General features: G+C 37.5%; 51 protein-coding genes (1 of these 51 running past the window's edge). 27 read left to right on the top strand and 24 right to left on the bottom strand.

Annotated elements, in window-relative coordinates:
* Both H4J69_RS06965 and H4J69_RS06960 read right to left on the bottom strand, forming a co-directional pair.
* Positions 1-183: the 5' portion of an ATP-binding protein gene (locus H4J69_RS06965; RefSeq protein ID WP_182215003.1), read on the bottom strand. Its footprint begins 2,220 nt before the window's first position; 183 of the gene's 2,403 nt are visible here — the first part of the coding sequence; the start codon lies at positions 181-183; its stop codon lies beyond the left edge, outside the window.
* A 117-nt stretch (positions 184-300) separates the two neighbouring features.
* Complete coding sequence (locus H4J69_RS06960) at positions 301-786, bottom strand: zinc ribbon-containing protein (RefSeq protein WP_182244713.1); 486 nt, start codon at positions 784-786, stop codon at positions 301-303.
* Between the two features lie 248 nt (positions 787-1,034).
* On the opposite strand from H4J69_RS06960, the gene leuS reads away from it, so the two are divergent.
* The 15 genes from leuS (at position 1,035) to H4J69_RS06885 (ending at position 15,674) form a co-directional block, all read left to right on the top strand.
* Entirely contained in the window at positions 1,035-3,638 is a 2,604-nt protein-coding gene (gene leuS / locus H4J69_RS06955; RefSeq protein WP_182222095.1) for a leucine--tRNA ligase, read from the top strand.
* A gap of 30 nt (positions 3,639-3,668) precedes the next feature.
* On the top strand, positions 3,669-4,190 hold the full coding sequence (gene lptE / locus H4J69_RS06950) for an LPS assembly lipoprotein LptE (RefSeq protein ID WP_259364662.1): 522 nt from the start codon (positions 3,669-3,671) through the stop codon (positions 4,188-4,190).
* Positions 4,190-5,233, top strand: coding sequence for a DNA polymerase III subunit delta (gene holA, locus H4J69_RS06945; RefSeq protein WP_182222094.1), 1,044 nt, complete (start codon positions 4,190-4,192; stop codon positions 5,231-5,233). The genes lptE and holA overlap by 1 nt, the downstream gene beginning before the upstream one ends.
* Entirely contained in the window at positions 5,220-5,888 is a 669-nt protein-coding gene (nadD, locus tag H4J69_RS06940) for a nicotinate-nucleotide adenylyltransferase (protein ID WP_182244711.1), read from the top strand. Before holA ends, nadD begins: the two co-directional genes overlap by 14 nt.
* 70 nt (positions 5,889-5,958) lie before the next feature.
* A complete protein-coding gene (rsfS, locus tag H4J69_RS06935; protein ID WP_070376106.1) occupies positions 5,959-6,276 on the top strand; it encodes a ribosome silencing factor in 318 nt (105 codons plus the stop codon).
* A 28-nt stretch (positions 6,277-6,304) separates the two neighbouring features.
* Positions 6,305-6,775, top strand: coding sequence for a 23S rRNA (pseudouridine(1915)-N(3))-methyltransferase RlmH (gene rlmH / locus H4J69_RS06930; protein WP_070376105.1), 471 nt, complete (start codon positions 6,305-6,307; stop codon positions 6,773-6,775).
* Positions 6,776-6,777: 2 nt separating this feature from the next.
* Positions 6,778-8,781 (top strand): penicillin-binding protein 2, encoded by a 2,004-nt coding sequence (gene mrdA / locus H4J69_RS06925; RefSeq protein ID WP_182244709.1) that lies wholly within the window; start codon positions 6,778-6,780, stop codon positions 8,779-8,781.
* A complete protein-coding gene (rodA, locus tag H4J69_RS06920; RefSeq protein ID WP_182244707.1) occupies positions 8,781-9,896 on the top strand; it encodes a rod shape-determining protein RodA in 1,116 nt (371 codons plus the stop codon). Before mrdA ends, rodA begins: the two co-directional genes overlap by 1 nt.
* 30 nt (positions 9,897-9,926) lie before the next feature.
* Entirely contained in the window at positions 9,927-10,721 is a 795-nt protein-coding gene (locus H4J69_RS06915; protein ID WP_310733592.1) for a septal ring lytic transglycosylase RlpA family protein, read from the top strand.
* Between the two features lie 102 nt (positions 10,722-10,823).
* On the top strand, positions 10,824-12,011 hold the full coding sequence (locus H4J69_RS06910) for a serine hydrolase (RefSeq protein WP_182215016.1): 1,188 nt from the start codon (positions 10,824-10,826) through the stop codon (positions 12,009-12,011).
* Between the two features lie 173 nt (positions 12,012-12,184).
* Positions 12,185-12,448, top strand: a complete 264-nt coding sequence (gene ybeD, locus H4J69_RS06905; protein WP_070376102.1) for a DUF493 family protein YbeD — start codon at positions 12,185-12,187, stop codon at positions 12,446-12,448.
* A gap of 142 nt (positions 12,449-12,590) precedes the next feature.
* Positions 12,591-13,214 (top strand): lipoyl(octanoyl) transferase LipB, encoded by a 624-nt coding sequence (gene lipB, locus H4J69_RS06900; protein ID WP_220463210.1) that lies wholly within the window; start codon positions 12,591-12,593, stop codon positions 13,212-13,214.
* Positions 13,204-14,172 (top strand): lipoyl synthase, encoded by a 969-nt coding sequence (gene lipA / locus H4J69_RS06895; RefSeq protein WP_182215017.1) that lies wholly within the window; start codon positions 13,204-13,206, stop codon positions 14,170-14,172. Before lipB ends, lipA begins: the two co-directional genes overlap by 11 nt.
* A 247-nt stretch (positions 14,173-14,419) precedes the next feature.
* Positions 14,420-14,800: a GntR family transcriptional regulator gene (locus H4J69_RS06890; RefSeq protein ID WP_070376099.1), complete on the top strand. Its 381-nt coding sequence runs from the start codon at positions 14,420-14,422 to the stop codon at positions 14,798-14,800.
* A 10-nt stretch (positions 14,801-14,810) separates the two neighbouring features.
* A complete protein-coding gene (locus tag H4J69_RS06885) occupies positions 14,811-15,674 on the top strand; it encodes a hypothetical protein (protein ID WP_182244705.1) in 864 nt (287 codons plus the stop codon).
* Positions 15,675-15,752: 78 nt separating this feature from the next.
* Here the strand turns inward: H4J69_RS06885 and H4J69_RS06880 are convergent, their stop codons facing one another.
* Positions 15,753-17,153, bottom strand: coding sequence for a hypothetical protein (locus tag H4J69_RS06880; RefSeq protein WP_070376097.1), 1,401 nt, complete (start codon positions 17,151-17,153; stop codon positions 15,753-15,755).
* 132 nt (positions 17,154-17,285) lie between these two features.
* Positions 17,286-17,618, bottom strand: a complete 333-nt coding sequence (locus H4J69_RS06875) for a PBPRA1643 family SWIM/SEC-C metal-binding motif protein (RefSeq protein ID WP_182171187.1) — start codon at positions 17,616-17,618, stop codon at positions 17,286-17,288.
* A gap of 219 nt (positions 17,619-17,837) precedes the next feature.
* On the opposite strand from H4J69_RS06875, the gene H4J69_RS06870 reads away from it, so the two are divergent.
* Positions 17,838-18,581 (top strand): EAL domain-containing protein, encoded by a 744-nt coding sequence (locus tag H4J69_RS06870; protein WP_182222088.1) that lies wholly within the window; start codon positions 17,838-17,840, stop codon positions 18,579-18,581.
* Between the two features lie 209 nt (positions 18,582-18,790).
* Here H4J69_RS06870 and H4J69_RS06865 read toward each other — a convergent pair whose 3' ends face one another.
* From H4J69_RS06865 to trmJ, 13 genes are all read right to left on the bottom strand, one after another.
* Complete coding sequence (locus H4J69_RS06865; protein ID WP_182222087.1) at positions 18,791-19,375, bottom strand: YceI family protein; 585 nt, start codon at positions 19,373-19,375, stop codon at positions 18,791-18,793.
* Positions 19,376-19,410: 35 nt separating this feature from the next.
* Entirely contained in the window at positions 19,411-19,974 is a 564-nt protein-coding gene (locus H4J69_RS06860; protein WP_182244717.1) for a cytochrome b, read from the bottom strand.
* Positions 19,975-20,134: 160 nt separating this feature from the next.
* Entirely contained in the window at positions 20,135-20,764 is a 630-nt protein-coding gene (cobO, locus tag H4J69_RS06855) for a cob(I)yrinic acid a,c-diamide adenosyltransferase (RefSeq protein WP_070376094.1), read from the bottom strand.
* 168 nt (positions 20,765-20,932) lie between these two features.
* Positions 20,933-23,320, bottom strand: a complete 2,388-nt coding sequence (locus tag H4J69_RS06850) for an EAL domain-containing protein (RefSeq protein ID WP_182244703.1) — start codon at positions 23,318-23,320, stop codon at positions 20,933-20,935.
* A gap of 250 nt (positions 23,321-23,570) precedes the next feature.
* A complete protein-coding gene (fdx, locus tag H4J69_RS06845; RefSeq protein WP_070376092.1) occupies positions 23,571-23,909 on the bottom strand; it encodes an ISC system 2Fe-2S type ferredoxin in 339 nt (112 codons plus the stop codon).
* Positions 23,910-23,930: 21 nt separating this feature from the next.
* Positions 23,931-25,793 (bottom strand): Fe-S protein assembly chaperone HscA, encoded by a 1,863-nt coding sequence (gene hscA / locus H4J69_RS06840; RefSeq protein ID WP_182215027.1) that lies wholly within the window; start codon positions 25,791-25,793, stop codon positions 23,931-23,933.
* A 115-nt stretch (positions 25,794-25,908) separates the two neighbouring features.
* Positions 25,909-26,439, bottom strand: coding sequence for a co-chaperone HscB (gene hscB / locus H4J69_RS06835; protein ID WP_182215029.1), 531 nt, complete (start codon positions 26,437-26,439; stop codon positions 25,909-25,911).
* A 106-nt stretch (positions 26,440-26,545) separates the two neighbouring features.
* Entirely contained in the window at positions 26,546-26,869 is a 324-nt protein-coding gene (gene iscA / locus H4J69_RS06830; RefSeq protein ID WP_070376089.1) for an iron-sulfur cluster assembly protein IscA, read from the bottom strand.
* 15 nt (positions 26,870-26,884) lie between these two features.
* Positions 26,885-27,265 (bottom strand): Fe-S cluster assembly scaffold IscU, encoded by a 381-nt coding sequence (gene iscU / locus H4J69_RS06825; protein ID WP_070376088.1) that lies wholly within the window; start codon positions 27,263-27,265, stop codon positions 26,885-26,887.
* Positions 27,266-27,334: 69 nt separating this feature from the next.
* Entirely contained in the window at positions 27,335-28,549 is a 1,215-nt protein-coding gene (locus H4J69_RS06820) for an IscS subfamily cysteine desulfurase (protein WP_070376087.1), read from the bottom strand.
* A 32-nt stretch (positions 28,550-28,581) separates the two neighbouring features.
* Entirely contained in the window at positions 28,582-29,094 is a 513-nt protein-coding gene (gene iscR / locus H4J69_RS06815; protein ID WP_070376086.1) for a Fe-S cluster assembly transcriptional regulator IscR, read from the bottom strand.
* A gap of 172 nt (positions 29,095-29,266) precedes the next feature.
* Entirely contained in the window at positions 29,267-30,073 is an 807-nt protein-coding gene (cysE, locus tag H4J69_RS06810; RefSeq protein WP_182215031.1) for a serine O-acetyltransferase, read from the bottom strand.
* A 115-nt stretch (positions 30,074-30,188) separates the two neighbouring features.
* Positions 30,189-30,995 (bottom strand): tRNA (cytosine(32)/uridine(32)-2'-O)-methyltransferase TrmJ, encoded by an 807-nt coding sequence (gene trmJ / locus H4J69_RS06805; RefSeq protein WP_182215033.1) that lies wholly within the window; start codon positions 30,993-30,995, stop codon positions 30,189-30,191.
* Between the two features lie 351 nt (positions 30,996-31,346).
* On the opposite strand from trmJ, the gene suhB reads away from it, so the two are divergent.
* The gene (gene suhB, locus H4J69_RS06800) at positions 31,347-32,150 is read left to right on the top strand and encodes an inositol-1-monophosphatase (RefSeq protein WP_070376083.1); all 804 of its coding nucleotides are present in this window, start codon (positions 31,347-31,349) and stop codon (positions 32,148-32,150) included.
* Between the two features lie 170 nt (positions 32,151-32,320).
* On the top strand, positions 32,321-35,188 hold the full coding sequence (locus H4J69_RS06795; protein ID WP_182244701.1) for a pitrilysin family protein: 2,868 nt from the start codon (positions 32,321-32,323) through the stop codon (positions 35,186-35,188).
* 84 nt (positions 35,189-35,272) lie between these two features.
* On the opposite strand, the gene H4J69_RS06790 is transcribed toward H4J69_RS06795, so the two are convergent.
* Genes H4J69_RS06790 through prmB form a run of 3 tightly spaced genes read right to left on the bottom strand, consistent with a single transcriptional unit; the run spans position 35,273 to position 38,555 of the window.
* Positions 35,273-36,436 (bottom strand): MFS transporter, encoded by a 1,164-nt coding sequence (locus H4J69_RS06790; protein WP_182244699.1) that lies wholly within the window; start codon positions 36,434-36,436, stop codon positions 35,273-35,275.
* Positions 36,437-36,465: 29 nt separating this feature from the next.
* A complete protein-coding gene (gene aroC, locus H4J69_RS06785; RefSeq protein WP_070376082.1) occupies positions 36,466-37,557 on the bottom strand; it encodes a chorismate synthase in 1,092 nt (363 codons plus the stop codon).
* Positions 37,558-37,610: 53 nt separating this feature from the next.
* Positions 37,611-38,555 carry a 50S ribosomal protein L3 N(5)-glutamine methyltransferase gene (prmB, locus tag H4J69_RS06780; RefSeq protein WP_070376081.1) on the bottom strand — a complete coding sequence of 315 codons (945 nt, stop codon included), beginning with the start codon at positions 38,553-38,555 and terminating at the stop codon, positions 37,611-37,613.
* A 282-nt stretch (positions 38,556-38,837) separates the two neighbouring features.
* Between prmB and smrB the strand changes: the two genes are divergently transcribed.
* The gene (gene smrB, locus H4J69_RS06775) at positions 38,838-39,395 is read left to right on the top strand and encodes an endonuclease SmrB (RefSeq protein ID WP_182244698.1); all 558 of its coding nucleotides are present in this window, start codon (positions 38,838-38,840) and stop codon (positions 39,393-39,395) included.
* Positions 39,396-39,403: 8 nt separating this feature from the next.
* Here the strand turns inward: smrB and sixA are convergent, their stop codons facing one another.
* Entirely contained in the window at positions 39,404-39,877 is a 474-nt protein-coding gene (gene sixA / locus H4J69_RS06770; RefSeq protein WP_182242952.1) for a phosphohistidine phosphatase SixA, read from the bottom strand.
* 218 nt (positions 39,878-40,095) lie between these two features.
* Between sixA and H4J69_RS06765 the strand changes: the two genes are divergently transcribed.
* From H4J69_RS06765 to H4J69_RS06755, 3 genes are all read left to right on the top strand, one after another.
* A complete protein-coding gene (locus tag H4J69_RS06765; RefSeq protein ID WP_182244696.1) occupies positions 40,096-42,879 on the top strand; it encodes an insulinase family protein in 2,784 nt (927 codons plus the stop codon).
* Between the two features lie 259 nt (positions 42,880-43,138).
* Positions 43,139-47,755: an EAL domain-containing protein gene (locus H4J69_RS06760; RefSeq protein ID WP_182244694.1), complete on the top strand. Its 4,617-nt coding sequence runs from the start codon at positions 43,139-43,141 to the stop codon at positions 47,753-47,755.
* Positions 47,756-47,932: 177 nt separating this feature from the next.
* Positions 47,933-48,277, top strand: a complete 345-nt coding sequence (locus H4J69_RS06755; protein ID WP_182244692.1) for a polymer-forming cytoskeletal protein — start codon at positions 47,933-47,935, stop codon at positions 48,275-48,277.
* A gap of 227 nt (positions 48,278-48,504) precedes the next feature.
* Here H4J69_RS06755 and H4J69_RS06750 read toward each other — a convergent pair whose 3' ends face one another.
* The 3 genes from H4J69_RS06750 to fadI form a co-directional block, all read right to left on the bottom strand.
* Positions 48,505-48,705, bottom strand: coding sequence for a hypothetical protein (locus H4J69_RS06750; RefSeq protein WP_182215051.1), 201 nt, complete (start codon positions 48,703-48,705; stop codon positions 48,505-48,507).
* Positions 48,706-48,878: 173 nt separating this feature from the next.
* Positions 48,879-51,020 carry a fatty acid oxidation complex subunit alpha FadJ gene (gene fadJ / locus H4J69_RS06745; protein WP_259367727.1) on the bottom strand — a complete coding sequence of 714 codons (2,142 nt, stop codon included), beginning with the start codon at positions 51,018-51,020 and terminating at the stop codon, positions 48,879-48,881.
* Positions 51,021-51,079: 59 nt separating this feature from the next.
* Positions 51,080-52,387 carry an acetyl-CoA C-acyltransferase FadI gene (fadI, locus tag H4J69_RS06740; RefSeq protein WP_070376076.1) on the bottom strand — a complete coding sequence of 436 codons (1,308 nt, stop codon included), beginning with the start codon at positions 52,385-52,387 and terminating at the stop codon, positions 51,080-51,082.
* Positions 52,388-52,633: 246 nt separating this feature from the next.
* Between fadI and H4J69_RS06735 the strand changes: the two genes are divergently transcribed.
* From H4J69_RS06735 to H4J69_RS06715, 5 genes are all read left to right on the top strand, one after another.
* Positions 52,634-53,599: a MoxR family ATPase gene (locus H4J69_RS06735; RefSeq protein ID WP_070376075.1), complete on the top strand. Its 966-nt coding sequence runs from the start codon at positions 52,634-52,636 to the stop codon at positions 53,597-53,599.
* A 59-nt stretch (positions 53,600-53,658) separates the two neighbouring features.
* Positions 53,659-54,687, top strand: coding sequence for a DUF58 domain-containing protein (locus H4J69_RS06730; RefSeq protein ID WP_182215054.1), 1,029 nt, complete (start codon positions 53,659-53,661; stop codon positions 54,685-54,687).
* A complete protein-coding gene (locus H4J69_RS06725; protein WP_182215055.1) occupies positions 54,675-55,184 on the top strand; it encodes a DUF4381 domain-containing protein in 510 nt (169 codons plus the stop codon). The genes H4J69_RS06730 and H4J69_RS06725 overlap by 13 nt, the downstream gene beginning before the upstream one ends.
* Entirely contained in the window at positions 55,181-56,179 is a 999-nt protein-coding gene (locus H4J69_RS06720; RefSeq protein WP_182215057.1) for a VWA domain-containing protein, read from the top strand. Before H4J69_RS06725 ends, H4J69_RS06720 begins: the two co-directional genes overlap by 4 nt.
* 1 nt (position 56,180) lies before the next feature.
* A partial coding sequence (locus H4J69_RS06715) for a VWA domain-containing protein (RefSeq protein ID WP_182251929.1) occupies positions 56,181-57,671 on the top strand: 1,491 nt, incomplete at its 3' end.

Raw genomic sequence — 57,671 nt, 5'->3', positions numbered from 1 at the left:
ACCGGGTGCCTCCATTGACAAACCAAATTCAAGCGCCTCTTTAGCGCGAGCATGACCGATAATAATTTGCTCTACATCAGGAGTGACTTCAGCATTAGAAAACTGCTCAGCAGATAATTGAGCAGTTAATTTTTCAACAGGTAACCGAGTAATTGAAGAAGTTAACTTAACGGATGAAGGCATGCAATATCTCACTGATAACGCTTAAAAAACAAGCGTATAATAATTAATAAATTTAATACTGCCAGTGTACCCTCATTTTAAATAATTAGTAAATTTTAGTGGCGTCCCAGCTTCGTTTTAAGGAGCAAAGGGTAACCTAATAAAAGAACTACCGCCGCAAGTAAAACAATCAACAACATCCGCCGCATGACTGTATGTTACTTTTTCTTGGCAATGCTGGCACTCTAACAAACCAAAACCAATAAAGTCGCCCGTTTTATATAGACCACGATGCTTAATATCTTCATCAAGCTCTGACCACTCCACTTGTGACTTATCAGTGATCGCTTGCATATTTTTCCAGAAAGACTCATTGATTAAGCCTAAATAAAGGGAATGTTTGGCTTGTGCTTCATTTTGAATAATAAATTCGTTGATATCAAAACGTAAATTATCAACAAACTGCTTAACTTTCTCTTCGGGTAATTTTTCTGCCGCTTGCAAGTAAAGCTTACTTTGCTCTACTTTGTTAACGATATCAGTTATCTCATGCTGGTTAACATCTTCAGCCCATGTAACTAAAGCTTGATAAAGCTCTTGAAAAACACTATTTTTTGATTTCATAACACATTCCTCGACGACTTATAGATTAAGTATAGCTAGTCATAGCTTTATAGAAAAACAAATCAAATAAACTCCTAAAAACTATAACATATCCTTACTTTACTTCAATATGCTCAAAACAGTATCTTGATGTGAGACAGGTATATAAGGTATTCTATCGCCATTATTTTTATGCGTTCATGATCGCGGTCAATTTACTATTGATTGGCTAATGAACACCACATTCTAAAGTGTTTGAGAAATCTTTAATGGAATCCATTTACAATCCCCAAGCTATCGAAGCGCAAGTTCAAAAATTTTGGACTGATAACAATACCTTTAAAGCCGAAGAAAAGCCCGGCCAAGAAAAATATTACTGTCTTGCTATGTTCCCTTATCCAAGTGGACGTTTACATATGGGGCATGTGCGTAATTATAGTTTAGGCGATGTTATCTCTCGCTATCAGCGCCTGCAAGGCAAAAATGTTATGCAACCTATGGGTTGGGACGCATTTGGTTTGCCTGCAGAAAATGCGGCAATTAAAAACAAAACAGCGCCGGCTAAATGGACCTATGAAAATATTGATTACATGCGTAACCAATTACAATCACTGGGTTTTGCTTACGACTGGAGCCGTGAATTAGCGACTTGTAAAAAAGACTATTACAAATGGGAACAATGGTTCTTTACGCAACTTTACGAAAAAGGTTTAGTTTATAAGAAAAATGCTACGGTCAACTGGGATCCCGTTGATCAAACAGTATTGGCAAACGAGCAGGTTATTGACGGACGTGGTTGGCGTTCAGGCGCACCGGTTGAACGTAAAGAAATTCCACAGTGGTTTATTAAAATTACTGATTACGCTGAAGAGTTACTTACAGATTTAGACCAACTTACTGAATGGCCTGAACAAGTTAAGACTATGCAACGTAATTGGATTGGCCGCAGCGAAGGTATTGAAATGACCTTCCAAGTTGCAGATTCAGATGAAAGCTTTGACATCTACACCACACGTCCAGATACACTCATGGGAGTTACTTACGTAGCACTTGCTGCGCAGCATCCACTGGCTTTAGCTGCAGCAAAAAACAACCCTGCATTGAACGACTTTATCACTGAATGCAAAACCAATAAATCTACCGAAGCCGATATGGCAACGATGGAGAAAAAAGGTGCCGATACCGGTCTTAAAGCGATTCACCCACTAACCGGTAACATCGTTCCAGTTTGGGCAGCAAACTTTGTCTTAATGGATTACGGTTCAGGTGCGGTAATGTCTGTTCCTGGCCACGACCAACGTGACTTCGAATTTGCCACTAAATACGGCTTGGAGATTACCCAAGTTATTGCTGGTAGCAAAGACGACGATTTCAGTAAGGCAGCAATTACTGAAAAGGGATTATTAATTAATTCAGGCGAATACGACGGTTTAGACTTTGAAGCGGCCTTTAAAGCGATATCAGAAAAATTAATCAGTGAAAATAAAGGCTCTGTAAAAGTTAACTACCGATTGCGTGACTGGGGTGTTTCTCGTCAGCGTTATTGGGGTACTCCCATTCCTATGATGCACCTAGCAAATGGTGAATCTGTCGCGGTACCTCTTGACCAGTTACCCGTTGAATTGCCTGAAGATGTCATCATGAATGGCGTTACATCACCGATTAAAGACAATCCTGAGTGGGCAAAAACCACTTATAACGGTGAAGAAGCATTCCGTGAAACTGATACCTTTGATACGTTTATGGAATCCTCTTGGTATTACGCACGTTACTGTTCACCGAACGATGATACACAAATGATTGATCCCGCCAAAGCAAATTATTGGCTACCGGTTGATCAATACATCGGTGGGATTGAGCATGCTATTTTGCATTTACTTTACGCACGCTTTTTCCACAAGTTATTGCGTGACGCAGGTTTAGTAAACTGTGATGAACCGTTTAAAAAGTTATTATGTCAGGGCATGGTTCTAGCAGATACATATTACCGCGAGGCAGATAATGGTGGTCAAGATTGGATTTCACCAACAGATGTAGACGTTGAGCGTGATGAAAAAGGACAAGTTACTTCGGCTGTTAGCAAGCTTGATGGCAAACCAGTTATTTCTGCTGGTATGAGTAAAATGTCAAAGTCAAAAAATAACGGCATCGACCCACAAGAAGTTATCGGCAAATATGGCGCAGATACTGTACGTTTATTTATTATGTTTACTTCACCACCAGAGCAAACCCTTGAATGGTCTGATTCAGGTGTTGAAGGTGCACACCGTTTCTTAAAGCGTGTTTGGAAACTCGCCTTTGATTTTAGCGAACAAGTAAAAGAACATGGCGAAGTGGCTTTATTGAGCACATTAACCTTGAATGCAGCGCAGAAAACATTACGCCGCGAGTTACACAAAACTATAGCAAAAGTCAGTGATGATATTGGCCGAAGAAACACCTTTAATACAGCTATAGCTTCAATTATGGAATTAATGAACCATTTATCGAAAGCAAGTTTAGTCAGTGTTGAAGACAGAGCGGTTATGCAAGAAGCCGTTCGCGCGGTCATTATAATGTTGACACCAATTACACCACATATGTGTCATGAAATTTGGAAAACATTAGGTGGCGCTAATAACGATAATGCTTCGATTGAAGAAGCATCTTGGCCTATCGTTGATGAGAGTGCTTTGGTTGAAGACCAGAAGTTAATTATCGTGCAAGTTAACGGTAAGGTACGTGCAAAAATTACCGTTTCAGCCAACGCCAACAAAGAAGAAGTTGAAGCCTTAGGTTTGAGTGATGAAACAGTGGTCCGCTTTATTGATGATAAGACAATTCGTAAAGTTATCTATATACCGGGTAAACTTTTAAACATTGTTGCTAACTAATCGCGAAAAAGTCCTACAAAGGTAATAAAAATGAGCCATATGCACAAAAAAACGACAAAACACCAAACACGGGTAGCCGCGGCTACTTTGGTGTTATTCACCTTGTTTTTATCAAGCTGTGGCTTTGCTTTACGCGGTGATTATTTATTATCGCCGCAACTGCAAACTTTGCACTTAAGTTCCGCTGATAAATTTGGGGAGCTTACTCGCCAAGTTAAGCAGCACTTAACGATAAATAAAATAAAGTTGCTGAGCCAGGCTACAGAGAATGTCCCGCAACTTAAACTTTCAAAAGACAGCCTAAACCGTCGCACCTTATCCGTATTTCCAAATGGGCAAGTGGCAGAATACGAATTGATTTATACCGTTAGATATCAGCTAGTACTTTCACAAAAGGATGTTCGCTCTTTTGTTTTTGAACTTAATCGCGATTATCAAGATGATCCCAATATTGCGCTTGCTAAAAGTCGGGAACTGGAATTAATGTTAAGCGAAATGCGCAAAGAAGCGGCTAATAAAATCTTACGCGACCTCTCTACGATTAAAATCTAATGCGGATCTATCATAACCAGCTATCTAACACCCTCAATCAGGGCTTTAAGCCTGTTTGGTTAGTTTTTGGTGATGAGCCTTGGCAAAAGAACAACAGCTTAACCACAATAAAACAGCACTGTCAGCAACAGGGATTTAGTGAAGTTATCCGTTTTAGTGCTGACGATAAATTTGACTGGAACCTTTTGGTTGAAGAGTATCAAGCGATGAGCTTATTTTCAGCACAACGCATCATTGAAATAGAACTAGTCACCGGAAAAATAGCTGACGCCGGCAGTAAAATACTACTTAAACTCAGTGAAAACTTTCATCCTGATGTACAGCTAATCTTTCATGGTCCTAAAATTGACAGTGCGGGTCAAAAACGAAAATGGTTTAAATCATTAGAACAGTTAGGTTGTTTTGTCCCCCTTTATGATATTGAAGGTCGTCAATTACAACAGTGGTTAAATCAACAAATCAAACAGCATAAATTAAATATTCATCACGATGTTACCCCATTGATGATAGAGCTTTTTGAAGGTAACTTACCGGCTTTAGAGCAAGAGTTACAAAAATTTTCATTGCTGTTTGGTACACAACTAATTATTGCTGAAGACGCAGAAAAATTACTGATTAAACAAGCAAAATTCAATCCTTTTCAGGTGGTTGATACCTTACTTAGTGGTGACCTGCCAAAGTGCATTGGCATGTTAGATCAACTGCAACACGAAGGGGCTGCAATCGGTCAGCTTATTTGGTTTATTCACAAAGAGATAACGCAATTATCAACTATGCTAGAGCAAATTGAACAAGGTGAGAGTATCGATAGTATTTATAAAAAATACCGGATTTGGGATAAAAAGAAACCTCTGTATCAGTATGCCCTTAACCATATTAGTCGTGACAATATTTACCAAGCTCAAGCGCGTTTAGCACAAACTGATTTGATCAGTAAAACCAGTAGTGACTTTAACCCTTTTATATTATTGGCAGATGTTTGTATAAGTCTCTATCACGGACAAACCACCAAAAAATTCAATTTAGATTATGAATTCGGCTAAACGAGTAAGCGAAATTAAGAAAAATATTGCCATAATGGGGGGAACGTTTGACCCTATTCATAATGGCCATATTGAAACAGCTAAAGAAACAGCAGCATGGCTTAATGTTGAACAACTCTTCTTTTTACCTGCGCATTTGCCACCTCATAAAAACACCACAACAGCCAGCGCTAAGCACCGAACAGCTATGGTGAACCTTGTTTGCCAACAGCAGCCATTATTTCAGCTTGATAATCGCGAACTAAAACGACATAGCGCTTCTTATACCGTAACAAGTCTACGTGAAATAAAACAAGAACAACCCAACAGTCGGATTTTCTTTATCATAGGTATGGACTCGTTCCTTAACTTTACCCTATGGCATCAATGGCAAACTATTTTGTCACTATGCCATATTGTCGTCAATATTCGACCTGGCTATCAATTAAATCAAATTAATACCGCCACCCAAGAACTATTAAAAAACCATCAAATAGATGACCTAGCAGAAATAAAGCAACAAGATGCCGGCGGCATTATTTTCCATCAAAACCAGTCGCTTAATATTTCTTCAAGTGAAATACGCCAACAACTTTTAAGCAATAATAAACACAATAATCACTTAACAGAATGCGTACATCATTACATTATTGAAAAAAAACTCTATCAAAAATAATTTGCTAGTTAACCTGCAGAAAAAATGATGATATTATAGCGCATTATTATTTACACTAAGAGTAATTCCCTTGCAAGTTGAAGCGTTAAACGCATTTGTTATTGAAAAAATCGAAGAAATGAAAGGTCGTGACATCACGACTTTAGACATCGGAAAAAAATCAGGCTTTGCTGATTATATGGTTGTCTGTTCAGGTAACTCGAATCGCCATGTTAAATCTATTGCACAATCAGTTGCCATCGAATGCCGCGCTAAAGGTATTGAGCCGTTAGGTATTGAAGGTAATGATGTTGGCGAATGGGCGTTAGTTGATTTAGGCAATTTAATTGTTCACGTAATGACAGACGAAATTCGTGACCGTTACCAGTTAGAAGAATTGTGGAACTAAGCTAATAGTGAAGGTTAACTAAACTATTATGCGACTTACCTTATATGCTGTTGGCAATAAAATGCCAGCATGGGTTACTCAAGGCTTTAACGAATATTGTCGTCGATTTCCGCGCGACATGTCGTTTCATTTAGTAGAAATCCCGCCAGGTAAGCGTGGTAAAAACGCCGATATAGCTCGCATTCTAGAAAAAGAAGGCGAATTATTACTAAACGCAATTCCAAAAGGTAACCGTATTGTTACGCTTGAAGTGGAAGGTAAACCGTGGACAACACCACAGCTTGCCCAACAACTTAAGCGTTGGCAATTAGACAGCCGCGATGTTGCTTTACTTATTGGTGGCCCCGAAGGTTTAGCCCCCGCTTGTATTAAAGCTTCAGAACAAAAATGGTCTTTATCGCCATTAACCTTGCCACATCCAATGGTGCGTATTGTTGTTGCTGAAAGTCTGTATCGAGCTTGGAGCATTAACAATAATCACCCGTATCACCGAGAGTAATAATGGCATCGAACAAACGTGTTGCTATTCGAAACCATTCGGCAGAAGCTAATTTATTTGCGCGCAGAACATTTATTGCCTTTATCGGTATACTCGCTTTATTGTTAACCTTAATTAGCAATATCTACGAGTTAGAAATTAATTCTTATGAAAAATATCAAACTCGCTCTAATTCCAATCGAATCAAACTCCTTCCCGTTGCACCTAATCGCGGACTAATTTACGATCGTAATGGCATTCTACTTGCTGATAACAAACCCGTATATTCGCTTGAGGTTATTGCTGAGCAAACGGTTGATTTGAAGAAACACATTGTAGAAGTCAGTGAGTTGCTTGATATCAGTGAAGAAAAGCAGCAAAAACTTTTTGAAGCACTAAAAAGCAAACGACGCTTTAAACCAGTAGAACTGCACTCGCGGTTAAGCGCACAACAAGTTGCATTATTTTCTGTCAATCAACACAAATTCCCTGGTTTTTTTATTGATGCTCGTCTTAAAAGATATTACCCATTTGGTGATTTAACGACCCACTCCTTGGGTTATGTTGCCCGCATTAACCTTAAAGATTCAATTCGTTTGGCCGAAGAAGATTTAGATGAAGATTATGCAGCAACGCGTAATATAGGTAAGCTTGGTTTAGAAAAATATTATGAAAATATACTTCATGGCACTATTGGTCATCAAGAAGTTGAAATAAATAATCAAGGTCGCATTATAAGAACGCTTGATTATGCGCCCCCAATATCAGGAAAAAACTTAACCCTGAGTATTGATATTGAATTACAAATGATTGCTAAACGTGCCTTAGCAGGCAAGCGTGGCGCTGTAGTAGCAATTGATCCACGAAGTGGTGAAATATTGGCCATGTATTCAAACCCAAGTTATGATGGAAACTTATTTGTTCATGGCATTAGTAGTAAAAACTATCGTAAATTACTTAATCCTAAAAACGACAGACCATTACTTAATCGAAGTGTACAAGGTTACCCACCCGCCTCGACAGTCAAACCTTTGCTCGGATTAACAGGATTAGAAGCAGGTGTAATTACCAATGAATCACGCTTCTACGACCCTGGCTGGTTTCAGCTAAAAGGTCTTGAACGTAAATACCGCGATTGGTGGGCCCCCGGCCATGGCTGGGTAGATCTTAATCAAGCCATTGAACACTCATGTAATGTTTTCTTTTATAATTTAGCGTATCAATTAGATATTGATACGATTACCGACATGATGGAAAAATTTGGTTTTGGCGATCTTACGGGTGTTGATATCTGGGAAGATAAACGCGCTATTTTGCCTGGTAGAGAAACCAAGCGTAGTCGATACAATAAACCTTGGTATACCGGCGATACAATCGCTGTTGGTATTGGTCAAGGCTACTGGACAGTAACACCGTTACAGCTAGCTCAAGCTTTTTCTATTTTAACGAATAAAGGCGACATAAAAATCCCACATTTTTTACGTGCTACTGCAGAGTTAGTCGCGGAAGAAGTTAAAATCAATGAGGAAATCACCACCGCTGAGACTGAGGGTAATGTTAATATTATCAATAAAATGGTCACTAAAATGGCAGAATATGATGATAAACCCCCTATTGTTTTAAAAGACAGTAAGCACTGGAGTTTAGTGCTTGATGCTATGCATAACACGGCACAAAAGAAATATCCTGCATTTAAAGGTGCTCGCTATGACGCCGCAGGAAAGTCGGGTACAGCACAACTTATTGCAAAAAAACAAGATGAGAAATATGATGCAGAAGCCACTAAAGAAAAGCAGCGAAACAATGCTATGTTTGTGGCTTTTGCTCCTTATGAGAATCCAGAAATAGTGGTTGCGGTTGTCGTTGAAAATGTTTTGGAAGGTGGTGGTGGTTTTAATGCTGCGCCGGTAGCACGCCAAGTTATGGATCAATATTTTGGTGATAGAGTCATTATTAGTACCGATAAAAGTAAGCATCCACAACACAATAATGTTTATGGTGTTGACAAAAACACAGGACGTAACTAGTGCGTAATATTGGTCATGACCAACAAAAACAGCGAAGTTTCTGGCAAAGAATTCATATTGACTTGCCTCTTTTGTTGGGTATTTTAGCATTAATGACCTTAGGGCTATTTGTTGTTTATAGTGCAGGTGGCCAAGAAACAGCCATTGTTTACCGTCAAATAACCCGCTTAGGTATAGCATTATTGGTGATGTTCGCCGTTGCTCAAATCCCGCCCCTTTCCTATCAAAAATGGGCGGTGCCAGTATTTATTTTAGGTTTGCTGCTCTTAATCGCCGTACTATTATTCGGTCATATAGGTAAAGGCGCACAGCGTTGGTTAGACTTGGGTTTTATGAAATTTCAGCCTTCTGAAATAATGAAACTGATTGTCCCCATTATGATCGCTTGGTACGTTAGCCAATATGACTTACCCGCTAAAATATCTACCATCACCATTGCATTTATTTTAGTGTTATTACCAACCTTATTAATTGCTAAGCAACCTGATTTAGGTACGTCACTGTTAATCGCCAGTTCAGGTATTTTTGTGATTTTTCTTGCCGGAGCAAGCTGGAAGCTAATTATCGCTTGTATTGGCTTAGCATCGGCATTTGCCCCCGTTCTTTGGATGTTTTTGATGAAGCCCTATCAGAAGCAGCGTGTATTAACTTTTCTTGACCCAGAGCAAGACCCACTTGGCTCTGGATATCATATTATTCAATCAAAAATAGCCATTGGTTCAGGTGGTTTGCATGGCAAAGGTTGGTTACAAGGTACACAGTCACAACTGGAATTTTTACCTGAACGCCATACCGACTTTATTTTTGCGGTGTTTAGTGAAGAATTTGGCTTTGTAGGTGTCGCAGTACTGCTCAGTGTCTATTTAATGATAGTGATGCGAGGCTTATGGATTGCTGTCCATGCCGACCATGCATTCACAAAACTATTAGCCGGTAGTATAACTTTAACCTTTTTCGTTTACGTCTTTGTGAACATAGGTATGGTGTCAGGCTTATTGCCTGTTGTTGGCGTTCCTTTGCCCTTAGTCAGTTACGGCGGAACATCAATGGTGACATTACTTGCAGGTTTTGGCATGCTGATGGCGATTAGCACCCATAAGCGTTTTATTGCTTAAATTGATTAACAACATAAAAAGAATCTGCCAGTGAAAATACAACTATTAATGATCACGCTTTTAGTCTCGATTTCTGCCTGCAGTGTCAATACCGGACGCTATCAACAACACAAAGATAGTATGCCCAGCCGAGCGCCTACGGCAAGTGAACTTATTAATATTACACCAAGAGCAGAGCCCCATAGTAGAGGGGGTAATAAAAGCCAATATCAGGTGCGTGGTAAAACTTATTCAGTATTAAAAAGTGCTGAAAATTTTAGCCAAACGGGTATTGCTTCTTGGTATGGCGAAAAATTCCATGGTCATTTGACCTCAAATGGTGAAATTTATAATATGTACGCTATGAGTGCGGCTCATAAAAATTTACCCCTACCCACTTACTTAAAAGTAACTAACAACGCCAATAGTCAATCAGTAATTGTTAGAGTAAATGACCGTGGACCATTTCATCAAAACCGTATTATTGATTTATCGTACAGCGCGGCTTATAAACTAGGTATGATGAAAACAGGCGTGGCTAATGTAACGATCACTGCCATTACTGATTTTGCTGTTACTGAGATAAAACAAAAACTGACTGAAAATAACTTACCTACAGATAGCGAACAACGTAAATATATTCAAGTTTTCGCCACTAAGAATGAAGTCCTTGCCAATAAAACAGCCCAAGCCCTAGAGAATTTATATCAAATAAATACCATAATCCCAATGAACGATGGCCTTTTTCGTGTACAAATCGGCCCAATCAACGATGAAGAGGCGTTAAACACCCTATTGACCAGTTTAAAAAAATCAGGTTATCCAAAAGCATTCAGTCTGAAGTAATCATTCGTAACAATTTGCCACGATAGCACCATAGCAATCAGTAACAAAGATGGTATACTGCTGAAAAATTCTTCTTTTATCATTCAGTTTCGTAGGAATATTATGACTTACCCATTAGCTAAAAAAACGGCTAAAACCTCAACAAAACTTCTCTGCCTTTTAGGCGCAATTTCTTTAACTTTTTCATCTTTTTCCCAAGCGTTAACCATTATTCCATCACCACCAGAAGTTAAAGCAAAAGGTCATATCCTTATTGACTTCAATACCGGTAAAGTTCTTGCAGAGAGTAATGCCGATGCTTTGTTAGCGCCAGCCAGCTTAACAAAGATGATGACCAGTTATATCATAGGTAAAGAATTAGCAAGTGGTAATATCAACAACACTGACTTAGTCAAAGTCAGTGAAAAAGCTTGGGCAAAGAACTTCCCTGGTTCATCGCTTATGTTTATTGAAGTTGGTACCGAAGTTTCTGTAGAGTTATTAAATCAAGGGATTATTGTCGCTTCAGGTAATGATGCTTGTGTTGCTATGGCTGAACATATTGCCGGTAGCGAAGGTGCATTTGCTCAGTTAATGAATGGTCATGCCGCACAACTAGGGATGAGTAGTAGTTACTTTGAAAACAGTCACGGTTTAGACAGCCAAGAACACAAGACAACACCTCGTGATATGGCAACACTAGCAATGGCACTTATTCGAGATGTACCTGAAGAATATAAAATTTACAGCCAAAAAGTCTTTAGTTATAACAATATTAAACAATACAACCGTAATAATTTATTATGGGATAAAAGTATGAATGTTGACGGTTTAAAAACCGGTCATACCGCTCAGGCAGGTTACAGTTTAGTTTCATCCGCTACTAAAGGTGGAATGCGCTTAGTCAGTGTTGTTATGGGTACGGAAAGCGAACGAGCAAGAAAAGTTGAGAGTAAAAAGTTACTTAATTATGGCTTTCGTTTCTTCGAAACCTATACCCCTTATAAAGCGGGTGATAAGTTTGCTACCAATCGAGTTTGGATGGGCGATGTAAAAGAAGTCGACTTGGGTATTTTACTCGATACACCTATTACAGTCCCGCGTGGTCAACGTAAAAATTTAGCCGCCAGTATTGAACTTGACCAACAATTAAAAGCGCCGTTAGCTAAGGGAACCGTTGTTGGTAAACTATTTTTACGCTTAGACGGAGAAGACATCGCAGAATACCCGTTAGTAACTTTGCAAGAAGTTAATGAAGGCGGCATGTTTAGCAAGTTAGTCGACTATGTGAAACTACAATTTGTGAACTAGTTAGCAAATAAAAAACCTTGTAATTTTAAACTCGGCTCATGCCGAGTTTTTTATTATTAAGACAAAATTGTGATTAATAATAAAAGCGGTAAATACAATGATCACATTTTATTTGATTAATGATAAAATACCCCCAGATTGACTATTGACCAAGTACTATTTAGAGAGAGAAAATGAAAACCAAGTTTGATGAATTATTAGAATTTCCGACCGTACTTAACTTTAAAGTTATGGGCGTTGCTTGCGACGAATTACCTGATTTAGTGATTAATGAACTACAAAAGCATGCACCCGGTGATTACTCTCCTAAAATTAAAGCCAGTTCGAAAGGGACTTACCATTCGCTTTCAATTGCGGTGACAGTTACCAGTAAAGAGCATATAGAAACAATTTATACAGAATTAACGGCTATTGATATCGTCCGCTACGTTCTTTAAAAAAATTACGCTTTAGCGTAACGATAATAACCTTAGTATTTGTCCGGTGTATTCCTATTATTATTTGGATATAATCGGCATCAATAGAATTAAGTGAAGTATAAACTTGAAAAATTCGTTAATCATTCGACAACTTGCCACTATGGACTACACCAAGGTTTGGCAAGGGATGCAAAAATTTACCGATGATCGTAACGAAGACACTCAAGATGAACTTTGGTTAGTCGAGCATCCAGCCGTTTTCACACAAGGGCAAGCAGGTAAAGAAGAACACTTGCTAATGCCGGGTGATATAGAAGTAGTAAAAGTAGATCGTGGCGGACAAGTGACTTATCACGGCCCTGGTCAACAAGTTATCTACTTTATGATCAATTTACGTCGCCGAAAAATGGGCGTGCGTGATTTAGTAACGCTACTTGAAAATGGCTTAATTGCCGCATTAGCTGATTTTAACATTATCGCCAAAGCTAGACCTGACGCACCAGGGGTTTATGTTGGCGAAAAGAAAATTGCATCGTTAGGTTTACGAGTGCGTAAAGGTTGCTCTTTTCACGGTTTGGCACTGAATGTAAATATGGACTTATCGCCCTTTCTTCGGATAAATCCTTGTGGTTATCAAGGACTAGAAATGGTGCAAACAGCCGATATCAGTCAATTAACAGATACTGCTCAAGCAGGTGAATCCTTAGTAAAACACCTCGCTAAATTATTAAATACCAATAATATCAGTTATAAAACTGGTTGGGACGAAATGAATGACCACTAAAACAACTCGAGTTATCCCTGGCACAAAAATGCGTGATGCAGAAAAAATGGCGCATATCCCTATTCAAATTGTGCCCTCAGAGCGTGAAACCATGCTTAGAAAGCCTAAATGGTTACGTATTAAACTACCTCGTACGACAGAACGGATTGACAGTATAAAAGCAGCGCTACGTAAACATGACTTACATTCAGTCTGTGAAGAGGCTTCTTGCCCAAACTTATCCGAGTGTTTTAACCACGGTACCGCCACTTTTATGATCTTAGGTGATATCTGTACACGCCGTTGCCCTTTTTGTGATGTTGGCCACGGTCGTCCTTTAGCCCCTAAAGTTGATGAGGCTAAAAAGTTAGCACTAACACTTAAAGATATGAAACTGAAATACGTGGTGATCACTTCGGTTGACCGTGATGATTTACGTGATGGTGGCGCTCAACAGTTTGCTGATTGTATTAGTGAAATAGCCATACATGCACCAAATACTAAAGTTGAGATTTTAGTCCCTGATTTTCGTGGTCGCATGGACCGTGCCTTAGAAATTTTAAATGCTAATCCGCCACATGTCTTTAATCATAATTTAGAAACCGCACCGCGTCTTTATACCAAAGCACGTCCAGGCGCTAACTACCAATGGTCGTTAGATTTACTGAAAAAATTTGGTGAAGCCAATCCTGCAGTACCGACAAAGTCAGGTTTAATGGTTGGCCTAGGTGAAACAGACGAAGAAATTTTACAAGTTATGCGCGACCTCAGAAGCCATGGCGTGACTATGCTTACCATTGGTCAGTATTTACAACCGAGTAAACATCATTTACCGGTAGAACGCTACGTTCACCCTGATGTTTTCGATATGTATCAAGCTGAAGCGATTAAGATGGGCTTTAACCATGCAGCCTGTGGGCCTTTAGTGCGTTCAAGCTATCATGCTGATAAACAAGCCGCAGGAGAAGAAGTTAAGTAATCCCCTTTGTAAATAACCTTAAGCCTGAATATCTCGATATCACTGATATCACCGAAATATTCAGGCTTTATTGTATACGACCTCTGTACCCACACATCCACGCAAGAACTTGATTTTATTAAAATAAATCACAAACACTTTTCTTAACACCTCAATAGTTCAAAAAACAAACTATTTTTACTTGCCTTGATCCAGGTTATAGTTGTACCATCACCACACACGGAACAACTGGAGCAGAGAAAGAAATATGGAAATTACCATTAATATAGAAGATCCGATGCCGTTATTTACACAACTCGTTGAACAAATAAAATCAGCGGTTATTAGCGATAAGGTTAGACCGGGAGACCCACTTCCTTCGATTAGACAATTGGCTAATGATTTAGAGCTCAACAGTAAAACTGTTGCTAAAGCTTACAAATTATTAGAACGAGACTTAGTCATTCAAAGCAAAGGTTATCGAGGTACCTTTGTTCACCCTGATGCAATCGTAAATAGTAAGATGGATTTAAATGCTGATGTTTTAGCACAGTTAGATAATGCTATTTCTGCCTGTAAAACGGCAGGGGTAACCGACTCAGAAATACGTATTGCTTTTAGTAGTGCAATGAACAGTAAAAACAATTAAGGAGCAGAAGATGTCTATTAACATTTTATTTTACACATTATTTTTAAGCCAAATTATACTCATTTCATACTATTACCCTAAGCAAATAATTAAAAAAATTGATGGGGTTTTAAAAAAATTTCCGCCGGAGAGTTATCCAAAACTTTACCCTGAGTCAACTGAACAGGTGAACGTAGCTAAGGTTAGTTATCGATTACTTAATCAAATAATACTGGTTATTGGTCTGATATTACTGGGGTTCTATGTTTTGATGTCAAAAGATTATAGTGATAAGCAGAAATTTGCAGAAGGATTGCCCTTAATGTTTGGTATGGTGCAGTTTATCCCCTATATGTTGTTAGAAGTCTCTGGGTGTAAACAATTTAAACTGATGAGAAAAGCCAATAAGCGTACCAGTCGTACCGCAGATTTGACCCCACGTCACTTGTTCAATTATGTTTCACCTTTATTGATTATTTCAGCTGTGGTGTTATTATTTTCGTATATTTTATTTGATTTATATATTCATAATTTTGCGATTACCAGCGACTTCATAATTAAAATAGTAACACTGAGTTTGGTACATGCACTCTTTATTGGTTTAGCCGTTTGGCACCTTACCGGCAAACGTTTAGATCCCCACCAAGCGGTGAAGGATAGAAGTAGTCAAACTCAATTTGCTTTGCAATCAATGGGCTCAGTGAGTATTTTCTTAAGCTTATTTTTAATGGCAAATACAGCAGTTGATGTTTATCAACTAGGTTATATGGAGATTATTATTAACAGTATCTACTTTCAAGTTATTGCCTTTGTTGGTATTGGCGGTATGCTTAGAACCGTTAAAATAGAGACGATTGATTTTGATGTTTATAAGGCCGATAATTCGATAGTTTAGCGATTGATTAACCGCTAATTTTATTACGGCCGGTTCAACGACAAATAATATATTTGCAAATAAACTGGCCAACTTATACTAAAGTGGATTTCCTTCAAAATTTTGTTCTGATTTCATCCCTTCGATGTTAATGATTTTCGAACGATTCATTGTTATTTTAAAACGCTGAATGTATTGTTTAGTTTTATTACCCGGTATTTTTTGCTCTTGCACGACCGCTAAATTTATCTGATAACGTCGTTCGACACCTTGATTAGATATCTTGCTGCCATCAAGAGCATATAAACGCCCTTCTCCTTTTTTCAAAAAACGCACAAAAGGTGTTAAATTAAAAAACATCTGGTGCTGAATCTCTTTAAAGCCAGGGATAAACTCTTTAGCAATAACTTTTGAATTACAGCGAAAATGTAAGAGTTGTGCCGCTTGCTTGTTTTGTTGACGGCGTTGTTGAAAATGTTTATTAACAATATCAGGTAAGTCTTTGTTCTTAATATAATCAAGCCATAGGGTTTGCATAGACATTTTATTTTTAGACATACTATCGGTAAATACATGCTGCCACTTAGGGCGTCCTCGCTGAATTTTTCGCCAAAGATAGCGTGTGAGATCATCCTTAAATATTTCACGGACACCATAAATCACCCCTAAAAAAGTGATCAATACTAAAGTTACTTCGTTAAATGCTGAGCGAGCGTTGAGCACAATTGACATCACGAACGCCATAACGACAGCGGTAATACTACCACGAACTAAGCGTCTTAGATTATTGTCTAGGTCATGAGTGGTTCTTTTAAAGACCACACCAAATTCACTTAATCGCTGCAACAAGCGCATTTTGTTAGTGATACGATTTGGGTCTGCTAGCGTAATTTTTGAATTATACTGGCGCTCTGTTCGGTAATTATTTTCTTGGCGACACAAGGCAAACAACACCTCTCGGGTTTCTGAATGCTCTGAGCTTTTTGGTCCATTGGCAAGCAAATTAAGAAATGACTGTTCGGTGTACCAGCTTAAATAATTATCTACATTTTCAAAGTAAGAACTTAGTTTTTGATCTAAAGGAGTATAGCGGCGCAGTTTTTTTAACAAGCTTTGTGTTTGATCAACCAATTCAAGTGCATATTGATAAAAAATTTCGATATCTTTTTCTTGTAGGGCTTGCTTGATATCTGTTTCGAGTGCGACCCTAAATTGATAAGAAAATAAATTTAAGTTACTGCGATAGTCGCCCTGATCACCCTTTTTTTGACTTATAAATCGGCTACGAACTAAAGGTAAATGCACTTGGCGAGAAAAGTAAGCACTATGGCTTCGGATACTGCTGTGAAAGTAATTATCTTCACTGAGGGTAATAGCATTAATGCCCATTTCTTCGGGAATAGAAAAATAAAGATCAAAACGTTGTGATTCTTGTGGTGATAATTGCTGGCTAACTTTAAATGATAAATTTTCATCTTGCGTTAAGCTGATTTTTTTCACTTAATGATCCTCTCCTATTAACAACAACTGAGGGGTAAGTATCTGTCAATTTTACTCTTTTTACCATAATTGCTTTAATAAAAAAGGCCGAGAAATAATTTCTCAGCCTTTTTTATTAAAACTATGACTCATTTATCCACAGCATTTTTTATATTTTTTAGTACTTCCACAAGAACAAGGATCGTTTCTGTTCGGTGTTTTATCAAAACGCTGTGTTTTAGGGACATTTAATGCCGCTTCTAGCTCAACAATATTTTCTTTTACATCAGCATTAATTTCAATGTTAGCAATAAAATTGTGCTCAGTAACAATAGCGATAACTTCTTGCTGCCTTTCTTTTGATGCAACAACGAGCATTAATGGTTTTGCTGCACTACCGAGCTTAACGCCGCGATTAGGTTTATAACCTGCACTGCCGTGAGTGCCCATAACATCAGGAGTACCGCGATAAAAAAATTTAGACATAAAAGCACCTTAATTGAATGTGAGTGCCGAATAATCAGCCATTAAAAAATTCGCGCGAATTCTAACAGCTAAACGTAATTTTAGCTAAATTTATATGTTTCTATAGAGCTAATCTTATTAACAATATAACCAATAACTTCACATGATAATGATTATCATTTACAATACGACTATATTTAAGCTGTTGGACAGGTTAGTCCTATGGCAACCTGATCATTTATGAAAACTAAAACTCATCTTCCACCCTCCACTTTGATAGATCTGATGGAAAGTCAGCGCTATGGCGTTGAATATCAGCCTATTGTTTGCATCAAAAGCCAAGAAATATTTGCCTATGAATGTTTATCACGGTTTTTTACTAAAGATAACTTAGCGATACGACCTGATCTTGTTTATTCTTCTTTACATGACAGTCCACTCAGTTTGTTTCAAGTAGAATACCAACAAAAAAAATTACAACTCGCCTATGCTCCCAGTAAGGTAGACATTTTTGTTAATTTAGACCAAGACTCTTATTTTTCAACGGGGACTTTAAAGGATGACAATCCATTTTTGAAATTATTTAAAGATTTTAAAGATTTTAAAAAATCTAAAATCATTGTTGAGCTCATCGAAAATTCAGAAATAAATGACGCTATTATGAGCTTAGCGATGATTGATAACCTATCAAAAAATAACATTCATACCGCTATAGACGATCTCTGTAATCCACAGTCTATGGTGTCGATGGCTGTGATTCAGCTTGTTGAATATATCAAACTTGACAGATATGTCGTCACTAATAGGTCTAACCGTAACTTTATGTTACTCGTTGAGTCGATGATCAACTATGCGCGAAATACCGGTAAAAAGGTTATCTTAGAAGGCGTAGAAACCGCAGAAGATTTATGCTTTGCAAAACAATTAAATGTTGATTTTGTTCAAGGCTTCTTTTACCGAAAACAATTTAAAAAGGTAAGTTAATCCATAAGAATCGTCTTGTATTATTTTCAATAAAAATATAAATAAACACAATAAAACTATTACTGTTTATAAATATCACCGATAAAATCGCTGTGATTTTACAAAAATAAAGCCAGCACTGATGCTGGCTTTATTTTTATCAAGTAAATTAATATGATTATCTGATAAAGTCTAAAAATAAAAACATCGGTAAGACGTTTAACCAATGACTATTTTCTGATGCCTTCTATATGTAATTCTAATTCAACATGTGATGAAGCAGGTCCTAACGTGTCTGGAATACCAAAATCAGCTAAACCAATTTTTGTTGTTCCACTAAAGCCAACACGGTAACCACCCCAAGGATCTTTACCCTCACCAATTTTTATCGCGTCAATAATAATGGCTTTACTAACACCGTGTAAGGTTAAAGTGCCGTTAATTGCTAATTTATTTTGACCATTATCAGTAATGCTAGTGCTAACGAATTTTGCACTACCAAACTTATCCACATCAAGAAAGTCATCACTACGGACATGCTTATCACGTTCGCCATGGTTAGTATTTAAGCTGGTGGTATCCACCAACATTTCAATTTTAGCCGTAGATAAATCAGCTGCATCATAACTAAAACTGCCACTAAATTTATCAAAACGTCCCGTTAACCAACTGTAACCCAAATGCTTAATTTTGAAGTTAACGGAGGCATGCGCGCCTTTGTAATCTACGATGTAGTCTGCTGCATTAACTGTTGGAGTGAAAGCAGATGTCATAAGTAGCGTTGGCAATATTGAGGCAAGTAATAATTTTTTCATGTGAGTCCTTTTTTATTTAATCGTATGAATAAAGTCTATTTATTGTTTAAACGCTGATAACCAAGCATTCTTGTTAAGGTGTTATCTTTATCGATAAAATGATGCTTTAGCGCTGCTAATGCATGTAAAACAACAGAACACATCAATAAGTAAGCAAGATATTTATGCACCGCACCGGCAAGATCTTCTTGATTAGTAAACAGCTCACCAAAACTCATTATGGATATCAACTGAAAAACTTCGATTGCACGTCCATCAGCCGTAGAAATTAAATAACCACAGATCATTAAAATAAACAGTGCAGTATACAAAAATAAATGCATAAAATGTCCAAGTATTTTTTCTGTATCGCTATGTGTTTTAAGCGCTTTTGGTTTTATCTGAGCGCTGCGCCAAATCAAACGAAAAATCATTACAAAGAACAAAAGTATACCAATACTTTTATGAAGATCAGGCCCTTGTTTATTCCAAGGATTGTAATAATCGAGATCAACCATCCAGTAGCCTAAAGCAAAGAGTCCAATAACGGTTAACGCAACGGACCAGTGTAAAAAGATACTGACCCAGCCATAGTGCTTTGTGGTGTTTTTGATGTTAATTTCGATGTTCATTAGCATATTACTATTTAGTTTACTGTTAATAATACTACAGGGGTTTCGTGAACAGATTAAGTCGCTAAAGCGTGATTCATTGTTTCCATATAGCTTCTAATTGAGTCGATAATATAACGAAACCCGTGCTTTTAGTAGATTACCTACTTTACCAGTCAAGTCCTTTTTGTGCTTTAACGCCAGCTTTAAAAGCGTGTTTAATTGGTTGAACTTCAGATACGGTATCAGCCAACTCGATTAAACGGCGATGGCAAGCACGTCCGGTAATAAGTACATGCTGCATTTTAGGCCTATTATTTAATGCCTCAATAACTTCGTCTAGTTCAATATAGCCATAAGTCACCATGTAGGTCATTTCATCAAGTAAAACAATATCAAGCGTTTCATCACTCAACATTTCTTTACTTTTTTGCCAAGCGACTTTTGCTGCTGCTACATCAGTTTCGGTACTTTGTGTTTCCCAGGTAAAGCCGGTTCCCATAACATGGTGCTTAACAGCAAATTGCTTGAGAATATTCATCTCGCCACATTCCCATTGAGTGCCTTTAATAAACTGCACCACGCCAGCTTTTTGGCCGTGACCAATAGCACGCAATACCGTACCAAAACCAGAGGTACTTTTACCTTTGCCATTACCCGTTATTACTACAAAAACACCGCGTTCTTCTGTTGCTTGAGCAATTCGTTGATCAACGTTGGCTTTAATTTTCTTTTGGCGTTCAATATGTTTTTTTTCTTTAGCCGCTGCTTTATCAGCCGCCGAGGGTAAATCACTCATATTATTTCCTATTTAACGGTATCTATTAAAGAACTCGGCGCTTTAATCTTTTTATAAATTATTTATAATTGCAAAGAGGTTTAAAATTAGGGTATTTTAATTTAACAACAAACTTTCTTTTATGGCTTAACATCGTTTAACTAGTGGATGATGATTAGCACATAAACCTTAGCTTACTCTGTTTAAGAAGAAGCGTTTAAAGTCGCTCTCAAGTAATGGCTTAGCAATATGATATCCTTGCCCTAAATCGCAACCAATTTCTTTAAGCTTCTGATATTGTTCCGCAGTTTCAATTCCCTCTGCGGTAGTTTTAATCTTTAACGATTTAGCTAAATTAACCACAGCTTCCAGTATCAAGACCTTACTATTGACTGCATTTAAGTCGTCAACAAAGCTTTTATCTATTTTTAAAAAGTCTAAAGAAAATTGGTGTAAATAACTTAGCGATGAAAAGCCGGTTCCAAAATCATCTAAGGCGACTGGGATATTAATACTTTTCAAAATGTCTAAATGGTTTTTGACCGCGTCAACGTTTAGGATGAGGCTTTCTTCAGTGATTTCTACACATAAGCGATCAGTAATATCTGCAGATTTTAGGTGCTGGTCTTGTAAATAGCCAATAAAGTCTTTAGATGCAAATCCTGATGTTGAAACGTTAACACTCAACTTAAATTGTTTTGGTAACCAGTCAGCCCATAGATTTAATTTACTAACCGCAAGCTTGAGCATATACAGATCAAGCTGTACTATCTGACCTGATTTTTCTAAAATTGGAATAAAAAAATCGGGATACAAAAGCCCTAATTTAGGATGCTGCCAACGTACGAGTATTTCAGCACCAATAACCTTGCCACTGTCAAAATCAATCAAGGGTTGGTAATTACCAATAAACTCTGAATTTTTTACCGCATTATCAAAATCATACTCAACTTTGACATTGGTTGATTTATTTTGTTCTTCGAGCGCTTCGAAGAAAACATACTGATTACGCCCTTTTAACTTAGCTTGATACATAGCATGATCGGCATCAATCAATAATTGTTCTGCGCTTTCACTCGAATTGTTATAAGTCGCTATACCGATACTAACACTGCTAAAGATATTCAAACCGTCGATATTGAAGGCAGAAGCCGTAGCAACAAGAATACTTTCAGTTATACGACAGATAGTCTCATAATCAATTTTTCCATCAAGTAGTATGGCAAATTCATCGCCGCCTAAGCGAGCTAACGTATCCGTATTTCTCAACCTAGTCATTATTGCATGCGCTATACCAATCAGTAATTTATCGCCAACGTGATGACCATAGGTATCATTAATTTGCTTAAACCTGTCGACATCAATAAATAATATCGCTATATTGTCTTGGCGATTATTCTGGCAATGTAAAAATGCATGTTGGGTTCTATCTTTGAATAGCGAACGGTTCGGTAAATTGGTTAAAGGATCATGTAAGGCTAAAAATTGTAACTTTTGTTTAGCTTCCATTCTTTCGATGGCATTATTGATATGCTTAGCCACAAACATTAACAATTGTTTGTCTTTTTCTTGAAATAAGAATTCAGTACTATAACTTTGTACGACAACTATGCCTTTATTTATCCCACTTCCAAAAGGCACCCCTAACCAAGCTTTGGGGATGTTACCACGAATATAAATGGCTTTTTCATCAAGCATCTTTTGAATATCTGCTTCATATAATAAAGAAGGCTGGTCTTTAGCTAACGCATAACCGGTAATACTTAAAAAATGAGGATCGATATTAATACTAGTAAACGTTGATCTATCATCAAACTCATCAATAGCATAAGGAAAATCTATTGTTAGCCCATCATTTTTTAATAGCGCAACAAAAAAATTTTTCGCCAAGGTCAGTCTGCCAATACACTGGTGCAAATATTGATAAAACTCATCAATATTTTTAGTTTTAAAGATGATTTCTGCTATTTCAAACAGTGCATCTTGAATTTTATTAGCATACTCTAAATTTTCTATTACCTCTTCTAGGCCATCGACTTTAATAATTTGAGAAATTTTCATTGCGGTAATTGTTGCTAACGCAGTGAGTGTTTTCAGATGAAACTCAGTGTAAAAATTAACACTGGCATGTTCAGAATCAATAACACCTAATAATTGCTGCTTAAATAAAATAGGAACTGCTAACTCAGATAAGGTCGTTTCATCCTCAACAATATAGCTTTCAAACTCACGGGTATCTTTTACCAATATTGGTTGTTTGGTCGCAGCAACTTTCCCTATAACGCCTTCATTAAAAGGTATGGTCATAGAATTAGACGAAGTATCTCTTATGGAACTAGTCGTGATTACACCATCATTGAAGGATTTTTTTTTGTCAAAGCCCGACATTCGACTTAGCGTCATACCCCCTGAATCTAAGGTGTAAATAACGGCATCTTCAAAACCTAATTTTTCGACAATATTTTGAGCTAAATATTGCCAAATTTCACTTGGGGTATTTAATAATAATATATCAGTCGCAAACTGATTAGTGATGGTTAAGCTTTTTATCGTTTCTGATTTAGATAGTTCGGACAAATTCATTATGCCTAAAGTTATTTTTAAAATATATTCACTATTATTAAGCGATTACAACACATAAATATTCATGGTGAGTAGAGCAAATTTTTAATGTCCTGTCTATTTATCTAAGTAATACAGTTGATTTAGCCGTACGGAAAGGTTGACTAAAGCCCTCCTCTAAAAAATAGTTCTAGCGGTGCTACAACAAAAAAGGGCAGTAACATTAACATGTTACTGCCCTATCTATCAAATTGACAAAAAATGACTAGTGGTTTTCAGAAACCATATTGACCGTATATTTTGGGATTTCAACAACTAAGTCTTCATCGCCAACCAGCGCTTGACAGCCTAAACGAGATTCAGGCTCTAATCCCCAAGCTCTATCTAGCATGTCATCTTCAAGTTCATCACTTTCTGCAATTGAATCAAAACCTTCACGTATGATCATATGACAAGTGGTACAAGCACATACTTTTTCACAAGCATGCTCAACGCCAATATCATTACGCAGTGCAACGTTAAGTACACTTTCGCCCTTTTCTGCCTCAACCACTGCACCATCTGGGCATAAGTCTTCGTTAGGAAGGAATATAATTTTCGCCATTTTCTTAGCTCCTAAAAGTTTTTAAACTTCGTCTACTGAATGTCCTGCTAGTGCTGTTTTTATCGAAGAATCCATACGACGTTCAGCAAAAATAGCGGTACTTTCATTTAATATTTCAATAGCTGCTTCAATATCATCGGCAACCGTGCTTTGGGCAATCTTCGCTAAAGCGGTTATTGCGTTATTTATTGTGGTAATTTCGTCATGATTTAGTAATGCGCTGTCATTAATCAGTGCCGATTGTACTGATTCAATAACTCGTGAGGCTTCAACTTGTTGTTCTTTCAACATACGCGCTTGTATATCTTGCTGAGCATTGCTCATTGAGTCTCTGAGCATTTGAGTGATTTCTTGCTCTTCTAAACCAAATGAGGGTTTCACCGTGATACCTGTTTCAATACCTGTTGACTTTTCCATGGCTGACACTTCTAATAAACCGTCAGCGTCAACTTTAAACGTAACACGAATGTGAGCAGCACCGGCAGTCATCGCTGGAATACCACGCAATTCAAATCGAGCTAACGAACGACAATCTTCAACAAGCTCACGCTCACCTTGCAACACGTGAACAGCCATTGCCGTTTGCCCATCTTTAAAGGTCGTAAACTCTTGTGCTTTAGCAACGGGAATTGTCGTATTTCTAGGAATAACTTTTTCAACCAATCCGCCCATCGTTTCTAGGCCGAGTGATAGAGGAATAACATCAAGTAACAAAATATCGCTGTCGGGCTTATTACCCGCCAAAATATCGGCTTGAATCGCAGCGCCAATGGCAACCACTTTATCGGGATCAATAGACGTTAACGGTAAGCGATTAAAATATTTTTCAACCTGTTGGCGAACCATAGGAACACGCGTTGAACCACCAACCATCACCACTTCAATGACTTCATCAACGCTAATATCGGCATCTTTTAATGCGCGTCGACAAGCACGTAATGTTTTAGTTACTAGAGTATTAATTAAAGACTCAAACATCACACGATTAACTTCGCCATGTTTTTCATCACCATTTTCTAGCGTTAATGAGAAACTAATAACTTCATTTTCTGTCAGTTGTTCTTTGACGTAACAGGCTTGCTGTAACAATTGACGCTCTATGGTTGCTGACAATGGTCGTTGCAAACCCGTCTGTTCGATAATGTGGTCAACAAGAAGATTGTCAAAGTCATCACCACCTAGCGCTGAATCACCACCGGTCGCTAATACTTCAAAGACACCTTTATTGAGACGTAAGACTGAAATATCAAAGGTACCCCCGCCTAAATCATAAACAGCAATAATACCTTCTTTGCCACTGTCTAAACCATAAGCGACCGCAGCGGCTGTAGGCTCATTAAGTAAACGTAAAACTTTTAGATCAGCAAGTTTTGCCGCATCTTTGGTGCTATGGCGCTGGGCATCATCAAAGTAAGCAGGCACGGTGATAACAACACCAGTCAACTCACCACCTAATGCATGTTCTGCACGTTGTTTTAAACTTTTTAATATCTCTGCCGATACTTGCACTGGGTTTACTTCACCAGTACGTGTAGTGATGCTTGGATGACTTTCATCACCTGAAAAAGAATATGGTAGTGAAGGGTATTTTTTACGGATATCAGCTAATGAACGACCAATAAGGCGCTTAGCTGAAACAATAGTATTTTCTGGATCACTCACCGAATGTGCTTTAGCGGCATGGCCTACTAATACTTCATTCGCTTGGTAACTCACCACTGAGGGTAATATATCTCGACCTTCGCCATCAACTAAGGTTTCAGATAAACCACTTTTAACGCTGGCGATAAGAGAGTTAGTTGTACCTAAATCAATACCTGCGGCGAGGCGATGTTCATGAGGAACCGTGCTTTGGCCAGGTTCAGCTATTTGTAATAACGCCATTTTTAGACTCTTTTATATTCGATTACGATTAACGGGCGGTATGATATTTCATTGTAAATAAAAAAACATCGATTTGCTGTTATTTTATTAAACTAAAATTCATATGAACTAACGATCAGTCGTCATTGAAAAGTTGATCTTCTAATTTATCGAGATCGACGCGTAACTTTTGATAAAACTTTAACTTTCGTAATTTATCACCTGCCAATAAGTTTGACTGGATGGAGTTTTCATCAAGCAAGGTATGCATCTCTAAAGCGAGTTCTTCAAAGCCGGTATTTAATACTGCAGCATAATTTAGAATGGCAGCTTCATGGTCGTCAGCATGCTTAACATCGTCAAGCATTTCATGTAATTCCATTTGGCGCATTAAAAAACTGTTATCACTAAATGAAGCTTGTTCATTTGGCTGATCACTTTCTCGCAATGTTAATAGATATTGTGCACGTTTCAAGGGGTGTTTTAGTGTTTGATAGGCATCATTAATTAAGGTTGATCTTTTAACCGCGACTAATTGCTCTTGACTAGAAGCATGAGCGAACTTGTCTGGATGTACTTTTTTTTGTAGTGTTTGGTAAATATCAGCTAATTTATGAACATCGAGTTCATATTGCTCTGTAAAACCGAAAATCTGAAAATAATTCACAAAAACTCCAGCGAACGACTTAACATTAAGTCGTTCACAAAATATATACCACTGCGACTAAGTTACTTGCTACTCAGCAATATTTAAAAGGCTTAGAGACTTGGTATTAAACGTTAAAGCTTTCACCACAACCACACTCGCCTTTGGCATTCGGGTTTGTGAATTTAAAACCTTCGTTTAGACCTTCCTTAACAAAATCAACTTCAATACCATCAAGGTAAACTAAACTTTTTCCATCGATAATGATATTCACATCAGAGATTGAAAACAACGTATCATCTTCATTTAACTCATCAACAAATTCCATCACATAAGCTAAACCAGAACATCCCGTTGTTTTAATACCAAGACGTAAACCGAGACCTTTGCCTCGATTGGTAATAAATGACTGAACACGGTCTGCTGCGTCTTTCGTCATTGTAACACTCATAAATAACTCCGATGTTTAAGCAGTTTTACTGCGGTAATCTTCAATCGCTGCTTTAATAGCATCTTCAGCTAAAATAGAGCAATGAATTTTTACAGGCGGTAAAGCAAGCTCTTCGGCAATAGCAGTATTTTTAATTTTCCCTGCTTCGTCGATTGACTTACCTTTTACCCATTCAGTCACTAATGAACTTGAGGCAATCGCAGAACCACAACCATAAGTTTTAAACTTAGCGTCTTCGATAATACCGTCAGCGTTGATTTTTAGTTGTAGCTTCATTACGTCACCACATGCCGGTGCGCCAACCATTCCTGTTGCTACTTGTGGATCATTTTTATCCATTGAGCCAACATTACGTGGGTTTTCATAGTGATCAATTACTTTTTCTGAATAAGCCATGATTTCTCTCCTAATAACGATGAACGAAACAAAATGCCCGCTCATCAGTAAAATTTTTAGTGGGGATGCTTAGTGAGCAGCCCATTCAATTGAGTCTAGATCAATACCGTCTTGGAACATTTCCCAAAGTGGTGACATATCACGTAAATGCCCAATTGATTTTTGAATAAGTGTAATCGCGTAGTCTACTTCTTCAGTCGTGGTAAAACGGCCAAAGCTAAAACGAATTGAACTATGTGCCATTTCGTCATTTAAACCTAAAGCACGTAGAACATACGAAGGCTCTAAACTAGCTGAAGTACATGCAGAGCCAGAAGAAACCGCTAAATCTTTAAGCGCCATAATCAAAGACTCACCTTCAACAAAATTAAAACTTACGTTTAAGTTACCCGGATAGCGATTATCAAAATCTCCGTTAACAAAAACTTGTTCCATGGTGTTCAAGCCAGCCCATAAACGATCGCGCATTTCAGTTACGTGAGCGATGTCTTGAGTAATTTCTTCTTTGGCAATGCGACAAGCTTCACCTAAACCAACGATTTGATGCGTTGGTAATGTTCCACTACGCATACCGCGTTCGTGTCCGCCGCCATGCATTTGAGCTTCAAGACGAATACGAGGCTTACGACGCACATACATAGCGCCCATACCTTTTGGACCATAGAATTTATGTGCTGAAATTGACATTAAATCAATTTTCAACTTTTCCATGTCTACTTCGATTTTGCCAACACTTTGTGCGCCATCAACATGGAAAACAATTTTACGTGCACGACACATTTCGCCGATTGCAGCAACATCTTGAATAACACCAATTTCGTTATTAACATGCATGATGCTAACTAATACAGTGTCATCACGCATAGCTGCTGCTAATTTATCAAGGTCAATCAAGCCATTGCTCTCAGGATCTAAATAAGTCACCTCAAAGCCTTGGCGCTCTAGTTCGCGACAAGTATCTAAAACAGCCTTATGCTCTGTTTTACAGGTGATAACGTGCTTACCTTTTTTACGATAAAAGTTGGCAGCGCCTTTAATGGCTAAGTTATTTGACTCGGTAGCTCCTGAGGTAAAAACAATCTCACGAGGGTCGGCATTAAGAAGCTCTGCGACTTGATTTCGTGCAATATCAACCGCTTCTTCAGCTTGCCAGCCAAATTTGTGTGAACGAGATGCAGGGTTACCGTAAAAACCGTCAGTAGTCATATACTGCATCATTTTTTCTGCAACACGTTTATCTACAGGTGTTGTAGCTGAGTAATCAAAATAAATAGGAAGCTTCATTCGCTAACGTTCTCCAGTTTGACAACACGCATTTAGTGCATGTCGTGCATAATATTCTTGGTTTTAATTAATGTTTCTAATGACGGCATAACTTTGTTTGCTCGCGCATGCGCTTTGTCTTGTCGTCTAGACACTAATTTCACATTGCGTTGCTCGACAAGTTCGGCCAACGTTATGTTTTTTAAAAAATCTTCGATTCGGTCACTTAAACCTTCCCACAACGTATGGGTTAAGCATTCGTCACCGTTTTGGCAATTACCTTTACCGTCACATCTCGTCGCTTTAATAGATTCATCAACAGCATTGATAACATCAGCAATCGAAATTTTTGCAGAACACATCCCTAAGCGATAACCTCCGCCAGGACCTCTAATACTATTTACCAAGCCATATTTTCTTAACCGAGAGAATAGTTGTTCTAAATATGACAACGAGATCCCCTGTCGCTCTGAAATATCGGCTAAAGGTACGGGTCCAGTTACTGCATGTATTGCTACATCTAACATAGCAGTTACGGCGTAACGCCCTTTTGAAGTCAGTTTCATTGTGTGCCCCTATCGAATCGTTAGCAATTCTACATAACCTTATAAAATAGTCAACTAAATACCCGACTGTTTTACTCAAGTATTCTACACCTGTTGTAAAAATAAGCAATTAATAGCCAATACCTTAGTTTGATAGGGATCAAACATCGGGTAACTCATCAATTATTTTCTATTAAATTTCGGGATCAAATGACTCCACACGTTTTTCTCGACGTTTAGCTGCCGCTATTTCATCGTCAATAAATTCGCCAACTCGAAGTTCAGGTAGATCCTCTTGACACACTTCACCACCAAGATGATTGACTTCTTTACATAAGTCAGCGACTTTTTTATCCATTAAGTGCATATGATCAAGGACTCGCCCAATAGCTTTAGCGACAGGATCAGGATTATCCGCAGATACCGCATAGGCATCGAACCCAAACTTTTTAGCCACTTGGTCACGTTGTTCTTTTTCTGACTGGCTTTTTTCATTAACAATACGTGCCGGAATACCAACAGCTGTTGCATTAGCAGGCACATCTTTCACCACCACAGAGTTTGAGCCAACTTTACCGCCTTTACCGATAGTAATGGGGCCAAGGACCTGAGCTCCTGCACCGATAACCACGTTGTCTTCTAATGTTGGATGACGTTTACCGGCATTCCAGCTTGTGCCTCCTAGAGTAACACCGTGATACAAGGTAACATCGTTACCAATCTCAGCGGTTTCACCAATAACAATCCCCATGCCATGGTCAATAAAAAAGCGACGTCCAAGTGTTGCTCCTGGATGAATTTCAACACCGGTTAACCAACGTGAAAATGTTGATAAGCTACGCGCAAGTAAATACCAGTTATTTTTCCACAACTTATGGCTCAAGCGATGGATCCAAATGGCATGCATACCAGGATAATTGGTGAGAACTTCTAGCGTATTTCGAGCGGCGGGATCTCTATCAAAGACACTTTTAATATCTTCTCTGATACGGCTGAACATATTTCTATCCTTCTATATATTGGTTAAGGCAAGTACCAATATATACCCGTTATCGGTCAAAATGCAGAATTTAGAAGGCACTTTGCATCGAAACGGGTACGATTGCTTACTTTTATTATTCTTTGTTTGCTTCTTTATCATTAGCTTTAGCGGCTCTTTGCACTGAAGCTAAGATTCCACGCATCATTTTGACTTCTTTAACATCGGGACGGGCACGATTAAATAAGCGGCGTAACTTAGTCATCACTAAACCTGGATGACTCGGCGTTATAAAGCCGGTTTCTTTTAAAGCATCTTCAAAATGTTGATAAAAGCGCTCAGTTTCGTCCATGATCGGATACTCGTCTTCATCAAGCGTCTTTTTGGGTAAATTTTTACTTAAATTTTCGCCTTTTGTTTGAAATGCTTTTTGTTGATCAATTAAAAAACTGGTCCGCACTTCATAACTTAAGGTTTGAACCGCCATCGCTAAGTTCAATGAACTGTAATCAGGATTGGCTGGGATCTGCACATGAAAATGACAAAGTTGTAATTCGTCGTTAGTTAAACCACTGCTTTCACGACCAAAAACTAAAGCAACTGGAAAGTTATAGGCTTCTTCGACAAGTTTTTCTCCACAGCCTCTTGGCTCCAACATTGGCCAAGGTAAAGTACGAGAACGTGCGCTGGTGCCAACAACTAAACCACAATCACTAATAGCTTCCGCTAAAGTAGCAACTACCTTGGCATTTTTTAATACATCAGTAGCCCCTGCAGCTAAAGCTTGTGCTTGACCATTTGGCATTTCAATAGGATCAACTAATATAAGTTCACTTAACCCCATTGTTTTCATAGCGCGTGCGGCTGAACCAATATTACGACAATCGGAAGTATTAACTAATACAATCCGAACATTACTTAAAAGTGATGATTGCTCTGACATTATCTTAAATTACTCAATTTATAGTTAATTTATAAAATAAATTATACCTACTGGTATTAACTATCTAGATGGCTAAAATTAACAATAATATTATCATAGAACATTAACCTTGTGCTGAGAAAAAATCATCAAATTTATTGAAAATGGTTAGTGCGAAAAATTATGTGTTAGTTATTAAACATCTATGAAATTTTTTCTTTGATATTTTATATAAAAAACAATGTCGCTAATTACTGATAACTTTGCTATAATTTTCGCGCTTGAAAATCCGCTCGGCGGCAAGCCTCGTTCTTTATAAAAGTTGTTATACTGTTTAATTCTATTTACAAATATGTAAAAGGTAGTCTCTATATGCATCCTATGCTTAATATTGGTATTCGCGCTGCGCGTAACGCAGGTAAAGTTATTGTTCGTGCCATCGAACAGTTAGATAAAGTTGAAGTTCAAGCAAAAGGGACAAATGATTTTGTCACTAGTGCTGACCTAAGCGCTGAAGAAGCCATTATTGAAACATTAAAAAAATCATACCCTAACCATACAATTATTGGTGAAGAATGTGGTGTGATTAAAGGAAAAGATGACGACTTCCAGTGGGTTATTGATCCAATAAACGGTACAACGAACTTTATTAAAGGCATTCCACATTTTTCAGTGTCTATTGCTTTGAAAGTCAAAGGTAAATTAGATCAAGCCATCATCTTTGATCCATCTCGCGGTGAACTTTTTACTGCTAGTCGTGGTAAAGGCGCACAACTCAATGGCTTTCGTATTCGCGTAAAACAACATAAAGAACTCTCTGGTGCAATTGTTGCCACAGGTTTCCCATTTAAGCACAAGCAACACAGCAACGCTTACTTAGAAATGTTTAAAACATTATTTACTAAATCATCAGATCTTCGCAGCTCAGGCTCTCCAGCTTTAGATTTAGCTTATGTCGCTGCCGGACGTGTTGACGGATATTTCCAAATTGGTTTAAAACCTTGGGAATCTGCTGCTGGTGAATTATTAATTATTGAAGCCGGTGGTTTAGTCACTGATTTCGTTGGCGATCACAACCATACTGTTTCAGGTAATATTGTTGCTGCTTGTCCTCGTTTATTAAAAACTATTCTAAAAGATATCCGCCCTCACTTAGGTGAAGCGTTAAATAAATAGTCACAGTTTACATAAACAGATTTGAAAGAAGCGCTTACGGCGCTTTTTTTATACCTTGGTAATATTTATTAACATTAAATTTACTTTATATCGTTACTTTTATTGGTGTTTGGATAAATAAAAGGCACAATATCAGCAATATTATTAATCATTAAAATAAGGTTTCACTCATGAAGTGGGCAGCGCTAAGCTTTTCATTATTAACCGTTCTTGCGAACACTGGCTGTAATACAGCAGAAAAATCAATTAACTCAGTAACAATAAGCCAACAATCAGATCAGACTAATGTGGTTGATAGCACTATAAATATTGAATATAGCAAGTTCGTCTTAGCTAACGGTTTAGAAGTTGTATTTCATATAGACCGTTCAGACCCAGTTGTTGCTGTTGCATTAACGGCACATGTTGGATCTGCTCGTGAAACACAAGGACGAACAGGCTTTGCTCATTTATTTGAACATTTGCTCTTTCTCGAGTCTGAAAACCTGGGTAAAGGTGGATTAGACAAAATGAGTGCCCGTATTGGCGGCTCAGGTGCAAACGGCTCGACTAGCCGCGATAGAACAAATTATTATCAAACTGTCCCCAATGACGCTTTAGAAAAAATGATCTGGGCTGAAGCTGACAAATTAGGTTTTTTTATCAATACGGTGACCGAAGAAGTACTCGCCAAAGAAAAACAAGTGGTTAAAAATGAAAAAAGACAAAGTTATGACAACCGCCCTTATGGTCATACACAGTATGTTATTGATAAAAATCTTTATCCAGAGAGTCACCCTTACAACTGGCAAGTGATTGGTTCATTATCTGATTTACAAAACTCAACACTTCAAGATGTTAAAGATTTCTTTAAAAGCTGGTATGTACCCAATAATGTTACCTTGGTTATTGCCGGTGACTTTGATGAAGCACAAGCAAAAGCTTGGGTACATAAGTATTTTGATGAGATTAAGGCGGGTAATGAAATAACGCCCCTCGCCAAGCAAGCTGCAAATCTAACAACAACCAAGAAAATTTATCATGAAGATAATTTTGCTAAGTTACCCGAACTCAGCCTAACTTGGCCGACAGTCCCACAATATCACTCAGACAGTTACGCATTAAATGTTTTAGTTGAATTGCTCAGTGATGGTAAGAAAGCCTTACTCAATAAAAAGCTAATTGATGAATTAACCTTAACCTCTCGAGTAACCATGTATCACTACCAATCAGAGTTGGCAGGCCAATTAATGGTAAAGGTACGAGGCTTTGAGAACACTGACTTAAACCAGATTGACCAAGCAATTAGTCAAGCACTTAGCGAGTTTGAAAAAAAAGGTTTTAGTGATGAAGATCTTGCTACGATTAAGGCAGGTCAAGAAACAGCCTTCTATCGTGGGCTTTCAAGTGTATTAGGTAAGGGCTTTAAATTAGCACAATATAATATTTTCACTCAGGATCCTGGTTTTATTAACCAAGAAGCTAAAAATATTTTAGCCGTCAACAAAGCAGATGTTTTACGTGTTTATCATCAATATATTAAAGACAAAAGTTTTGTTGCCACCAGTTTTGTACCGAAAGGCCAAAAAGACTTAGCATTAGAAAACTCTATAAAAGCACAAATTATTGAAGAAAAAATTGTCGCTAACGCAGAGCAAAGTTTTGATGCTGGCCAGCAATCACGTTATGTAAATACCCCTTCAAGTTTCGATCGAGCGAGTGAACCTAAATATGGTGAAGCCCCAACGCTATCGGTACCTACCGTTTGGCAAAGTCAGTTAAGCAATGGGCTACATTTTTACGGGATAAAAAATAGCGAAGTCCCTTTAGTACAGCTTGAGATAACGGTTGCTGGTGGCTTATTATTTGATGATATACAAAAAGTCGGTGTCGCCAACTTAGTCGCTGAAATGATGAATAAAGGGACCAAGTATAAAAGCCCTCAACAACTAGAAGAAGCGATTAATAAACTTGGCGCTACCATTAGTATTTATGCAACTCAAGAATCAATAAAGCTATCAGCCAGTACTTTAGCAAGAAACTATCAAGTAACTGTCGACTTGATCACAGAGATGCTCTTAGCACCTCGTTGGGATGAAAAAGAGTTTACTCTCACCAAGCAAGATATTATTAGTCAAATAATACAACAGCAAACCAACCCCAACCAATTGGCTAATAACCAAATGAATAAATTACTTTATGGTAAAACTCATATTTTATCGAATAACTTATTAGGGACATTATTGTCTGTTGAGGAAATCACTTTAGCTGATTTAAAAATATTTTATCAAACAAAACTGTCGCCAAATTTAACGGATATTCATATTGTTGGCGATATCGATGAAACAAGCGTATTAACGGCTTTTAAAAAATTAGAAAATAATTGGCTTAATACTAAAGCTGTTTTGCCTAAGATGTTACCAGCAGCGCTACCCACATCATCAACCCTATATTTTTATGATGTGCCCGATGCTAAGCAATCGCAGTTGAGAATTGGCTTCCCAGCCTTAAATGCTATGCATAAAGATTTCTATAGTGCTCAAGTGATGAATTATATTCTAGGCGGCGGTAGTTTCGCTTCAAAACTCACCCAAGAATTACGTGAAGGAAAAGGTTATACCTACGGCGTGCGTTCAAGTTTTAGCGGCAGTAAATCAAGTGGCGAGTTTATCATTAGCAGTGGTGTGCGCACCAATGTCACATTAGAGGCTACAGCATTAATAAAATCGCTGGTAGAAAATTATCAAACTGATTTTACTGACCAAGATTTAGCAACTACTCAAAGCTATTATTTAAAGAGTAATGCGAGAAAATTCGAAACATATAGCGCTAAACTGACCATGTTAGAAAATATTAGCCAGTACAACTTGCCGATAAACTATGTATTAGCACGAGCAAAATCAGTTGAAAGCTTAACTTTGGCTAACGTCAAGTCTTTAGCCAATCAACATTTACACCATCAACAAATGATTTACTTAGTGGTAGGTGATGCAAAATCGCAACTACCACGTCTAAAAGCATTAGGTTTAGGAGAACCTATTCTTATAAATGCTAATTAATTAGAAAGATGAATGTCAGCCTAGTGATTAACCACTAGGCTGAAAAATATATTGAGTATAAAAGGATGAGAACGCGGATAAGTATTAGCCACTGACATTAACTTGTTGCCTATCTTGCATGAATAACACTAACACAAAGCCAATAAATGCTGCAGATGCCGCTAGGTTATAGGCAAGTTCACTGCCTTGCCCTCCTTGCCAAAGGATACCAGCAATATAAGCGCCAATCGCGCCACCTAGACCATAAACACCACCGATATAAATAGCTTGGCCACGATTTTGTTGGTCGTGATTAAAATGTTGATGGATAAATTGGATAGAAACACTATGGTACAAACCAAAACTCAGCGCATGTATGCACTGTACTAAAACAAGTACCCAAATGACATCGGCAAAACTACCCGTCATAAACCAACGTAACGAGGTGAGTAATATACTGATGGCCAGCAAGGTTTTTAGTCGGAAGTATCGAAAGAATATACTCGCATAGATAAAAATAAGAATTTCAGCCAATACCGAGATGGTAATGAAGATACCAACCGCAAATCCCGGATAAGCCAGCTCTCGGAGGTAAAGCGCAAAAAAACCATAATAAGGACCAAAACTCATTTGTAACATCAGGCCAGCAAGAAAAAAGAATATAAATGAGCGACTGAATATTTTATCTCTGATTTTTTCGATTTGCTGCACAGGATTTTTAGTCTTTTTTGCAGGGTGGAGTTTCATGCTTGAAAGAAATAGTCCCGCCAGCACAATGACACCTAAATAAGTAAAAGCATCTGCGGAATATCGTTCAATTAAATCCCCGGCTATCACAGCCAAGAAAATAAAACCGACACTGCCCCATAAGCGTATACGCGCATAAATTTTAGCACTACGTCTAATGGAATTAAGAGTAAGCACCTCAAGCTGAGGTAAAACAGCGGTCCAGAACAAGCTAAAAATCGCTAAACAAAAAACAACAGGCCAATAACCATTTAGCCAAAAAAGTAATGAAAAACTCAATAATGCCAACAAGGCACCGCTGCGAATAATGGTTAATTGTTTACCTGATTTATCGGCGGCAAAAGCCCAAAAGGTTGGACCGATGATTTTAGTGGCTGTAATAATAGCCAAAATTTCACCTATTTCAATTGAGCTGAAGCTTTTGGCATCAAGAAAAACAGGTAGAAAAGGAATGATCAAGCCTAAGATAGCAAAATACCAAAAGTAACTCGAAGACAGTCTGACGAACTTAACTGATGTCATCACTTTTGGTATTTAATAATAAAGACGACTTAGGCTTCTATATCAGGTGTTACACAAACGACATCAGCATTTTGTCCACGATGACGTAAAAAATGATCCATCAAGGTTAGTGCTAACATAGCTTCAGCAATAGGAACCGCACGAATACCCACACAAGGGTCGTGGCGACCTTTAGTCACTAAGTCAGTCGCTTTACCATCTAAATCAATGGTTTTACCACTAACACCAATACTTGAAGTTGGTTTCATCGCAATATTTGCAACAATACTTTGTCCTGATGAAATTCCGCCTAAAATGCCTCCACTGTGGTTACTTGCAAAACCCTCAGGCGTTAACTCATCGCGGTGCTCAGAGCCTCTTTGATTGACGACAGCAAAACCATCACCAATCTCAACACCTTTAACAGCATTTATGCCCATAAGCGCATGAGCGATATCTGCGTCCATTCGATCAAAGATAGGTTCACCTAAACCAACAGGAACGTTAGTGGCTCGCACCATAATTTTAGCGCCAATAGAATCCTTTTCACGAATAATACCACGCAATAATTCGTCTAAGGCTTCAAGTTTAGTTTCGTCAGGAAAGAAAAATGGATTATTTTCTACAATATCCCAATCAATATTAGTTGCGCAAACATCACCTATTTGGGTAACACACCCTTGAATTTCAACGTTAAATTTTTCTTTTAAGTACTTTTTAGCTACGGCGCCTGCGGCAACTCGCATAGCGGTTTCACGTGCTGACGATCTTCCGCCGCCACGATAGTCACGAATACCATATTTTTGCCAATAGGTATAATCGGCATGACCTGGACGAAAGCTTTGTGCGATATTTCCATAATCTTTTGAACGTTGATCGGTATTTTCAATTAACAGCCCAATAGGCGTTCCTGTGGTTTTGCCTTCAAAAACACCCGACATTATTTTAACCTGATCGGCTTCACGACGTGCCGTAGTATAACGAGAAGTGCCAGGACGACGACGGTCAAGATCATCTTGTAAGTCAGCTTCTGATAAGGCGAGTCCTGGCGGACAACCATCAATAATTGCACCTAAGCCTAAACCATGGCTTTCACCAAATGATGTTACGGTAAATAATTTTCCAAAGGTATTGCCTGACATGAATATATCTTCTCTCTATTATTTGAATACACGATTACGGTAAATAAGCTAAATTACTTTTGTTCAAATGCTTGCGTAAAACTGTTCTGATGGCTTGTTAACTGTTCTTTAGTCAACATAAACACACCATGCCCACCATTTTTAAAGGTTAACCACGTAAAAGGCACCTGTGGATAAACATGCTCAACATGAATTTGAGAGTTACCTACTTCACAAATTAACACACCGTTCTCATTTAAATGACTCGCCGCTTGAGCAAGAATTTCACGAACAATATCTAAGCCATCGACACCCGAACCTAAGCCCATTTCAGGTTCATGCAAGTATTCTTGCGGTAATGCGTCAACGTCTTCTTGATCAACATAAGGTGGATTGGTTACGATTAAATCATAACTTAGCCCCTCAACCCCAGAAAAAACGTCAGATTGAATTGGAATAACTTGTTCTGTTAAACCATGATTTTCAATATTAATTTGTGCAACATTTAACGCATCAATTGATAAGTCGAGCGCATCAACCTCGGATTCAGGGAATGCTACCGCACAAGCAATGGCAATACAGCCGCTTCCCGTACATAAATCAAGAATACGTTTAGGTGGATTTTCTGGTGAAAAATTTGGCGAAAAGTGTTGCTCTATTAATTCACCAATAGGGGAGCGTGGTACTAAAACCCGCTCATCAACATAAAAGGGTAAGCCAACAAACTGGGCATGATTGGTTAAATATGCAGCCGGCAGTTGTTCGACGATACGTCGTTCAATTAAGGCCAGTACCGCTGATTTTTCAGTTGATGTTAAACGACAATTAAACACTTGTTCATTTAACTCTACTGGCAAGTTTAAAGCGAACATCACTAAAGTTATAGCTTCATGCCACGCATTATTAGTACCGTGACCAAAAAAAAGCTCGGCTTGATTAAATTCACTGGTGGCAAACCGTAGATAATCACCTATGGTAAACAGTTCATCCTTAATCGGTGAAAAATCAACTTCGTTCACATTTACTCTCTTTATTTAACAAGTTTTATAAGGGGTACTATAACAATTAAATTAATTCATGGTGCAAATTTAAATGAAGATAAATTTTCAAGAACAAGACGATTGATTGACTAATAGCTGGCTATTGGGATTAAAAGCAACGCTGTTTTTGGATATTTAGAGCATTAACATTGATCATTGAGTTAATTTACTGGGTATTATAACCTTTTGCTTGTTATTGCCCACAGATGTTTTTAGAATTTGAATTGTTTTCCCTCTTAAAGTAAGAATGTAGTTTCCAAGATGAAATTTAAAGACGCATTGACACCCGATGAGAAAGATTTATTTATGCAGGCTATTGGTAAAGTAAAGCCAATTGTGCAAGATAAAATTGCGCCTATAAAAAAGCAAAGCCAAAATCAATCTTTACATCTTGGAAAAAACAAAGCAGATGCGAAGAAAAAACAACATGCTGAGTTCTACTTTTCTGATGAGTTTGAACCAAATCTGAATCAGCAAGGGCCGATGAAATATGTGCGTGAAGATGTTGACAGCTTTGAGGTTAAAAATTTAAGACGCGGTCAGTACGCACCCGATTTAATTTTAGATTTACATGGTTTAGATCAGAAAACAGCCAAGTTAGAAATTGCCGCGCTAATGTTTGCTTGTAAAAAAGAACATGCGAAGTGTGTCTGTATTGTACATGGCTTAGGTTCACAGGTACTAAAGAATAAAGTCCCACATTGGCTAGTACAGCACCCTGACGTAATGGCTTTTCATCAAGCACCACTTGAGTGGGGTGGTAATGGCGCATTATTGGTTTTAGTTGAACTTAATGATCGCTTCGCTGATATTATCTAACCAGAGCGCTAAAGACTGTTGGGTGTCGTATGCGAAACTAACCGCCCTTTCGCGGTACTTATATCATAATCAATAACCGCAATAGAGGCAGTTTCAAATAACGGCGCATGTTGACCACAGGTAAACTCTTCCACTAAATAACAGACCAAAGGCATATGTGAAACAATAAGTACATTTGCCTGGGCATTATCGATGAAAGTGACATCAATATAATTATGCATCTGTTGAGCTGAGTCTTCTGGCGTTATAAATTCAAGCGTGGTTAGAGTTGTTGTTGTTGCTAAGATGTTTTTTACAATTTTTGCGGTTTGTTGAGCGCGAACATAAGGGCTAACAAAAATAGCATCAAAATGCTCTTTTTGATGGACCAATTTCTTTGCCATCACTTCAGCTTCACGTTGACCAACGGCAGTTAATTCACGACCTTTATCAGAAGGAGCCATTGCTTGAGCTTGACCATGTCGCATTACAAATATTCGCATAAATTTTCCAAATAACATCATTTTTTCAAATCGATGGCATTTTAGCGCTTATTTCAGTCTATAGTATAGATAATTAATAGATAAATTAAGAATACAATAGACTCTAGTTGGTGCTTCAGGTAATTTAACTAGATAATTAAAATAATCTTAGAAACAAACGCTTACCTTTCCAGTGTTCGTCACAAATGAGGTTGCTGCAGTGTTTGCCGGAGCCGATATTGAAACAAAGCCCAAATGACAACAAGCAATATAAAACCTTAACATTAGCTAATGGCTTGCGTGTTCTATTAGTTCACAACGAACAAACCAATAAATCAGCCGCAGCATTGGCAGTAAATATTGGCCACTTTAGTGACCCCAGCAACCGTGAAGGTTTAGCCCATTTTCTAGAACACATGCTATTTTTAGGCACTAAGTCTTATCCAGACGGCAGTGAATATCAAAAATATATTAGTCAACATGGCGGCAGTAATAATGCATGGACAGCAACTGAGCACACCTGTTTTTTCTTTGATATCCAACATCAACATTTTACTTTTGCTTTAGATCGTTTTAGCCAATTCTTTATCAGTCCGTTACTCTCACAAGAGTTTGTTGAAAAAGAACGCCAGAATGTTGATGCTGAATTTAAACTTAAACTTAAAGACGATATTCGTCGTCTATACGATGTTCACAAAGAGACTATTAATCAAGCCCATCCTTTTTCAAAATTCTCGGTTGGTTCAATTGATACTCTAGCCGACAGAAAAGAAAGCGATCTGACAACCGAAATACGTGATTTTTTTCAACAGCATTATCGTGCCAACATAATGACACTTGTATTAGAGGGCCCACAGTCACTTGATGAGTTATCACAATTAGCAAAGAATAAATTTACCGATATAAGAGCCGCAACCTCAACCCCCAAAACAATAGATATACCGCTTTATTTACCTGAACACCAACAAATAAAAATTAATGTAAAACCGGTAAAGAATGACAGGCAACTTATTGTTAGTTTTGCAATGCCTAGCATTGATCCCTACTACCGTAACAAACCAGAATCTATTTTGACCTATTTACTGGGTCATGAGGGTAAAGGCAGTATATTGTCTTATCTTAAAAAACAGCGTTGGGCACTTAGCTTAACCGCTGGTTCAGGAGTAAATGGTTCAAACTTTAAAGATTTCAATTTAAGTATTTCACTTACTGAATTAGGTGAGCAACATATTAACGAAATCATTAGCAGTATTTTTTCTTATCTAAATTTAATGAAGAGCAAACCTGTTGATGAGTTTTATTATCAAGAAAAGCAGGCAATCGCTAATTTAGCGTTCAAGCACCAAGAAAAACTAAAACCATTAGATTCTGTTTGTCAGTTAGTTATTAACATGCAGCATTACGGATCCGAAGATTATATTTACGGTGACTACATAATGGATGGTATGCAACAACAAGAAATCAATGTCTTGTTGGGCTATTTATCAGCAAGCAATATGCGCATTATTCATATTAGTGCGCAAAATGAATTTGATAAAAATAGTTTTTGGTACCAAGTTCCTTTCAGTATTGAAAAAATAACTCAACTGCAAATTAACACTTGGGAAAATGAAGCATTAACCGCTAATTTTTCTTTGCCGCTAAGTAATCCTTATATTGTCGAAGAGCCCAAAATATATCCGTGTCAACCTGTTGCTAAGCAGGGTAATAAAACCCCCAAATTAATTGAAAAAATTGATGGTTTATCTGTATGGTTTAAACAAGACAGTACTTTTATTGTCCCCAAGGGCTATATTTACATAGGTATTGATGCCCCCCTAACGATAAAAGACAGCAAACATATTGCAATGACACGGTTATTTGTTGATTTGTATAGCGATGCTGTTATTGAACAGCATTATGATGCTGAATTAGCTGGAATTCATTACCATTTATTTTCGCACCAAGGTGGTATTACTCTACAACTATCAGGGGTTAGTACTAAACAAGACAAGTTACTCGAACAGTTATTGATAAGTCTAGTCACTGAGAATTTCATTGAAGAAAAGTTTGAGTTATTTAAAAAACAATTAATTAACCACTGGCATAACGCGCAAACCAGTAAATCTATTTCGCAATTATTTTCGATTCTTAGCTCAACAATGCAACCTAAAAACCCAACAAGTAGTTCACTCGCTAACGCGCTAGAAAATACTTCTTTCGAAGAGTTTGTCGCCTTTAGAAAACGCTTGTTTGATGAGATAACTATTGAGGCGTTAATGCATGGCAACTGGTTACCTGAACATGCATTGAAATTTAGTGAACAATTAAAAGCAGCATTTAGTCATCATTATTCAGATAAGTATGCCGTTAATGTACCTGTTCTTGATATTGAAGACCAAGGTGACATTCACCTTCCTTTGCATTTATCAGAACATGATCATGCTGCCGTGGTGTATTACCCGTTCGTAGGAAAAGATTTAACAACAATAGCGATAACTATGATCGCCAGCCAAATATTGTCACCCCTATTTTTTCAAGAAATGCGCACTGAAAAACAATTTGGTTATCTGGTAGGAGTTGGCTTCATTCCTATTAATCGTTATCCTGGTATCGCTTTCTATATACAGTCACCGCACGTTGACGCTATTGTTTTAGTAAAAGAAATAAACGAGTTTATTAATAGAGCACAGGACAATTTAACACTGTTATCTGAGCAAGATTGGCAACATATTCAACAAGGTTTGGCGAGTCAATTACAAGAAAAAGACTCTAGTTTGCGAATAAAGAGCCAACGGTTTTGGGCCGCTATTTGTAATAAAGAAACGAATTTCGATGAGAAACAACAATTGATCAACGTTATTTTATCATTGACGATTGATGATATTAGTCGCTTCTTTACTCAACAACTTTTATTTAACAACAATACCGACAGGATAACCTTAGCGAGTTACCAAGAAAACATTGTAGAAAATAATGAGAAAACATTGCAGCACAATGAAAGTATTGAAAAAAAATTAAAAAATTGTCAAAGAAAATACTAAACCTGCCGATAAAATATTAGGGCTAATGATATTAACTTATCTGAGTATCTTATTCATATAAGGGTAAATAAGTTGACTTAGCTCTAGCCATGATTTTTAATGTGGCTTGATGCAATATAAATAACAAAAATAATAAAATTGCTTGCTTAATTTATACCGTTCAAACGGTCAAATAATTCATTATAAATATTTTTCTTCTATTTTATATTATGAGTGGTGTAAATAAGCCTAATTGAAGCTTCTATCCAAGGTTGTATTTGTGCTTAATTTTTTTCCAAAGACTTATCCGGTAAAATTACAAAACTTTTGCCAAGCTTTCTGTTTATTGATTTTGACAATGGCATTTACCATTAATGTCGCAACTGCTGATGAAACAACCACTGAAAGTCTTATTTCGGCAAATACTTCCTTATCAAACCAAGCAGCCTTAAAGTTTAAACGTTTACTATCTGCAGACGGATTAAGTCAAAATAACGTTTTTGATATTACCCAGGACCATGATGGTTTTATTTGGATAGCGACCGAAGTTGGTCTCAATAGATATGATGGAAGTAACTTCGTCCATTATAAAAACAACCCGGCAGATAAAAGTTCAATTGCGAATAATTTTATTCGTAAAGTTTTTGTTGATAATCAAGGTACTCTTTGGGTTGGTACTAAAAAAGGCTTAGGTAAATTTAATGCAGAGCTAGATAACTTCGAAAACTATTATCATCAATTAGGAAATAGTGATTCCTTAAAAGATAATATGATTTGGGATATCTATCAAGACAAAACAGATAATATTTGGGTATCAACCACCAGTGGCATCCAAAAATATAATCCCGCTAATAATAATTTCACACGCATTAAAATACATGGCCTTGAAAATGAAATAAAACAAATATATACCATATTTCAAGATTCTAATAATAATTTTTGGTTTGGTAGCTACGATAAAGGCATTTATGTAACCAACAAAGATCTTAATTATTCATCATCACTGCAGGAAAAAAATAATAAATGGAAGATCACAATTCCTGCTAAATCACTATTCGATATAAAAGAAATTAATGGTGAATATTGGTTAGCTACAGAATTAGGTATTTATGTATTAGATCAAAATTATAACCTCAATAATCAGTACAACCAGGGTCATCTAACAAATAAGCTTATTTCTAATACTATACGCAGTATAACTCAAGCCGATGAATCGACCATATGGGTTGGAACAACAGATGGTTTAAATATTATAAATTTAAAAACTAATTTAATTGATGCATATACTAGTGATTCAAAGATAAAAAGTTTATCAGAAGATTGGATAAACTCGATATATAGCGATAAATTTGGCAACATATGGTTAGGCACTTATGGAAAAGGGCTCAATTTATTCTTAAAAGACAGCTTAAAGTTTTCTCATTATTTATCAGGCACATACAGCTCACCCATAGGTTCATTTTCCGAAACAACAGATGGTAAAATTTGGTTGTCTTCTGAGGAGTTAGGACTGAATTACATAAATAATTATGGAGAAGTCATAACAAAAGACATCCTTAAAAATGAAAATATCTATCAACTCATTGCTGATAACAACAACAACTTATGGTTAACTACTCTATCAAATAAATTATTTGTTTTTTATCAAGATACAAATACGCTAACTGAAATAAAACCCTGGCAAAAAGAATCTTTATACGACTCAAACTATACACTTAATTTACTCAATAATAGTATTTGGTTTGTCGATACAAATGGACAATTAGTAAATTATCAATTAGATAATCAAAATTTTAATCGCTTTATTATAAAAGATAATAACCTTAATAAAATAAAATCAATACATATTGATAGTAATAATACTTTATGGACCTTTTCATCGAATAATCAATTGATCAGTTTAAAAATAACATCTAGTGGCATTGTTGAAAACAGCATTACTTATCATGATTTATTAAATATTGATTACTTAGCTATGGTTGATGTTATGAACATAAAATCATACAACGCATGGGTTTGGCTGACTTCCGAGCAAGGATTGTTACTTTACAATAAAGAAACAAAAGAGACAGAATACTTCAATGAAAGTTCTGGTCTTTTAAATAATTCCATAGCTTCAATTGAAATTGATGAAAAAGAAAATGCTTGGTTATCTAGCGATGGAGCCATCAGTGTGATATCCCCTGAAACAAAAAAAATAAATAACTTTAGCCAGGATTTACATTTATCTGATAACGAATTTGTTTTTAATTCCTCATTAAAGGCTGGAGATGACAAAGTTTATTTTGGCGGTATTAATGGTTTCCACCAAATATCACCATCAAAAATAATGAATATAGAGCAACAAATAAATCCTCCAGTATTTATAGATTTACTCATTGCTAATAAAAAAATAAATGTAAAAAAATCAGCTCAAAAAAGTAACAAAAATAAAGAGTTTACTATTAATAGTGACATTAATCATTTAGAAGTGCTGACCCTCAAGCATGAACAATCTCCTTTTAGCATTGAATTTACATCCCCAAATTCAAAACTTCCTAATCAACTTTCCTACCGGTATCGCTTAATAGGGCTAGAAAAAGAATGGATACACACAGGTAAAAACAAGCATTTTGCTACTTACACCAACTTAAGTGCCGGTGATTATATATTTGAAGTTGAAGTGTATGATTTATTAGGTGCTGTTCCAAATAAGAAGAGCAATTTAAACATTCATATATTAGCACCTTGGTGGCTTTCTAAAACTGCAATTATAGCTTATACGCTACTCTGCTTTTTATTGATTGGCTATGTTATTCAGCAAATGCGACATAAACGCTTATTTCACTTACAGATTCAAAAAAGTGAAGAACGTTTAAAACTTTCTCTATGGGGAAGTGGCGATGAAATGTGGGATTGGAATATAATCACTGGCAAGATATATCGCTCAAATATTTGGGGTATTTTAGAGTTTCCACAAGATGGTAAGCGTAACGTCGGCTCAGACAAAACAAATATTAACGAACATGATATCGCGCGAGTTCGTGATGCAATAAACGACCATTTCGATAACGATACCGACCATTTTGAAGCGACCTATCGTGTTAAAAATAAAGATGATAAATGGATATGGGTACTTGATCGCGGAAAAATAGTCGAACGCGATGAAAAAGGCACCCCAACCCGTATGACAGGTACTTTAAAAGATATAAGCCGAATAAAAAAAGCTGACGAACGTTTAAAATTATTTGCCAAGTGTATTGAGAATATTTCTGATGCGGTTGTTATATACGATCGTGCTTTTAATATTGTTGATGTCAATAAATCTTACCAACGTATTACCCAAAAAACGCGTAAAGAAATGCTTGGTATAACCTTAGAGTTTGCCCAATATCCAAAAATTTTCACCAAAGATGTAAAAAAGCACTTAATAACCAAAGGCAGTTGGCACGATGAAATCGAAAGTAAACGTGATAATGGCGAAGAGTATTTAACCGACCTTAATATCGATGTGATACTTGATGAGAATAAAAGTATTTCTCATTTTGTTGGTGTGTTTTCTGATATAACTAAACGCAAAGAAACCGAAGCTGAACTGCGTAAATTGGCCAATAGCGATACCTTAACGGGCCTGCCTAATCGTTCATATTTTCAAGCTAATCAAACTCTGCTAGTTAATAAAAAAGCCCCTCATGCTCTACTGGTTTTTGATTTAGATAATTTTAAAAAGATTAATGACTCTATGGGACACGAAGTAGGAGACGTACTTCTATGTCAGGTCGCAAAAAGAATGCAAGCTGTTGGCAGAAAGCAAGATACGGTTTATCGCTTAGGTGGTGACGAATTTAGTATTATTATTGAAAACACCAACGATATTCATACGATCACCAGTATTGCTAAAGATGTGCTAACGACCATTGCCCAGCCGCTGAAACTGAGAAATCAAGAAGTAGTTCTTTTTAGTAGCTTAGGTATTGTACTTTATCCTGAAGATGGTATATCACCGCAAGAGCTACTGAAAAACGCAGATACAGCCATGTATCATGCTAAAAACAATGGTGGTAATAAGTATCAGTTCTTTAGTGATTCGATGAATAAGGCAGCAGTTAAGCGCTTACAAGTTGAAAGCTTAATACGCCATGGTTTAAAAGAAGATTCTTTCTCAGTCTTCTATCAACCTAAGATTGAAATTTCTACCGGTAAAGTGGCCGGTATGGAAGCCTTAGTGCGTTTCGAAACCCCTAAAAAAGGCATCATTAGCCCAATAACTTTTATCCCTATTTCGGAAGAAACAGGCCAAATAATTGACATTGGCGAAGTGGTTTTAAGAAAGTCATGTTTTGCAACTAAAAAATGGGTTGATGCCGGGCTATTTAGTGGTCGGGTAGCGGTCAATTTATCAGCGGTGCAATTTACCCAGCCTAATTTGGTTGGCATGATTGCTGACATTCTCAAAGAAAGTCAATTACCGGCTAAGTACCTTGAATTAGAAATAACGGAAGGTACTGTTATGGACTCTCCCCAAAAAGCTATTGATATTATGTTGCAAATTCGAGCTATGGGTATTCACTTATCGTTAGATGATTTTGGCACGGGCTACTCATCACTCGCTTATTTAAAGAAGTTTCCGCTTAATACCTTAAAAATAGATAAAGCTTTTGTTGATGATATTGAAGAGTCAGAGCAGGGTCGTAATATGGTTGCCACTATAGTGACTATTGCACATAACTTAGGTATGCAAGTAGTCGCTGAAGGGGTTGAAACTAATCAACAGCTAAGTTTTCTTTCTGGATTACGCTGTGAGCAACTGCAAGGTTATTTATACAGTAAACCTTTACCGGAAGGAGACTTTCAAAAGTACTTACTTTCTTATCAAATCACCACAGCATCGACCAACTTTGGGAAAACGTCATTTTAATGTCATTTAGCATTATATAATTCTAACGAATTACTTTAGTCTCTGACAAGTTTTTGACATACGAAAATTCCTCTAAAAAACCTCCACGAAAGCCTTATTTAACAAGGCTTTTGATTTCTGGCATAATACGTGCTTTAGCATAGATGAAATTAATAATAAAAAATTAAGGAAATTTTAATGCTTAGCTCACTTATTTTATCTTTGGCAATGTCTGCTTCGCCAGCACCTGTTATAAAGTCTGATTCATTAATGATAGATGAAATTGGTCGTTTACGTGGTTCTGTAAAAGTAAATGAACAAAAGTTAGATGTAGATACAATCGGTCGCTTACGTGGCTCTATAAAAGTAAATGATCAAAAGTTAGATATAAACACAATCGGTCGTTTACGTGGATCTGTGAAAGTAAATGAACAAAAGTTAGATGTAGATACAATCGGTCGCTTACGTGGCTCTGTGAAAGTAAATGAACAAAAGTTAGATGTAGATACAATCGGTCGCTTACGTGGCTCTATAAAAGTCTAGGAGTCCAAGATGATCAACTTATTTAAAGCTCTATTTGTAACAACTAAAGCAAACCCTATTGCTGCTAGCATTGAAATTAAAGAAATGCCAGCCAGTAAGTGGTGGAAGTAATAATCATTGAGCCACTATTATCAATGGTTAGTTTGAAGAAAGACACTGTTTGCTACAAGGAATGTAGCTGTCTTATTTTATCTAGAGTGATAAAGAAAAATTAATTTTAAAAACTTCTAAGCTTTTAAAATTAGTGTATTAAAGCCAAACATCTTATTCATTTTCATCCGTTTCTTCATACAGAACATTGGCCAAATAAAAGGCCCAAAAACTAATCCTGCACATGCCCAGCGCTTCAAACCTAAACCACTACGTAATGCCTGGCAGTAAAAGAACATCGAACAAACAACACTGACAACCGCTAAAAATAACAACATAATATTTACCGCTAAACTGACTAAAAGAATGGCTAAAACTTTATAGGCGAAATATAACTAATTTAGAGTATTTATTCAACTTATTTTAAAGGGTAAAAAGCATAAAAAAAAGAGGCATTAAATTGCCTCTTTTTCGTTAAATTGCCACCGAGGTGGCATAACATTGCCTGTTACTAATAATATTTATTACCTGTTTCAGCCATGGTAATTAATGCCTGGCAAGGCTTGAAGCGTTCGCCTAGTTCACTACTCCACAGGTTCAACTTATTAACAATCACCTCTGCACCTAACGTATCGATATAATGGAATGGTCCACCTAAAAATGGTGGGAATCCGATACCGAAGATAGCGCCGATATCACCGTCTCTAGCATTACGAATAATACCTTCATCTAAACACCTAGCAGCCTCATTCAACATCATAAAAACACAGCGCTGAACAAGTTCATCATTTGTTTTTTGATCTTTAATGATGATATTTAATAATGGATAGACAGATTCATCAACAAGTTTTTTGGTGACTTTTTTGCCGTTTTTATCTTTATAGAGGTAAAAACCTTTCTGCACTTTTTTACCTAAACGTTTATCGGCAATAAGTTTATTAAATGCTTCTGGTGCAGCAAATCGATCGCCTAATTCAGCTTGTAAAATAGGACCAATTTTAGCACCTATATCAATACCGACTTCATCTAGTAATTGTATGGGTCCAACAGGGAAGCCAAACTTAACCAGTGCTTTATCTAACTTACCAATCGATTCGCCTTCAAGTAATAATAAGGCGGCTTCATTCATGTAAGGCGCTAAGATACGATTAACATAGAAACCCGCTTTGTCTTTAACAACTATCGGCGTTTTGCCTTGTTTTTTAGCAAAAGCAACTGTCGTTGAAATAGTTTGATCAGAGGTTTTTGAATGTGCAATAATTTCGGCTAACGGCATTTTATCTACCGGAGAAAAATAATGCAGTCCAATGACATTTTCAGGGCGCAAAGCTTTTGCGGCTATTTGTCCGATAGGTAAACTTGAGGTATTACTCGCAAAAATAGTGTCTTCAGCACAAATACTTTCCATGTCATCAACCATTTTTTGCTTTAATGACAAGTCTTCAAAAACAGCTTCTATAACCATATCAACGTTTTTAAAACCGCTATAATCAACACAACCCGTAATTTTAGCCAATTGCTTTTGCATTTCACTTTTCAACATAAAGCGACGTTTAACTTTTTTGTTGAGTATGTCATAACCATATTTCATCGCATGGCTGATACCTTGCGGCGCAATATCTTTAATACGTACATCAACATTCGCTTTAGTTGCACTAACAAAAGCAATACCACCGCCCATTAAGCCGCCACCTAAAACACCAACTTGGCTAATCGGCTTAGCATTAACACCTTCGATGCCCTGCTCTTTTTTCATGTCGGTAGTAGCAAAAAAGATTTGTCTTAATTGAGCTGATTCTGGTGACATAACAAGTTCACCAAAATGATCGGCTTCAGTTTGGTAACCACTGACCGATGATTTTTCGATACCACTGCGTACACTATCAATAATTTTGAGGGGTGAAGGATAATTGCCTTTGGTTTTAGCCAATACAGATTTAGTCGCCTGATTGAAAATTATTTTACGGCCAACCGCATTACCTTCAAGTGCCTTATCTAACACACTGATTTTGCGTTGACTCTTTTTAATCTTACTCGCTTTACCTTGTGCCGCTAGCACTAAGTTTTCAGCAGCAGAGATTAAAATGCTGTTCGGCACAACATCAACAACCAAGCCCATCTTCAAGGCTTGTTTCGCGCGTAATTGTTTACCTGTTAGCATCATATCTAATGCTTTTTGAATACCAACCAATTTTGGTAAACGCTGCGTACCACCGCTCCCCGGTAATAGGCCTAACTGTACTTCAGGTAATCCCAAGGCTGTTTTGCCATTATCACTACAAATACGAGCATGACACGCCATAGCAAGTTCAAGTCCGCCGCCTAGACAAGCACCATTAATAGCAGCAACAACAGGAATTGAGAGGTTTTCAATTTGATCAAAAATCATTTGCCCATTGCGAGAAAGAGCCGTTGCTTCACTCGCACTTTGACAGCTCGCCAGCATATTAATATCTGCGCCAGCAACAAAAGAATCTTTTTTGCCACTGATTAAGACAACACCTTTAAGCGTATTGTCATTACGTATTTCTTTTAATACCGTATCAATTTCTTCAGAAAACTCAGCTTTCAAGGTATTCATGGATTCGCCAATCACGTCCATCACTAAATGAGCAATACCATTGTCTTGGCGAATTAATGTAAACGTACTCATATTGTTACTCTCTTGTTTAAGCGCTTCATCGTTTGCTTGAGTGTTATTAGGTGCAGTCATTAGTCAGTCTCCACTATCATTGCAGCGCCTAAACCACCAGCGGCACATGCGGTAGTTAAACCGGTACCTCCACCTCGACGATTTAACTCATTAAGGGTTTGTACAATTAAACGGGTACCTGTTGCAGCAAAAGGATGACCATAAGCTAACGAACCACCCATCACGTTAAATTTAGCCATATCAATATCGCCAATCGCTTTATCTTGACCTAATTGCTCACGGGCAAATTTTGTACTGGCAAACATTTTCATATTAGCAAGCGCTTGTGCTGCAAAGGCTTCATGCATTTCAATTAAATCTAAATCTTTTAATTCCATACCTGCACGCTTAAGTGCTAATGGCGTCGCATAACTTGGCCCCATAAGCATATCTTGCCAAACATCGATGGCAGCAAAAGCATAACTTTTGATATAACCAAGCGGTTTATAACCTAATTCTTTTGCACGCCCTTCACGCATTAAAATAATGGCAGAGGCACCATCTGTTAATGGTGTACTTGTTGCTGCAGTCACTGTGCCGTGTTTTCTATCAAAACAAGGACGTAATTTTTTATAACTGGCAAGTTCTGAGTTTTCACGAATACAGTTATCTTTTTCAATAAAACTTTTATAAGGTTCACTGTAGGCGGTCATCACCTCACCGGCTAACTTACCTTCTTGCCAACTTTTTGTGGCTAAAGTATGCGAACGATGTGCTAATTCATCTTGAGCTTCACGAGAGATATTATGGGTTTTTGCCATCTGCTCTGCAGTCTGCCCCATCGATATACCCGTAGAGTATTCAGCAACAGCTGGTGGAACAGGCATAATATCTTTTAGGCCCAACTGACGAATAAGTGATATTTTTTGCCCCAAGCTTCTCGCTTTACTTAAATCAAGTAAGATACGTGCAAACTTTTTTGACACACCAATAGGCGCAACTGATGAAGAATCAGCACCACCAGCAATACCCACATCAACATAACCTGCCATAATAGCTTCTGTTACATTAACCGTTGATTGGAAGCTTGTTGCACAAGCCCTTGAGACACTATAGGCGTCGGTATTTACATTCATGCCAGTACCCAAAACAATTTCGCGGGCAATGTTTGGCGCTTCAGGCATTTGTACCACTTGGCCAAAAACTAATTGATCAATAATAGTAGGGTCAATATCATGCTTTTTTAGCAATTCATTAACGACAATTTTTCCTAAATCTACTGCTGGTACACCATGAAAAGCAGTGGCTTGTTTTGCAAAAGGTGTTCGCAACCCAGCCACTACAGCGATGCGTTCTCCGTTTCGAGTCGTTAAATTCATTTTCGTCATGTTTTACCCTTCTATCGTAATATCTAATTTTATCGTCTTCAAACCAAGAGGTCTGACCACTTGTTGATTGCTTTATTCTAACCTCAAATGAAATAAATACAACTCCCAGCTAAAACGTGAGCTATTCATTCGAAAATAAATTGTTAAAAATCATGTCAAATTGTAAAAAATCCTTGTTTTATGGTACCTGAACCTTATATATATACCCACAGGTTTAACAATAAAAACAAGTAAGTGGTAGTTAGCATGGCAATTGAACATTTTTCATCCCTAAAAGAATACTTATCTCAACAAATTATAGGTCAACACGCCCTTGTTGAAAATTTACTTATTGCATTGCTTGCCAATGGTCACCTAATTGTAGAAGGTCCTCCCGGCTTAGCAAAAACTCGTGCCGTAAATGCATTAGCTGAAGGTATTGAAGCTGATTTTCACCGCGTGCAATTTACCCCCGATTTATTACCTGCTGATTTAACCGGCACCGATATTTATCGCCCTGAAGATGGCACTTTTGTTTTTCAGCCGGGTCCTCTTTTTAGAAATTTAGTACTCGCTGATGAAATCAACCGCGCGCCAGCAAAAGTACAATCCGCTTTATTGGAGGCGATGGCAGAGGGACAAATTACGGTTGGACGTAATACTTATCCTCTTCCTGACTTATTCTTAGTGATGGCAACACAGAATCCTATTGAACAAGAAGGTACTTACCCTCTTCCTGAAGCACAATTAGATCGCTTCTTAATGCACATTGAAATTGATTATCCTGATGCTGTAAGTGAATTAGCTATTTTAAAGCTCAACCGCGGTGAAGCACTTCAACATGGCAAAGAAAGTAAAAAACCGGTAAAAGAAATATCGCAAAGTGATATTTTTGCTGCTCGCGACCAAGTGATGGAAATTCATATGGCACCGGCCATTGAAAATTATATTGTTGATTTAATTATGGCGACGCGTACTCCAGAAAAATATGATGACCAATTAAAAAAATGGCTCGCTTATGGCGCAAGTCCCCGAGCAACTATTGCACTTGACCGATGTTCACGTGCTAGAGCTTGGTTACATAACCGTGATTTTGTTAGCCCTGAAGATGTACAAGCCGTATTCCATAATGTATTACGTCACCGCATTTTGCTGACTTACCAGGCTGAAGCTGAAGGTATTAACAGTAATCAACTTCTTGATCACTTACTAAGCTTAGTCGCTGTTGCTTAAATAGCATTAATCGCTTTAACAACATCAAATAATGAACGATCAATCTTGTAAGTAAATTTATGTGGCTTAATCAAAAAAAAGAACAAAACCAGCAAGACGTTGCAAATCTGCTTAGTAGTGTTTTAAGTAATGGTATTGAATTATCAATCGATGAATTAATTCAATACCAAAACAAAACTAAACTCATTGATCTCGCTGCGCGTAAAAGTCAGCATGGTCAAATGTCAGGTAATTACTTATCTCGTAGTAAAGGGCGAGGTATGGAATTTGACGAAGTACGTCATTATCAAAATGGTGATGATATACGTGCCATCGACTGGCGAGTAACAGCACGAACAGGTAAAACCCATACTAAAATTTTTCGTGAAGAAGTTGAACGTCCAGTACTCGTAGTAACCGACCTCAGTAATTCAATGTTGTTTGGTAGTCAGCTTTTATTTAAATCAGTACAAGCTGCACACTTAGCGGCATTAGTGACTTGGCATGCTAAAGGCCGAGGCGATAGAGTCGGCGGTATTGTTTTTAATCAACATAAACATAGTGAATTAAAACCGCGCAGTCGCAAACAAGGCGTGCTTCATTATTTATACAGTTTAGTAGAAACTCATCAACATACGTTATCTATCGAACAGCAAAAACACGAAGAACATTTATCTATTGAACAACAGCATAATTCTGCTAATGCTGCTTTTGAAGAGAATTGTGCACGACTAAGACAACTTGCTCGCCCTGGAAGTTTGGTTTATTTAATCACCGATGGTAATTATATTAGCCAAGAAACTATCCGCCACTTATCCCATATTAGTCGTCATTGTGAACTAGTTGTCTGTTTGATAAGTGATCCGCTTGAGCACGACTTACCTGATAGTAAACATAAAATGAACGTTACGGTGACCGACGGAAACTCGCGACAGCAATTATTGATTGGTGATGAAAAGGCGACTAAGAATTATCATCAACAAGCCAATGAACGAGTTCAATTGAAAAAAGATTTATTACTTAAAGCAGGCGCCCGAGTATTGCACTTCTCATCAGGTCAAACTTTAGAGCAACAATTAACTGACGGAGTCGCCTCATGGAAGCGTTAAAACAACCGTCTGAGCAATTAGCTCAATTAAAAGATATTCACTTACCAGAGCAGGTTCATAATTACCCATTCGCTTATGGCTGGTGGATATTACTTGCGTCCATATTAATAGCGCTTATTTTCGTTGTTGTAAAATGGCAAAGACGCCGAAAATTATCTCATGCTAAAAAATTAGCATTATCAAAACTTCAAAGCACCGATAATAATGACGAAATAATCACTTTATTAAAATGGGCTGCATTTCAGTATTTTCCACGAAATGAAATTGCCTCGTTACATGGCGAACGATTAAAAGATTTTTTCAAGAACACGTTAGCAATTAAGCACCAAGAAAAATTTCTAACCTTATCTGAACAGCAATTTAGTCATAAATATCAGCTTACTGAAAATTCAGAAAATGAAACGTTGAAGGAAGCCGCTCATCTTTGGCTCAGTCAAGCGCTTCCGCCGCAGTTACTAAAGCAAAATTCGGTAACAAAACATGAGAAACAGTCATGATTAATCTACTACTACCATGGGTATTGTTAGCGCTGCCGATACCATTATTAATGTATCTATTACCAGCAAAGAATCAAAACCAAGCGGCAGCATTAAAAATGCCAATACTAATTCAAAATACCTCTAGTGAACGTTTTTCAGCTAAAACTAAAAAGTCTCCACGTATTTTATTTTTACTGATTTGGAGCTTAATTGTTCTATCTGCCAGTCAGCCGCAATGGCTCGGCGAAGCAGTAAATGTACCCACCGAAGGGCGCGAAATGATGATAGCTGTAGATCTGTCTGGCAGTATGCAAGTTGAAGACATGCAAATAAATGGCAGCACCGTTAACCGCCTAGATATGTTAAAAGTATTATTAGGTGAGTTTATTGAACGTCGCACCGGTGATCGTTTAGGTCTTATTCTCTTTGGTGATGATGCCTATATGCAAACACCAATGACCTTTGATAGAAAAACAGTGCAGCAGATGCTTGATGAAGCCGTATTAGGTTTAGTCGGTAAACAAACCGCAATTGGAGATGCTATTGCCTTGGCAGTAAAACGCTTTGATGCAAAAAAACAATCAAATCGTGTGTTATTACTGTTAACCGATGGTCAAAATACGGCGGGTAAAATAACCCCAGAACAAGCATTAGAACTCGCAGTTGCAAAAAATATTACCATTTATTCAGTAGGCATTGGCGCTGATGTAATGATTCAAGATTCAATTTTTGGCAAACGTCGCATTAACCCATCTAGCGAATTAGATGAAGAGTCATTGCAACAATTGGCTAGCGAAACGGGTGGTTATTATTTTCGTGCCCGTGACAGTAAAGATATGAGTGAGATATATCAATTACTCGATGCGCTAGAACCGATAGAGCAAGACCAACAACAAATGCGTCCACTTACAGCATTATTTTATTGGCCATTATCTATAGCATTATTATTATCATTTTTTTATCTAATTTGGCTGAACCTACCCACTATCACATTAAAAGGAGCGAATAATTAAAATGGCTGACTTTCACTTTATTCGTCCTTGGTTGTTATTAGCTATCATCGCCTTATTTTTTGCGTTAAAACTCCTCAAAAAATACCGGTTGAGCCAATCTGGCTGGCAACAATTGCTTCCAAAACATTTAGCAAGCGTCTTGGTTGATAAGCAAGACAGTCGGCAAAAGTTGTCGCTTACTTTCCCTTTTATCATAGGTTTATTAGCAATTGTTGCTTTAGCCGGACCTACGTGGAAAAAACTGCCACAACCCGTTTATCAAATAGCACGCGGGTCGGTGTTGATCATGGACATGTCGTATTCTATGTATGCTACTGATATTGCGCCTAATCGATTAACAAGATCGCGATACAAAGCGATTGATTTACTCGAACAATTAAATGAAGGTGAAATAGGCTTAATCGCCTATGCTGGTGATGCTTTTACGATTAGCCCTCTGACAGCCGACATTAATAATATTAAATTGTTATTGCCATCTTTGTCCCCTGAATTAATGCCAGAACTTGGTAGTAACCCTTTAGCTGCGCTAACGCTCGCTCACGATATGCTGGTTAATGCTGGTCATAGCAAAGGTGATATATATTGGTTTACTGATGGTATCGATAATTATGACATTCAAGACATCACCGATTGGAGTAGAAGCAATAATCATCGATTGAATATTTTAGGCATAGGCACAACAACTGGAGCGCCAATAAAGCTTAATAATGGTGAACTGATGAAAGATACGAGTGGTTCTATTATCGTCCCTAAATTATCAATATCAGCCTTAACAGGCGCAGCAAAAAGAGGCAGTGGTTATTATGCAACACTCGCTAACAATAATAGTGATATTGAAGCGTTACTTCGACAACCCAGTGATATTGAAGATCAACAACAAAAAGAATCTTCAAATACGGGTGATCAATGGCAAGAAGCGGGTCCCTATCTATTATTTTTAGTCTTAGCCTTGTTATTGCCCTACTTTCGCCGAGGCCGTTTATTAGCGATATTGCCATTAATATTATTAATGTCACCCGTTGATAAAAGCTACGCGCAAAGCACAACATTACCAAGCACTACAAAACCCAATGCAGTGCTAACAAAAGAATCAGTCCCAGACAAACAGGTGACTGATGATTTTTGGAAAAATTTATGGCAAACCAAAGACCAACAAGGACAACAACAATTCAACAGTGAAGCTTTTGAGCAGGCAGCCACTAGTTTTGAAGATTCATCTTGGCAGGGGAGCTCTTATTATCGCTCAGGAAATTACGAGCAAGCATTAAAAGCATTTCAACGCCAAGACACTGCCGAAGCTCTTTATAACCAAGGTAATTCTCTAGCGCAATTAAAACGTATTGATGAAGCAATTAAAGCGTATGAACAAGCGTTACTAAAAGAGCCACAGCATCAAGATGCAAAAGCTAATAAAGCTTACCTTGAAGAGTTAAAAAAACAACAAGAGCAGCAACAAGAAAACCAAGAACAGAACAACGAAGAAAACAACGAC

This window comes from Colwellia sp. BRX10-9 (assembly GCF_014077405.1).
In the GTDB taxonomy this organism is placed as follows: domain Bacteria; phylum Pseudomonadota; class Gammaproteobacteria; order Enterobacterales; family Alteromonadaceae; genus Colwellia_A.
Note: the sequence above shows the minus strand (reverse complement) of the source record. Positions and strands in the feature narration are given on the sequence as shown.

Coding starts and splice junctions, on each gene's coding strand:
- H4J69_RS06885 (WP_182244705.1), top strand. CDS start 14,811: ATGTCTATTAACATTTTATTTTACACATTATTTTTAAGCCAAATTATA.
- nadD (WP_182244711.1), top strand. CDS start 5,220: ATGAATTCGGCTAAACGAGTAAGCGAAATTAAGAAAAATATTGCCATA.
- H4J69_RS06820 (WP_070376087.1), bottom strand. CDS start 28,549: ATGAAGCTTCCTATTTATTTTGATTACTCAGCTACAACACCTGTAGAT.
- ybeD (WP_070376102.1), top strand. CDS start 12,185: ATGAAAACCAAGTTTGATGAATTATTAGAATTTCCGACCGTACTTAAC.
- cobO (WP_070376094.1), bottom strand. CDS start 20,764: ATGAGTGATTTACCCTCGGCGGCTGATAAAGCAGCGGCTAAAGAAAAA.
- H4J69_RS06960 (WP_182244713.1), bottom strand. CDS start 786: ATGAAATCAAAAAATAGTGTTTTTCAAGAGCTTTATCAAGCTTTAGTT.
- fdx (WP_070376092.1), bottom strand. CDS start 23,909: ATGGCGAAAATTATATTCCTTCCTAACGAAGACTTATGCCCAGATGGT.
- iscR (WP_070376086.1), bottom strand. CDS start 29,094: ATGAAACTGACTTCAAAAGGGCGTTACGCCGTAACTGCTATGTTAGAT.
- leuS (WP_182222095.1), top strand. CDS start 1,035: ATGGAATCCATTTACAATCCCCAAGCTATCGAAGCGCAAGTTCAAAAA.
- fadI (WP_070376076.1), bottom strand. CDS start 52,387: ATGACGAAAATGAATTTAACGACTCGAAACGGAGAACGCATCGCTGTA.
- H4J69_RS06790 (WP_182244699.1), bottom strand. CDS start 36,436: ATGACATCAGTTAAGTTCGTCAGACTGTCTTCGAGTTACTTTTGGTAT.
- mrdA (WP_182244709.1), top strand. CDS start 6,778: ATGGCATCGAACAAACGTGTTGCTATTCGAAACCATTCGGCAGAAGCT.
- H4J69_RS06890 (WP_070376099.1), top strand. CDS start 14,420: ATGGAAATTACCATTAATATAGAAGATCCGATGCCGTTATTTACACAA.
- suhB (WP_070376083.1), top strand. CDS start 31,347: ATGCATCCTATGCTTAATATTGGTATTCGCGCTGCGCGTAACGCAGGT.
- lipA (WP_182215017.1), top strand. CDS start 13,204: ATGACCACTAAAACAACTCGAGTTATCCCTGGCACAAAAATGCGTGAT.
- H4J69_RS06730 (WP_182215054.1), top strand. CDS start 53,659: ATGTGGCTTAATCAAAAAAAAGAACAAAACCAGCAAGACGTTGCAAAT.
- iscU (WP_070376088.1), bottom strand. CDS start 27,265: ATGGCTTATTCAGAAAAAGTAATTGATCACTATGAAAACCCACGTAAT.
- lptE (WP_259364662.1), top strand. CDS start 3,669: ATGAGCCATATGCACAAAAAAACGACAAAACACCAAACACGGGTAGCC.
- holA (WP_182222094.1), top strand. CDS start 4,190: ATGCGGATCTATCATAACCAGCTATCTAACACCCTCAATCAGGGCTTT.
- H4J69_RS06865 (WP_182222087.1), bottom strand. CDS start 19,375: ATGAAAAAATTATTACTTGCCTCAATATTGCCAACGCTACTTATGACA.
- cysE (WP_182215031.1), bottom strand. CDS start 30,073: ATGTTCAGCCGTATCAGAGAAGATATTAAAAGTGTCTTTGATAGAGAT.
- iscA (WP_070376089.1), bottom strand. CDS start 26,869: ATGAGTGTTACAATGACGAAAGACGCAGCAGACCGTGTTCAGTCATTT.
- H4J69_RS06725 (WP_182215055.1), top strand. CDS start 54,675: ATGGAAGCGTTAAAACAACCGTCTGAGCAATTAGCTCAATTAAAAGAT.
- hscA (WP_182215027.1), bottom strand. CDS start 25,793: ATGGCGTTATTACAAATAGCTGAACCTGGCCAAAGCACGGTTCCTCAT.
- H4J69_RS06735 (WP_070376075.1), top strand. CDS start 52,634: ATGGCAATTGAACATTTTTCATCCCTAAAAGAATACTTATCTCAACAA.
- fadJ (WP_259367727.1), bottom strand. CDS start 51,020: ATGAGTACGTTTACATTAATTCGCCAAGACAATGGTATTGCTCATTTA.
- H4J69_RS06875 (WP_182171187.1), bottom strand. CDS start 17,618: ATGTCTAAATTTTTTTATCGCGGTACTCCTGATGTTATGGGCACTCAC.
- lipB (WP_220463210.1), top strand. CDS start 12,591: ATGGACTACACCAAGGTTTGGCAAGGGATGCAAAAATTTACCGATGAT.
- trmJ (WP_182215033.1), bottom strand. CDS start 30,995: ATGTCAGAGCAATCATCACTTTTAAGTAATGTTCGGATTGTATTAGTT.
- rlmH (WP_070376105.1), top strand. CDS start 6,305: ATGCGACTTACCTTATATGCTGTTGGCAATAAAATGCCAGCATGGGTT.
- smrB (WP_182244698.1), top strand. CDS start 38,838: ATGAAATTTAAAGACGCATTGACACCCGATGAGAAAGATTTATTTATG.
- H4J69_RS06910 (WP_182215016.1), top strand. CDS start 10,824: ATGACTTACCCATTAGCTAAAAAAACGGCTAAAACCTCAACAAAACTT.
- H4J69_RS06870 (WP_182222088.1), top strand. CDS start 17,838: ATGAAAACTAAAACTCATCTTCCACCCTCCACTTTGATAGATCTGATG.
- aroC (WP_070376082.1), bottom strand. CDS start 37,557: ATGTCAGGCAATACCTTTGGAAAATTATTTACCGTAACATCATTTGGT.
- H4J69_RS06755 (WP_182244692.1), top strand. CDS start 47,933: ATGCTTAGCTCACTTATTTTATCTTTGGCAATGTCTGCTTCGCCAGCA.
- H4J69_RS06795 (WP_182244701.1), top strand. CDS start 32,321: ATGAAGTGGGCAGCGCTAAGCTTTTCATTATTAACCGTTCTTGCGAAC.
- sixA (WP_182242952.1), bottom strand. CDS start 39,877: ATGCGAATATTTGTAATGCGACATGGTCAAGCTCAAGCAATGGCTCCT.
- H4J69_RS06750 (WP_182215051.1), bottom strand. CDS start 48,705: ATGTTGTTATTTTTAGCGGTTGTCAGTGTTGTTTGTTCGATGTTCTTT.
- H4J69_RS06720 (WP_182215057.1), top strand. CDS start 55,181: ATGATTAATCTACTACTACCATGGGTATTGTTAGCGCTGCCGATACCA.